A 56896-nucleotide genomic window follows, 5' to 3' on the forward strand; every position below is an offset into this window, starting at 1 on the left:
CGGTCGATGCCTTTGGCGACGGCACCGCGCAGCGCCGGATCGGCCAGGATCGACCCGGGAGCGCCGTTGAACGTCAGGTGGTACCAGCTGGCCGACGGTGCCCGCCGGATGCTGATGCCCGGGGTCTTGCGGGCAATGGTCAGTTCGTCCAGCGAGGCGGTGCCGGTGGCGTCGATCGTGTTGTTCTGCAGTGCCGGTATGCGTGCGGAGTCGTCGAGCACCAGATAGGTGATCGTGTCCAACAGTGGCGGGGCGCCCCACCATTTCGGGTTGCGGCTCAATGTGATCCGCTGCGCGCCCCGGTCGATGTTGGACACCATGAACGGGCCGGCCGACGGTCCGGGTTGGGTGAGTTGGGCTTTGTTGAATGCCTCAGGAGTGGCGGTCATGCTCTTGGGCAGAAGTCGGCCGTTGCCGGCGAACATGCCCTTCCAGTCCGCGTACGGTTTGGCGAAGGTCATCACGGCCTGTCGGTCGTCCACACCGCGGGTCACCGAGGCCACCCGCTCGCTGCCGCTGGGGGCGGCGATGACGAACGCGGGGTTCTTCCCGCTGTTGGCCTCGGTCTGGGACTTGATGTCCTCCCAGGTGATCGGAGTGCCGTCGGACCAGACCGCCTTGGGGTTGATCGTGTAGGTGACCACTTGGGGGTTGGTACCGGTCAGTTCGACGTTGGTGAAGTAGTCGGTGTTCACCGTCGCCGTTCCGTCGGCGGCGATCACGAAGGCGCGGGGCATCGTGGGCCTGGTGAGCGAGCCGACATCGCCGGTGTTGCCGTCGAGGTGCAGTGGGTTGAAATTCGACGGGAATTCGGTCAGGGCCAGGCGCAGGTTGCCGCCCTGGCGCAGGTTCGCCACGTCCTGGGGGTTGATGTCGTTGGTGGTGCCGACCTCGGCGTTACCGCCCGCCGGCGGGGTTTCCCGGTCGCCACCCGAACACCCGGCCAGGGCCAGTGTGGTGACTGCTGCGACGATGGCGAAACGCTGGAGCTTGAACCCGTTGAACCCGTTCACCCCGTCGATGCTAATTGCCTGTGACGGGTTGCGGCACCGCCGCCAGCAACTTGCGGGTGTAGGGGTGCTGTGGGGCGTCGAACACGGCATCGCCGGAACCCTGTTCGACGACCGCGCCCTGGTACATCACCGCGACGTCATGGGCCAGGTGCTTGACCACCGACAGGTCGTGCGACACGAACAGATAGGCCAGCCCGAACCGGTCCTGCAGATCGAGCAACAGGTTGATGATCCCGGCCTGGATGGAGACGTCGAGCGCGGAGACCGGTTCGTCGAGCGCGATGATCTTGGGCTGCAGTGCCAGGGCCCGGGCGATCCCGATGCGCTGCTTCTGGCCACCGGAGAATTCGGCTGGGTAGCGGCTCGCGTCGGCGCGCCGCAGGCCCACCAATTCAAGTAACTCGGCCACCCGCTCGTCGATCCGTGGCTTGTCGAAACCGTTGGCGGTCAACGGCTCGGCCAACACATCCGACACCGGCAGCCGCGGGTCCAGCGAGGCCACCGGATCCTGGAACACCACCTGGAGGTCGGTGCGCAGGGCCCGGCGGGTCCTGCGGCTCAGGGTGGCCACGTCGGAGCCGAGTACTTCGATCGAACCGGATTGTGGTGCAGACAGATTCAGGATCTGGTGCAACGTGGTGGACTTGCCGGATCCGGACTCGCCGACGATGCCGAGGGTGCGGCCGCTGTGCAGGTCGAAGCTGACGTTGTCGACCGCGCGGACCTCGCCGACCTGCCTGCGCAGCACCACGCCCTTGGTCAGCGTGTAGGTCTTGGACAGGTCGCGCACCCGCAACACCACCGGGGTGTCGGCGGACGGGGTGTCAGCAGTGACGGTGGCCGAGCCGGCCACCTCGTAGATCTCGGCGGCGCTGCGCCCGGCGACCTGCTCGGTGCGGATGCAGGCTGCGTGGTGGTCCGGCTCCACCTCGATGAGTTCTGGCTCGGCGGCTTCACATTCGTCGACAGCCAGCGGGCAGCGCGGGGCGAATGGGCAGCCCTGCGGCATCGTGGTGAGCGAGGGCGGGGCACCGGGGATCGGCACCAGCCGGGTCCCCTGTGGGGCATCGAGCCGTGGCACCGAGCCGAGCAGTCCGACGGTGTAGGGCATCCTGGCCTGCTCGTAGAGTCGGGCCACCGGTGCGTCCTCGACGGCCCGTCCGGCGTACATCACCAGGGCCCGGTCGGCGAACTCGGCCACCACGCCGAGGTCGTGGGTGATGATGAGCACCCCGGCGCCGGTGACGTCACGCGCGGTTTTGAGCACGTCGAGGATCTGGGCCTGCACCGTGACGTCCAGGGCCGTGGTGGGTTCGTCGCAGATCAGCAGATCGGGGTCATTGGCGATGGCGATGGCGATCACGACACGTTGCCGTTCGCCGCCGGAGAGTTCGTGCGGGAAGGCTCGGGCTCGCTGTTCCGGTTGCGCGATACCCACCAGTTCAAGCAGTTCCACGGCGCGGGTCCGGGCCGTGCGCCGGCCCAGGTCGCGGTTGTGCACCGTGAGGGCCTCGGCGATCTGGTCGCCGACGGTGTAGACCGGAGTGAGCGCGGACATCGGGTCTTGGAACACCGTGCCGATGGTGCTGCCCCGGACGCGTGACAGTTCCGCGTCCGACAAGCCGATGAGTTCCTCGCCGCGGAGCCGCACCGATCCGGAAACCTCGGCGAACTCGGGCAGCAGGCCGACCACCGCCATGGCGCTGGCCGATTTCCCGGCGCCGGATTCGCCGACGAGTGCGACCACCTCGCCGGCATTCACGTGAAAGTCGAGGCCCCGCACCGCGTGTACCGCGTCGGTATCGGTGGGGAAGTCGACCTTGAGGCCAGACACTTCGAGTAGTCGACTCATCGGCGGGCCTTCCTCCGGCGCCGCCGCAGCCCGCCGCTACCCGGGTCGAGGGCGTCGCGCAGCCCGTCACCGACCAGGTTGGCGCACAGGATGATCAGCACCAGCACCCCGGCCGGGAACAGAAATACCCAGGGGAACGTCGTGGCGGATTTGGTGCCGTCGGCGATCAGTGTGCCGAGTGAGACGTCGGGCGCCTGGATACCGAATCCCAGGTAGCTCAAACCGGTTTCGGCCAGTATCGCCACACCGACGTTGAGCGCAGTGTCGATGATCAGGATGGACGCGACGTTGGGGAGGATGTGCCGCACGATGATGCGGCCACTGCTGACACCCATATACCGTGCGGCCAAAACGAATTCGCGTTCCCGCAGGCTCAGGGTCATTCCGCGCACAATGCGTGAGCTGATCATCCAGCTGAACGCCGAGAGCAGCACGATCAGCCAGAACACCCGGTCCGACTGACTCAACCGCGGGGTGACGATGGCGATCAGGATGAAGCTCGGCACCACCAGCAGCACGTCGACGATCCACATCAGCGTGCGGTCGCGCCAGCCGCCGAAGTAGCCTGCGACCGATCCGACTGTGGCGGCGATGAGGGTCGAGATGAACGCGACGCAGACGCCGATCAACATGGATTTCTGCATGCCGCGCAGGGTTTGGGCGAAAATGTCCTGCCCCAGTGCGTTGGTGCCGAACCAGTGGTCGAGTGACGGCGGCTCCTGCAGCGCGTAATAGTCGAGGTCCGAGTAGTTGTAGGGCAGTACCGACGGCAATGCGTAACAGGCCACGAACATGACCACCAGAAGCGCGAGCGACACCACGGCGGGCCAGTTGCGCAGGAACCGGCGGAACACGAGGGTGCGCCGAGTGGCGAATTCCTCGGTGTGCAGACCCGAACGGGCCGCGGTGGCCTCTGAGGCGGTGGCGTCAGACGTCATGTCACCCTCACCCTGGGATCCAGTACCGCATAGATGACATCGGAGAGCAGACCGGCCACCAGGATGACGGTGCCGGTGAAGACCGTGATGGCCGCGATGATGTTGGTGTCCTGGGTGGCGATGCCCTGCACGACCCATTCACCCATGCCGTGCCAGCCGAAGATCTTCTCGACGAACACCGAGCCGGTGACCAAACCGGCCACGCCGTAGGCGAACAGGGTGGCCATGGGGATGAGCGCGGTCCGCAGGCCATGCTTGAACAAGGCTTGGCGCCGAGTCAGACCTTTGGCCCGCGCCGTGCGGATGAAGTCCTGGCCGAGCACATCGAGCATCGCGTTGCGTTGATACCGGCTGTACCCGGCGATCGCCATCAGTGCCAGCGTGAACGTGGGCAACACGAGGTGCTGCAACCGGTCGACGAACTGATCCCAGGCGCCGCCGACGGGCACCGGTGCGGTTTCCCCGGTGAACTCGAACAGCTGCACGCCCAGTATCGAGTTCACGTTGAGCGCGGCCAGGATCAGCATGTTGGCGATCACGAACGAGGGCGTGCTGATCACCAGCAGCGACAGCACCGTGATGACCCGGTCGGACAGTCGGTACTGGCGGATCGCGCCCCAGGCCCCGACCACCACACCGATCACTGCGCCGGAGATCGCCCCGATGACGAGCAGGCGCAGGGTCACGCCGATGCGTCGCCACAATTCGTCGGAGACCGGCTGTCCGGTCACGGTCGTCCCGAAATCGCCCCGGACCGCCCCGGCGGCCCAGTCCACGTAGCGCAGGGGAATCGGCTTGTCGAGGCCGAGCTCGGCGCTCTTGGCGTCGATCGCAGACTGCGGTGGCCGCGGATTGCGCTGTTCCAGGCTGTCGAGGGGTTTGAAGTTCAACGACGTCAGAGTGAACGTCAGGAAGGAGGCCAGGGCCAGCAACACCATGTAGTTGAGCAGCCGGCGCGCAAGAAAGCGCGTCATCCGGATGTCCCTGCCCACGGCTGCATGGGACACAGGGTAAATCAGCCGGGAACCGGAATCCCTCATCGCGGCGATGTGAGCTTTCGGCGTGCCCGCGCCCGGTGGTGAACTGGCAGGCGGCTCACAGCTTCGGCCTAGAAATCGGGCGTTCACTGAAGCACATGAAGGTCAGCGGACTGAAGAATATGAGAGTGATCGCTGCGGTCGCCGGTGGTGCGGCAGTGGTGGGGCTGGGCGTGTTCGGAGCGGTCTCGGACGTACACCTGGGGACTCATGCGGTGGCCTCCGGATCCCACATGAACATCGGCCAGACGACCACGGAGACGACGCCGCCGACTGCTCCGGCGGTCTCGATGGCAGTACCCGCGATGCGGGGCTACACCCCGCCGTCCGGGTTCGCCACCACGCACTGAGTACTCGGCGAGGCGGGACATCGGTTTCACCTCCGGCAGCAGCGGTTATACGAGGTTGCGGAGGTGAGCGCATTGAGTAGCGCGAAGGGAAACAATCAGCGAAATCTCAAATGGATCGCGGCCGGGGTCGGGGCGGTCGGGGGGTTAGCCACGGCGACGCTCGGGGTGGGCATTGGCGGTGTCGTGACCGGAGCCCCCCAGCGGGTCGAACCACCGGCCATCACCACTGGCCAGACCGTTGCTCCGACCACTCCGCCGACCGCTCCAGAGACATCGCACGCCTCGCCGACAGTCTCGGCGACGACACCGCCGGGGTTTGCCACGCCGCACTGACGGCGGCTGATTTCGTCGATCGGATGCCACGTGTGCGGTTTTGCCCGACTGGGTCCGACCGGTAGGCAGGTCGGTGTGAGAGCAGACGAACGCAACAGGTGGACCAGGCACGCGGTGGCCGGGGTGGGAGCGCTCGCACTGGCAACGATGGGTGCATTCGGCGCGATGGTGGCCGAGCCGCCGAGCAACGGAGCGGTGCCGGCGGGCCAACTGGGTGAAACCGTCACGAAGACAACGGCTCCCAGTGAGATCAAAACACCTTTCGCCAAGCCGAAGTTGAAGGTGGACCTGCCCAAGGGTTACGGCAACGGCTGATCTTCACAGCTGGCGCATAGAGAGCGCTCAGGTCGGGCCTAACGAGCGGGCGAATACTGAGCGGGTGAGTCCGACGACCAATGGCACCGATCCCGACGCGCGGACCGTCATGCGCCGTGCCGACGGCAATCCGATCCAGGTCCTGGTGGTCGATGATGAGCCCGTTCTGGCCGAGCTGGTGTCGATGGCGCTTCGTTACGAGGGCTGGGACATTGCCACTGCGGGCGATGGCGCGAGTGCCATCGCGGCGGCCCGGGTGAATCCACCCGATGTGGTCGTCCTCGACGTGATGTTGCCCGACATGAGTGGTCTGGACGTCCTGCGCAGACTGCGGGAGCAGATTCCCGGCCTGCCGCTGCTGCTGCTGACCGCCAAGGATTCGGTGGAGGACCGCATCGCCGGCCTCACCGCAGGCGGCGACGACTATGTCACCAAGCCGTTCAGCCTCGAAGAAGTGGTGCTGCGGTTGCGGGCGCTGCTCCGGCGCACGGGTGTGACCAGTGCAGACGGCGGAGCCAAGATCGTCGTCGGCGACCTCGTGCTCGACGAGGACAGTCATGAGGTGACCCGCGCCGGTGATCCGATCACCCTGACCGCCACCGAGTTCGAGCTGCTGCGGTTCATGATGCGCAACGCCAAACGGGTGTTGAGCAAGGCCCAGATCCTGGATCGGGTGTGGAGTTACGACTTCGGCGGCCGGTCCAACATCGTCGAGCTGTACGTCTCGTATCTCCGCAAGAAGATCGACAGCGGACGGGAACCGATGATCCACACGCTGCGCGGTGCGGGTTATGTCCTCCGACCTGCGCGCTGAGGCGACGCCGGGGTCCGGCAGTGCCGCCCGGTGGTGGTTGCCGCGGACCTGGTCGTTGCGGGCTCGGCTGGTCGTCACCCAGGTAGCCCTCCTGGCGGTGGTGTGCGCGAGCATCGGCATCGCGACAGAGTTTGCGCTGCAACGGTTTTTGATGAACCAGCTCGACGATCAACTGATCGAGGCCGGCTGGCGCTCGGCCGCCATCTTCGAATTGCCTTCTCCGCCACCGGGAACCCCGCCGCCGCCGGGGATGCGCCGTCATCACCGCATACCGTTCGACCCAGAGGGCGGGCCGGGCCCCGGATTCCTCAACGCACCGGGGCAGGCCGCACGCATGGTCGGTGCGGTGGTGGCACCGAACCGGCCGGTGGATGCGGGTGTGATCACCGCCGACGGCGACCGACTAGGGGTCACTGCGGCCGCGGCTGCCCAGCTGTCCCAGATTTCGCCGACCAGGCATCCCGAAACCGTTGACCTCGACGGGCTGGGGCGCTACCGGCTGATCGGCCTGCCCCCGCGCCACGGCGGCCCGCAGACCATCGTGACCGGGCTGCCGACCGCCGTTGTCGACGACACCCTGTTGTGGGTGCTGGGGATGTTCTGTGTGCTGGCGGTGATCGCTCTGATCGCCGCGACCACCGCGGGAACCCTGATCATCCGGCGTCAACTGGCCCCGCTGTCACGCGTTTCGGCGGCTGCGCGCCGAGTGGCCGATCTCGAGCTCGACCGCGGCGAGGTGGAGTTGCCGACGTCGATCGTGGCGGTCGACCCGGTTACTGCCCACACGGAAGTCGGCCAGCTCGGCACCTCGCTGAACCGGATGCTCGACCGCATCGCCGGTGCGCTGTCGGCCCGGCACGCCAGTGAGACCCGGGTGCGCCAGTTCGTCGCCGACGCCAGCCACGAACTGCGGACACCGTTGGCCGCCATCCGGGGTTACACCGAGTTGGCCCAGCGGAAACGCGACGATCTGCCCGCCGACGTGGCCCACGCGATGAACCGGGTGGAGTCCGAGACCACGCGGATGACCCAGTTGGTGGAGGACATGCTGCTGTTGGCCCGCCTTGACGACGGCCGGCCGTTGGAACGCGACAGCGTGGACGTGTCCCGGCTGATCGTCGACTCGGTGAGCGACGCCCACATCGCCGGCCCGGAACACGAGTGGTCGCTGGATCTACCCGAGGACCCGGTGGTGGTCGAGGGCGATGAGGCCAGGCTGCATCAGGTCCTGGCGAATCTGCTGGCCAACGCGCGGACCCACACCCCGCCGGGTACCTCGGTGACGGTGTCGCTGAAACCCGACGCCGGTGCGGTGCTGCTGACCGTCGCCGACGACGGTCCGGGCATCCCGGCGACGCTGCTGCCCGACGTGTTCGAACGATTTGCCCGCGGTGACTCGTCGCGTTCGCGGCGCGGAGGCAGCACCGGGTTGGGCCTGGCGATTGTGGCTGCGGTGGTCAAGGCGCACGGCGGCACCATCGAGGTGAGCAGCACGGCGGGTTCCACCGAGTTCGTGGTGCGGCTGCCGGGCGAGAGCTCACAGGGCACGCACAGGACGGACCAATCGGGCACCTAGCGGCCGCGGCAAACATGAAGTGGTGACCCTTGTTGCCGCGGAGCTTCTGCCTGCCGAGCAGTCCCAGACTCGCGCAGAAGCCCGGCGGGCGATGCGATTCCCTTCGGGCCCGCACCGGGTTGCCCTCGGACTGTTGTTGGCCGGCACCGCGGTGCTCTACCTGTGGAATTTGTCGAGCAGCGGGTGGGCCAACGCGTTCTATTCGGCCGCCGCGCAGGCCGGCGCCGAGAACTGGACCGCGATGCTGTTCGGGTCCAGCGACGCCCGCAACGCCATCACCGTCGACAAGACGCCCGCGGCATTGTGGATCACCGACCTCTCGGTGCGCCTGTTCGGGCTGAGTTCGTGGAGCATCCTGGTGCCGCAGGCCTTGATGGGTGTCGGTGCGGTCGCGGTGCTCTACGCGGCGGTGCGCCGGGCGGCCGGGCCGTGGGCCGGTCTGTTGGCCGGCACGGTGCTGGCGCTGACGCCGGTGGCCGCGTTGATCTTCCGGTTCAACAATCCCGATGCGCTCCTGGTGCTGTTGCTCATCGTGGCGGCCTACTGTGTGCAGCGCGGGATCGAAAAAGATTCCAGCCGTTGGTGGTTCGTCGCTGCAGGGACTGCGGTCGGCTTCGGATTCCTGGCCAAGATGCTGCAGGCGTTCCTGGTATTGCCGGGACTTGCCGCAGCGATGCTGGTCGCCGGCGACCGCCCGCTGGGGCGGCGCGTGCGGGATGTCGTCACGGCGGCCGCAGCGATGGTCCTCAGCGGTGGCTGGTATCTGGTGCTGGTGGAGTTGTGGCCGTCCTCGTCGCGGCCCTACATCGGTGGTTCGCAGCACGACAGCATCGTCGAATTGGCCTTGGGGTACAACGGTCTGGGCCGGCTCACCGGTGATGAAACGGGGGGTCTCGGCAACCTGAACTTCGACGTCGGGCCGGGTCGGTTGTTCGGATCGCAGATGGGCGCCGATATCGCCTGGTTGTTGCCTGCCGCGCTGATCTGTCTGGTGGCCGGTCTCTACTTGACCCGCCGGGCCGGGCGCACAGACCCGACCCGCGCCGCACTCATCCTGTGGGGTGGTTGGCTTCTGGTCACTGCCCTGGTGTTCAGCTTCATGAACGGCATCGTCCATCCGTACTACACCGTGGCCCTCGCCCCGGGGATCGGTGCGGTCCTCGGTATCGGCGCCACGCTGCTGTGGCGGTGCCGCACCGACATCCGCGCTGCCACGACGATGTCGGGTGCGGTGCTGGTGACCACGATTCTGGCCGCGGTGCTGTTGGCCCGCAACGACGATGCGTTCCCGTGGCTGCGGGCCGCGGTGGCGGTGGTGGGTGTGGGCGCCACGGTACTGCTGCTGGTGGTCGCACGGTTGGAGCGCCCAATGGTGCGGGTGACAGCGGTGCTGGCGACCGCGGCCTGCCTGGCCGGTCCAGCCGTGTACTCGATCGCCACGGCGTCCGTCCCGCACACGGGGGCGATACCGTCCGTCGGTCCATCGCGCGGTGGCGGCGGGTTCGGCGGAATGTTCGCGGCTCCCGAACCCGGGCCGGCCCTGACCGCGACGCTGGCCGCCGATGCCGACCGCTACCAGTGGGCGGCCGCCGTGGTGAGCTCGTCGAACGCTGCGGGATACCAATTGGCCACCCGCGCACCGGTGATGGCGGTCGGAGGCTTCAACGGCACGGATCCGGCGCCCACGCTCGAAGAATTCCGGCGTCTCGTCGACGACGGCGCCATCCACTACTTCATCCGATCCCGCATCATGGCCGGCAGGTTCGGCGGACACACGCCCAGCGGCAGTCGGGCGGCCACCGAGATCGCGGAATGGGTCCAGGCCCACTACAACCCGGTCACCGTCGACGACGTCACCATCTACGACCTGACTCAGCGTGCGTCGAACACATAGCCGGCGCATAGCTTCGTCCAACCCGGGTCACACGCCGGCGGACAACGCTGAACTCATGACAACCTTGGTCGAAGAACCCGAGCAGCGTTTTCGTTTCGCTTCGCGGCCCAACGTCACACTCGCCGCCCGGACGGCCGGAGTTCCGGTGCTCGACGTCGTCGTGCCGGTGTACAACGAGCAGGCTGGGCTCGCTCATTCGATCCGCCGGTTGCACCGGTATCTCGCCGAGAATTTCGCAGTACCGGTCCGCATCACCATCGCCGACAATGCCAGCGCCGACGACACCCCGCGGATCGCGGCCGAACTGGCCGCCGAACTCGACGATGTGCGGGTGGTCCGGCTGGAGGAGAAGGGTCGCGGACGGGCACTGCACGCGGTGTGGTCGACCTCGGATGCGCCCGTGCTGGCCTACATGGACGTCGACCTGTCCACCGACCTGGCCGCCCTCGCGCCGTTGGTGGCACCGCTGATCTCCGGTCATTCCGATCTGGCCATCGGCACCCGGCTGGGCCGCGGCTCACGGGTGGTTCGTGGTGCCAAGCGTGAGTTCATCTCCCGCTGCTACAACCTGATTCTGAAATCAACACTGGCGGCGAGGTTCTCGGATGCTCAATGCGGGTTCAAGGCGATTCGGGCCGACGTTGCCCATCGGCTGCTGCCTCATGTCGCCGACACCGGATGGTTCTTCGACACCGAGCTGCTGGTGCTGGCGGAACGCAGCGGCCTGCGCATTCACGAGGTGCCGGTGGACTGGGTGGACGATCCGGACAGCCGGGTTGACATCACCGCCACCGCCACCGCCGACCTCAAGGGCATCGGCCGGCTGCTGCGCGGCTTCGCCAACGGCTCGATCCCGGTGAACACCATCGCCGCCCAACTCGGATCGTCGCGGCAATCGGCTGCCCCGGGCTCGCTCCTGCGCCAGGTAGTGCGCTTCGGCGCGGTCGGTGTGGTCTCCACGCTGGCCTACCTGTTGCTGTTCACCGCTCTGCGGGCCGGCGTCGGTGCGCAGGCGGCCAATCTGATCGCCCTGTTGGTGACCGCGGTCGGAAACACCGCGGCCAACCGCCGATTCACCTTCGGGATCGCCGGGTCGGGCAACGCCGCCCGCCATCACCTCGAGGGGCTGACGGTATTCGGGATCGCGCTGACCATCACCAGCGGATCGTTGGGACTCTTGCATGTCGTGGCGCCCGTGCCGCACCGCGGTGTCGAACTTGCCGTGTTGGTGGTGGCCAACCTGCTGGCCACCGCGGTGCGCTTCGTCCTGTTGCGGGGGTGGGTATTCCATCCGTCGCGGACGCGGCGGGCCACTGAGCTGAATCGAGGGGCAGGACTGTGACGACCGTCGCCGACGCGGCACCCGAGGCCGACGCACAGATCGCGACATCACCGAATACGGTGACGCCGCGCTGGATTCGCCCCTCCTACTGGACTCTGCTGGCCGGCACCGCGGTGCTCTACCTGTGGGGCCTGGGATCGTCGGGCTGGGCCAACAGCTACTACGCCGCCGCGGCCCAGGCCGGCACCCAGTCGTGGAAGGCCTGGCTCTTCGGCTCGCTGGACGCGGGCAACGCCATCACGGTGGACAAACCGCCGGCCGCGATGTGGGCAATGGGGTTGTCGGGACGGCTGTTCGGCTTCAACGAGTTCACCATGCTGCTCCCGCAGGCGCTGATGGGTGTCGGTGCGGTGGCCCTGCTCTATGCCACCGTGCGGCGCACGAGTGGCCCCGGCGCCGGGTTGATCGCCGGAACCGCGCTGGCGCTCACACCGGTGGCCGCCTCGATGTTCCGCTACAACAATCCGGATGCGCTTCTGGTGCTGCTGCTGGTGCTGGCGGCCTACTTCATGGTGCGGGCCGTCGGGCCGGTGTCGGCCCGAGCCAGTGCGGGCTGGGTGGCGCTGGCGGGCTGTGTACTGGGCGTCGCCTTCCTGACCAAGATGCTGCAGGCTTTCCTCGTCCTGCCGGGCCTGGCCTTGATGTTCCTGGTCGCCGCTCCCGCGGTGGGCGTGTGGAAACGGTTGGGCACCTTGATGATCGGTGTGGCAACAATGATCGTCTCGGCGGGCTGGTACATCGCGTTGGTGGCACTGTGGCCGGCGGACTCTCGGCCCTATATCGCCGGGTCGACCGACAACAGCCTGCTGCAACTGGCGTTCGGGTACAACGGTCTGCAACGCATCCTGGGGCGCGACGGCTCGGGACCCGGCGCGGGCGGACCCGGTCCCGGTCATGGACCCGGTGGCGGCGCCAATCTGATGTTCGGCGGTGATCCGGGCATCGGCCGGATGTTCGGGATGTCCATGGGCACCGAGGCGTCGTGGTTGTTGCCGGCCGCACTGATCGGGCTGGTTGCCGCACTGTGGCTGACGCGGCGCACGGCGCGGACTGCCGGGTTGCGGGCCGGCCTGCTGATGTGGGGCGGCTGGCTGCTGGTCACCGCCGTGGTGTTCAGCTTCATGGACGGGATCATCCACCCCTACTACACCGTGGCGCTGGCACCGGCGGTCGCCGCACTGGTCGGTATCTCCGTCGTCGAATTATGGCGCGTGCGGGCCTGTCTCGCGGCCCGCTCGGTGCTGGCCGTCATGCTGGCCGGCACCGGGGTATGGGCATTCGTGCTGCTGAACCGGACGCCTGACTGGCTCCCGTCGCTGCGCTGGGTCGTGTTGATCGGCTCGGTCCTGACGGCGGTCGCCCTGGCCTTCATCGCCCACCGGCCGGGCAAGCTCCCCGCGGTGGTGGCGTTGGCGGCCATGGTGTTCGGGCTCGCCGCCACCGGGGCCTACACCATCGAGACGGTGGCCACGGTCCACGGCGGCGGGCCGATGGCCACCTCGGGGCCCAAGCGCGACATGGGATTCGGCGGCCCCGGAGGTCCAGGTGGGCCAGGATTCGGCCGGGTCGACGATCCAGCCTTGGCCGACCTCATCGCGGGTGCTGACGGCCGTTGGGCCGCGGCGAGTGTGGGCTCGATGATGATCAGCGACCTCGAGCTCAAGACCGGGGAGTCGCTGATGGCAATCGGTGGGTTCACCGGCAGCGACAACTCGCCCACGCTCGCGCAGTTCCAGCGCTACGTTGCCGACGGTCAGATTCGGTACTTCCTGGACAGGCCCGAGGGCGGTCGTGGCGGACCGCCGCGTGAGGAGCATGGCAGCTCCGCGCAGATCACCGACTGGGTGAAGGCGAACTTCACCAAGAATGTGGTCGGCAATGTCGGGGTCTACGACTTGAAGGCGCCGCGCGCCTGACCGCCGCCCGGGCACCTCATCGGCTCAGCCTGATTCTGTGTCTGGCCCTGGCCGACACGTGTTGTTAGCGTCGAAACATGTCTGTCACCGACCAGTACCTGGCCAACAACGAGGTCTATGCCGCGACCTTCACCGGCCCGTTGCCGTTGCCGCCCAGCAAGCACGTCGCGGTCGTCGCATGCATGGATGCCAGGCTGGACGTCTATCGCATCCTCGGCTTGGCCGACGGTGAGGCGCACGTCATCCGCAATGCCGGCGGTGTCATCACCGACGACGAGATCCGCTCGCTGGCCATCAGCCAGCGGCTGCTCGGTACGAGGGAGATCATCCTGATCCACCACACCGACTGCGGCATGCTGACGTTCACCGACGACGGGTTCAAACAGCAGATCCAGGACGAGATCGGCATCAAGCCGAACTGGGCGGCCGAGTCCTTCGTCGATCTCGCCGAGGATGTGCGTCAGTCGTTGCGTCGCATCGAGGCCAGTCCGTTCGTCACCAAGCATGAGTCGTTGCGCGGCTTTGTCTTCGACGTCGCCACCGGAAAGCTCGCCGAGGTGACGCTGTAGGGCGGCCTGTGGTGCCCGCTCATCCCACCTTGTACGTCGCGATGGCCTTCGCCACCGCCTCGCCGTCAGGAGTGACGATATCGACCTCGCTGTTCACCAGGGACCGCCCCTGACGTAGCACGCGCCCGAGGCCGATCAGGTCGGTGGCACGTGCCGGCGCTAGGTAGTTGATGGTCATGGAGACAGTTACTCCGCGGAGCGAATCCGGAACCTCGGCCTGCGCCCAGGCCGCGGCCATCACCGTGACATCGGCCAACGCTGCGATCGCACCGCCATGCACCATGTCGGCGATCGTGGTGTTCGACGGATCCCAGGGCAACCGCAGTCGGACCTCGGGGCCGTCGAGTACTTCGGCAAGGATGCCGAGCTTGGCCACGAACGGGGACTGGGGGAGGAACTGCGCCATGACTTCCGGGCCGGTCTGGATACTCATGCCGCCAGTGTGTGCTGCCGGCGGTCGGCGTCTCAATTACCTGCGGCGTAACCGCCGCCATTGACACCCCGGGCGCGTGGCGGCTAGATTCCTGGTCATGCTTGCAATTCCGGCCATTCCTACCAACTTAATGGGGAAGTAGTGACCACCGCGCAGAAAACCGATACCCAAGGCAGCGCCGGCCGCTCAGGTAATTACGAGCTGAGCCACCTCCGGTCGCTGGAGGCCGAGGCCATCCACATCATCCGCGAGGTCGCCGCCGAGTTGGAGAAGCCGGTGCTGCTGTTCTCCGGTGGTAAGGACTCGATCGTCATGCTGCACCTGGCGGTGAAGGCGTTCGCGCCGGGACGGCTGCCGTTCCCGGTCATGCACGTCGACACCGGCCACAACTTCGACGAGGTCTACCAGGCCCGCGACGAACTCGTCGAGCACTACGGTGCTCGCCTGGTCGTCGCCAAGGTCCAGGACGACATCGACGCGGGCCGGGTGGTGGAGACGATCCCGTCGCGCAACCCGATCCAGACCGTCACGTTGCTGCGCGGTATCCGGGAGAACAAGTTCGACGCAGCGTTCGGCGGCGCCCGCCGCGACGAGGAGAAGGCCCGCGCCAAGGAGCGCGTGTTCTCTTTCCGCGACGAGTTCGGCCAATGGGACCCCAAGGCCCAGCGCCCCGAGCTGTGGAACCTCTACAACGGGCGGCACAACAAGGGTGAGCACATCCGTGCCTTCCCGATCTCCAACTGGACCGAGTTCGACATCTGGTCCTACATCGGCGCCGAGAAGCTCACGCTGCCGTCCATCTACTACGCGCACCAGCGCAAGGTCTTCGAGCGCGACGGCATGCTGCTCGCGGTGCACAAGTATCTGCAGCCCCGCAAGGACGAACCGGTGATCGAGAAGACCGTGCGGTTCCGCACCGTCGGCGATGTCACCTGCACCGGATGTGTGGAGTCCACGGCCGCAACGGTTTCCGAGGTCATCGCCGAAACCGCGATATCCCGGCTCACCGAGCGCGGCGCCACCCGCGCCGATGACCGGATCTCCGAGGCCGGAATGGAAGATCGTAAGCGCGAGGGGTACTTCTGATGAGCACGTTGTTGAGAATCGCCACCGCGGGATCCGTCGACGACGGCAAGTCCACCCTGATCGGTCGGCTGCTGTTCGACTCCAAGGCTGTCATGGAGGATCAGCTGGCCGCCGTCGAGCGCACCTCCAAGGAACGCGGCCACGACTACACCGATCTGGCACTGGTCACCGACGGCCTGCGCGCCGAGCGGGAACAGGGCATCACGATCGATGTCGCCTACCGCTACTTCGCTACGGCCAAGCGTAAATTCATCATCGCCGACACCCCGGGGCACATCCAGTACACCCGCAACATGGTGACCGGAGCCTCTACCGCACAGCTCGTCATCGTGCTGGTCGACGCGCGCCACGGACTGCTCGAGCAGTCGCGCCGCCACGCGTTCCTGGCATCGTTGCTGGGCATTCAGCACATCGTGCTGGCCGTGAACAAGATGGACCTGATCGACTGGGATCAGGAACGTTTCGAGGCGATCCGCGACGAGTTCCATGCCTTCGCCGCCCGGTTGGATGTGCACGACGTGACGACCATCCCGTTGTCGGCGCTCAACGGTGACAACGTGGTGACCAAATCCGATGTGACGCCCTGGTATGAGGGGCCGTCGCTGCTGAGCCACCTCGAAGACGTCTACATCGCCGGTGACCGCAACCTCGTCGACGTGCGTTTCCCGGTGCAGTACGTCATCCGGCCGCAGACGCACGAGCACGCCGACCACCGCAGCTACGCCGGCACGGTGGCCAGCGGGGTGCTGCGCCCCGGTGACGACGTGATCGTGCTGCCGGCCGGTAAGCCCACGCGCATCACCCAGATCGACGGGCCGAGCGGCGTCGTCCAGGAGGCATTCCCGCCGATGGCGGTGTCGATCAGCCTGTCCGACGACATCGACATCTCGCGCGGCGACATGATCGCCCGGCCCAACAACCAGCCCCGCGTCACCCAGGATTTCGACGCCACGGTGTGCTGGATGGCCGATGAGTCCTCGCTGGAGCCCGGCCGCGAGTACCTGATCAAGCACACGACGCGCACCACCAGGGCGAAGGTCACTGGCCTGGACTACCGTCTCGACGTCAACACCCTGCACCGGGACAAGACCGCGAGCGCGCTCAAACTCAATGAGCTGGGCCGGGTTTCGCTGCGCACCCAGGCCCCGCTGTTGCTCGACGAGTACAGCCGTAACGCGGCCACCGGATCGTTCATCCTGATCGACCCGAACACCAACGGCACCGTCGGCGCCGGCATGGTGTTGCGCGACAGCCGCAATGAAGCGTCGAGCCCCAACACGGTGCGCCACGAGTCACTGGTCAGCGCGGAGGACCGGCTCAGCCGCGGCCGCACGGTGTGGTTCACCGGGTTGTCCGGTTCGGGCAAGTCCTCGGTGGCGGTGCTGGTCGAGCAGAAGCTGCTCGAAATGGGTATCCCCGCCTACATTCTGGACGGCGACAACCTGCGGCATGGCCTCAATGCCGACCTCGGCTTCTCGATGGACGACCGGGCGGAGAATCAGCGCAGGCTCGCCCACATCGCCGCGATTCTGGCCGATTCCGGCCAGATCGTGCTGGTGCCGGCGATCAGCCCGCTGGAGGAACATCGCGCGCTGGCGAGGAAGGTGACCACCGAAGCCGGGCTCGACTTCTTCGAGGTCTTCTGCGATACCCCGCTGGAAGACTGCGAACGCCGTGACCCCAAGGGGTTGTACGCCAAGGCTCGTGCCGGTGAGATCACCCACTTCACCGGTATCGACAGTCCGTACCAGCGGCCGAAGAACCCGGATCTGCGGCTCACGCCGGAGCACAACTCTGCCGAGTTGGCCGACCTGGTGATCGAGCTGCTGGAGTTGCCGTCGTGAACGATCACGAGCTGGCTGCCCGGCTGGCCACCAGGGCCGGGGATCTGCTGCTCGACGTCCGGGCCGACTTCGCCGACGCCACGGCTGCCGAGCGAAAGGCCGCCGGGGACAAGCAGTCCCACGACTTCCTGATGGCCGAGCTGGCTGCACTACGTCCCGGTGACTCGGTGCTGTCCGAGGAGGCCACAGCCGATCAGCGGGCCGATCCGGCCCGGCTGAGCGCAGACCGCGTCTGGATCGTCGATCCGCTGGACGGGACCCGGGAGTTCTCCGAACTCGGCCGCGACGACTGGGCCGTGCACGTGGCGCTGTGGAGTGCGGGCGAACTCGTGGCCGGGGCGGTCGCGTTGCCCGCGCAGAACACCACGCTGTCCACTCCCGAGACGGCCGCGCCGCGTCCCTTCGACGGCCCGCCGCGGATCGTGGTGTCGCGCACCCGTCCGCCCGCGGTGGCACTGGCAGTCAGGGACGCACTCGGCGGAACACTGGTCGAAATGGGTTCGGCCGGAGCCAAAGTCGCCGCGGTGATCCGCGGGATCGCCGATGTGTACGTGCATGCCGGCGGTCAGTACGAGTGGGATTCGGCGGCGCCCGTCGCAGTGGCCCGCGCGGCCGGCCTGCACACCTCGCGCATCGACGGCTCGCGGTTGGTCTACAACTGCGCCGATCCCACGCTGCCCGACCTGATCGTATGCCGACCCGAGCTGGCCGAACGCGTACTGGCCGTCACGGCGGGGTAGTCGCCACACCGGCGGGGAGCTGGTCGGTACCGACATTCGGACAGGCAAGCTTCAGTTCGTGGAGTGCGTCGGTTCCGTCCTGGAAGCCGCCGACGAAATGTTTGTCGGGCCATCCGTTCGGCGGCGTTCTGGGATTGCCCTGGCTGATCCGTTGCAGCGCATCGGCGAACCTCAGCGCTTCTCGCTTCAGGTCCCGATCTTCGATCGAAGCAGCTTCGTCCCGGACTGCGGTGGCCGCCTCGCCGGCATCCCGCGCCAGGTTCGGGTCGACTTGGCCGACCCCCATCCCCTGGAGGACACCCGGCACGACCTTCACCCATTGGTGCGCGATCTGGTCGGCGCGGCGGCAGTCGTCGCTGAGCTCATCACTCGACTCGTCGGCGTAGCCGACCACCACCATGATCAGCATCAGCGGCGACGCCGCGGCCAACATGACCAGCCTGATTTTGCCGCTCGACCAATCCGGTAGTCCCACCAATGCAGCCTAAACGCGGTGTCGGGTCACTACGCTCACCGAAATGAGCCGCCCCACGCTGCGCGAACTGGCCAGCCTCCCCGCCGTACCGGCCCGACTCGCCGATTCCACCCTGGTCCTGATCGACTGCCAGAACACCTACACCCACGGAAGCCGCCGACGGGGTGCAGGCGGCTCTCGAGCAGACGGCACAACTCCTCGACCGGGCCCGCAGCGCGGGCATCCCGATCATCCATATCCAGCACTCCGACGGTCCGGGCTCGCTGTACGACATCGAGGGGGAGAGCGGCGCGATCGTCGCGTCGGTGGCTCCGCGCGAGGGAGAACCGGTGGTGGTCAAGCAGTTTCCCAATTCGTTCGTGCAGACCGATCTCGACGACCGGTTGAAGGGCCTCGGTGCGTCGAACCTGGTGCTGGCCGGATTCATGACGCACATGTGCGTCAACTCCACCGCGCGCGGCGCCTTCAACCTCGGGTACGCCCCGACCGTGGTGGCCGCCGCGACCGCCACCCGCACGCTGGCCGGCCCTGACAGTGCGCCGGTGCCTGCCGCGGTCATGCAGTCGGCGAGCCTGGCAGCGATGTCGGATCTGTTCGCCATAGTCGTCCCGGACGTGACGGCCGTCCCAGACTGAGCCGGGCCGTTACGGGTGTCGGCAGGAGTGAGCTGGCACAATCCTGGGCATGCGGATGTCGGCGAAGGCGGAGTATGCCGTCCGAGCCATGGTCCAGCTCGCGACGGTCGACGACGGTGTGCTGGTCAAGACCGACGACCTGGCGAAGGCACAGGGCATCCCGGCGCAGTTCCTCGTCGATATCCTCACCGCCCTGCGAAACGACCGCCTGGTCCGCAGCCACCGGGGCCGTGACGGCGGCTACGAACTGGCGCGGCCGGCCGGTGAAATCAGCATCGCCGACGTGCTGCGTTGCATCGACGGACCGCTGGCCAGTGTGCGCGACATCGGCCTGGGGGATCTGCCGTACTCAGGGCCGACAGCGGCGCTGACCGATGTCTGGCGTGCGCTGCGGGCCAGCATGCGCTCGGTCCTGGAGGAGACCAGCCTGGCCGACGTAGCGGCCGGTGCGCTGCCCGACCACGTCGACACGCTGGCGGACGCCTACCGCAATCAGGAACACGAGCGCGGCCACCGCTAGCGTTCGCGGCAGCGCATCGCGATGCCGTCGATCAGCATTCGCAAGCCGCCGTCGAAATCCTCGGCGACCGATGTTCGGCTCGCCACCCGTGAGAGCGCCTCGATGTGCGGGTAATCGGTACCGGCGACCGAGCCGATCTGGGCCGCCGCCTCGGGTGCGCCGCCGGTCAACGGGCCGGCGAGTTCGGCTTGTGTGGAGCCGATGACCAGGGCCATCACTGCATGGAACGCCGACAGGTGGTCGACGCCGGACAATCCGGCCCGGCCCAGGGCGCCGACCAGCGCGTCGGCGATGGCGAACCCGGTGGCCGAGGACATCCGGCGGACCAGCACCAGGGGGATGGCGGCCGGATGCGCGCGCACGCCCCGCCACATCGCGGTGGCGATGGTGTGTACGTCGCGCTGCCAGTCGCCGGTGGGGGTGGGCACGGTGATCTCGGCGACAACGGCTGAGACCACCAATTCTTCGAGGGCCTCTTTTCCGGCGACGTAGTTGTACATCGTCATGGGACCGGTGCCCAGGGCCGTCGCCAGTGACCGCATGCTCAACGCGGCCGGTCCGGAAGCATCGACGATTGTCAGTGCAGCCGAGGCGATCTCATCGACAGTGAATCGGGAACGCATAGGAACTCCTTGACAAGTACGTCGTACGTGTTGCAGTCTACGGCATACGTACAACGTACCTATGATGGAGGTTGAGATGGCGGGTGTCGTGGCGACGGTCCGGGTCGGATTCGAATCGGGTGGGCAGCGATGTGCAGCGTGGTTGACCCTGCCGGCGGAGCCCGGCCCGCACCCGGCGATCGTGCTGGCCCACGGGCTCGGCGCAACCCACGACATGATGCTCCCGCAATATGAGCAGCACTTCGCCGCCGCGGGGATCGGCGTCCTATCCTTCGACTATCGCCACACCGGAATGTCAGATGGTGTTCCACGGCAACATATTTCGATACGAAAGCAGTGCCGGGACCTGCATGCCGCACTCGACTGGCTGGGCGGGCGCGATGACGTCGATTCTGGCCGGCTCGGATTGTGGGGGACCAGCCTCGGCGCGATGAACGTGGTTCGGGTGGCCGCCGAGCGCGTCGAGCTGGCGGCTGCCGTCGTGCAATGCCCCATCGTGCACGGCCCCGCGGCCGCACGCACTCTCGGTCTGGTGGGGGCGCTGCGGTTGACCCCGGCGATTGCCGCTGATGGGCTGCGGGCGTTGAGCGGTCGAGACCGGCGGTATGTACCCATCGTCGGCCGACCCGGCGGATTCGCCCTGGTGACTGCCCCAGGGGCGGAGGCGGGGTGGCATTCCACAGTCCCGCCCGGAGCGGGATTCGACAACCGGATCGCGGCGTCGGATGCCCTGGGACTGGTGGCCACCTCGGCATTGCGCCACGCCAGCCGGGTGCGCGCACCGCTGCTGGTGTGCGTATGTGACCGGGAGAATCTGATGTCTCCCCGCCATGCCGCACTGGTGGCCGTTCGCGCAGCCAAGGGTGTTGTCCGTCATTACGATTCCGATCACTTCGCGATCTACCATCCGCCCCTGGTGAGCCAGGTGCTTGCCGACCAGACCGGCTTTCTCAAGGAGTACCTCGGTGTCGGCAAGTGATGAGCTACGGGCAAACGACACTCGCTTCGCCCGTGTTGCGGCGACCCTGAGCCCTGGTGAATGGGCGGCGTCGAGCCTCTGCGCGGAATGGACAAACCATGAGGTGCTCGCACACTTGGTGATCGGATACAGCTGTGGGATCGGTGACTTCGCCCGGCAGCTGTACCTCCGCCGCGGCTTCGACCCCGCCAACACTGCTCTTGCGGCAACGCTGGCGAAGCGACGCGACCCGACCGCGCTACTGCACGACTACCGTCGCTATATCGCGCAGCCCGCCGGCACCGGCCGGTATTTCCCGCGACGACTCCTGATCGGTGATCACGTCACCCACGAACTGGACATCCTCTACGCATTGGGGCGCGAGCCGCAGATCGCGCCCAGCGTGCTGGCCGCGGTGCTGAACACTCAAGTGACGCTGCCGAATCCGTTCGTACCGGCCTACCGCAACAGTCGTGGTCTGAGCCTGGTCGCCGTCGATACGAACTGGAGGCATGGGGGCGGCGGGCCGCTCGTCGAGGGCCGCGCCGCCGAACTCGTATCGGTACTGGGCAACCGCCCGGCGATGCTGCCGCGGTTGACCGGTGCCGGCGTCGGCCTGCTGTCGGAGCGGGTCAGCCTCCGTATGGGCGGGTGATGATCTCCAGGTAATGCCCGGACGGGTCCTGGAAGTACACCCCGCGGCCGCCGTCGTTGTGGTTGATCTCGCCCGGGTGCCGACCATGCGGATCGGCCCAGTGCTGCATGCCGCGGTCGCGGATCTTGCCGTAGATCGCGTCGAACTCGTCCTCGGACACCAGGAATGCGTAGTGCTGCGGCCGAATCTCTTCGTCAGGACCCACCTGGGCGTAATCGAGGTTCACCCCGTGATTGATGGTCACGGCGAGAAACGGACCGAATTCCCGGGGGTCGGGCAGGCCGAACAACTCGGTGAAGAACTCGGCTGAGACCCGCCGATCCCTGGCGGCGACGATGGTGTGGTTGAAGGTGATGGCCATATCAGTCCAGTAAACAGTTGGACCGGTACCCCCGGCAACGGTGCAGGATGGGGACCATGCCCAACACCCAGATCCTGGCCGGGCCACAGGTAAGGCTGAGGCCACCGGTCGTCGAGGACGCCGAAGCTCTGTACACCCGGATCTCCTCTGATCCCGAGGTGACGAAGTATCTGTCCTGGCGTCCGCATTCCGGCGTGGCCGAAACACGCCGTGTCATCACGACGTTGTTCAACGTCGGTGACGAGCACACCTGGTTGATCGAAGTCGATGGTGAGGTGGCCGGCCTGTGTGCCCGGCGACGACCTCAGCCGTACTCGGTGGAGCTGGGTTACTGCCTGGCCCGGCAGTGGTGGGGACGTGGCCTGATGTCGGAAGCGGTTTCGTTGATGTTGGCCGACCTACAACCGGATCCCACGGTGTATCGGATCGCGGCCTACTGCCATGTCGACAATGCCGGTTCGGCTGGGGTGCTGCGCCGGTGCGGTTTGTCACTGGAGGGAAGGCTCGCGCGGTACTCCATGTTTCCCAATATCAGTGACGAACCACAGGATGTTCTGTTGTTCGGGAAGGCGGTGCGGTGATGGGCACTTTCGATATTCGCGGGTTGCGACGTCCGGTGATCGTGGCGCCGATGGCCGGTGGGCCCTCGACGCCCGAATTGGCCGCGGCCGGCAGCAACGCCGGCGGGCTCGGGTTCCTCGCGGCCGGTTATCTGACCGCCGAGGCGCTCGCCGAAAGGGTCACCGCGGCACGCGGTTTGACCGCCGAACCCCTTGGGGTGAATCTCTTTGCGCCCCAGCCCAGTGCGGGGACCGCGGACCAGATTCACGCCTATGCGGCCGAGTTGGCCGGTGAGGCGCAGCGCTACGGGGTGGCGCTCGGTGAGCCGAGGTACGATGACGATGCGTGGGCCGCCAAGCTGGACGCGGTGTTCGACCTACGGCCCGAGGTGGTCTCGTTCACTTTCGGTCTGCCGAGCGAGCCCGAGATCGCCCGGTTGCGCAGCGTCGGGATCAGCACCGTAGGCACCGTGACGACGCTGGACGAAGCCTGGCTGGCGGTGGGCCGCGGTGTCGACGCACTTGCCGTCCAGGGACCTGCGGCCGGTGGACACCGCGGCACATTTGACCCGGGCGCCTCGCCCGCATCGCAATCACTGGACCACCTGCTGGCCGACGTGCTGGCAGCCGTGGACATCCCGGTCGTGGCTGCGGGCGGGTTGGTCAGCGCCGACGACATTGCCGGCGTGCTGGCCGCCGGTGCGGTGGCGGCCCAACTGGGCACGGCGTTCCTGCTGGCCGATGAATCCGGCAGCAGTCCCGTGCACCGCGCCGCCCTACAGAGTCTCGATTTCACCGAAACCGTTGTGACGCGGGCATTTTCCGGTCGTTATGCTCGCGGGCTGCGCAATCGGTTCATCAGCGAGCACGATGGGCAGGCCCCGCTGGGGTACCCCGAGATCCATTACCTGACCAGTCCGGTGCGCAAGGCCTCGGTGGCCGCGGGCGATCCACAGGCCACCAACGTGTGGGCGGGCACCGGGTGGCGTCAGGCCCGCCCGGGTTCGGTGGCCGAGATCATCGACAGAGTGTCCCCGGCCCGCTAACGCCCTCGGGCGCCGACATTCTCGACGACAACGTCGCCGTCGTCGGAACGCACCGTGACTTCGGCGGCTGCTGTGTCGGGGACGGTTGTCTCGGGCACTCGCACCTCGGTCGAGGACCCCGACTGGGCATGCACCAGATACGGTCCCCGCCCGGGTAGTCCGATGGTCACATCACCGTTGCGGCTCACCGCATCGATCAGGCGCGGCGCGGCGTCGCGGAAGTCGACGGTGATATCACCGTCCGACGTGGTGGCGTTGAACTGTTCGGTGACCGCGATGGGGGAGCGGGAGAAGATTCCGCCGTTCTCGGTGTGGGCCTCGATGCGGCGGGCGGCGCCCCGCAGGATGATCGGACCGTCTGTGGTGCGAGCGATCAGCTGGTCCAGGTCCGCCTGTGCGATCACCGTGCCGATCTCCTGCTCGGTGCGCACAGTCAACCGCCGCGCCTGCTCGGGTGGTACGGCGACCGTGATCTCCCCGCCTCGGGCCCACTGCAGGAAACGGGACGGGTTGTCCACCAACGTGATCCGGGTCTCGTCGCCGTCGGTGGTGACCTCGAGTCGGTGCGCGCCGCTGTGGGTGGTGTTCACCAGGCGCAGATCGGCGGCGGCGTCCCGGGTTTCGCGGTCCGCGATGATCCGGATCGCGATGGGGATGCGTGCGGTGTCGATCACCAACGATCGCATCGTGGTCGGCAGGGCCTCGTGATCGGTGACGACGCGGACAGTGCTCACGGCCCACGCCGCGACACCCAGCGATGCCACCGAACCGGCCACAAGCAGCGTCGCCGCGGCGATCAGGACCAGACGGAAGGCGGTGCGTCCGCCGGGGGTCAGTTGGGGCGGAACGTTGGCCGGTGGCGGAGGGGCGATGGTGGTCACGATGAAAGTCCTTCCCGGGTGCGGATGTTCGGTCTAGGTCTCGAGGTAACGCAGCACCGCGAGCACGCGGCGGTTCTCGCTCTCGTCCGGAGCGAGGTCGAATTTCGTGAAGATCGAGGCGATGTGTTTCTCGGCTGAGCCGACCGAGATGTGCAGTGCGGCGGCGACAGCCGAGTTCGTCCTGCCCTCTGCCATGAGTTGCAGGACATCTCGTTCGCGCGGGGTCAACTGGTCCAGGACACTGCGTCGGGCCGAACGAATCAGGATCTGTGACACCACCTCTGGATCAAGTACCGTGCCGCCTCCGCCCACCACCTCGACGGCGTCGAGAAAGGCCAGAACGTCGGCCACCCGGTCTTTCAACAGATAGCCGAATCCTCGGGTGTCCGAGGCGATCAGGTCGGTCGCGTAACGCTCCTCGACGTAGTGCGAGAGAACCAGCACCGGGGACTCGGGGTTCTGCCTGCGCAGTAGGGCTGCGGCGCGGATGCCCTCGTCGGTGAACGTCGGTGGCATCCGGACATCAAGAATGGCCAGGTCTGGGTGAAGCTCATTCACCAGGCGCAGCAGGTTGGTGGCGTCGGGCACCCCGGCCACCACCTCGTGTCCGGCGTCGGCCAGGATCCGCTCGATACCGGCCCGCAGCAGCGCCGAATCCTCGGCGATCACGATGCGCATGGCAGCACCGCCGTGACGATCGTCGGACCCGTGGCGGGACTCGACACCGCGAACGATCCGCCGGCGGCACGTACTCGTTCCTCGAGTCCGCGCAGGCCGGTCGCGGTCTCGTCGGCGTCGACGGCGGCACCGCCCTGACCGTCGTCGAATACCGAGACGTGCAGCACGTCGGCGGCGTCATCCAGGCGCACGGTGACCACGGCCTGAGTGGCGTTGGCGTGCTTGGCGATGTTGGTCAACGCCTCGGCGACCACGAAGTAGGCAACCGATTCCACTTCGTCGGGCAGCCTGCGGGGCAGTTCGATGTGCAGTGTGGTGGGTACCCCCGAGGTTTCGGCGCGCTGCACCACCGACGACAGTGCCGCGTCAAGGCCCCGGTCCGACAGGATCGTCGGCGCGATGCCCCGCACCACGTTGCGAAGTTCGACGAGTGCGGCCTTGGCGTCGGCGTGAGCCTCGGCGATCAGGGCCTTGGCGGCGGGCGGATCCGAATCCAGCTTTGTCTGCGCCAGCCCGATCGTCATCGCCAGAGATACCAGGCGGGGTTGCACGCTGTCGTGCAGGTCCCGCTCGATGCGGTGCCGTTCGGTCTGCGCCGAGGACACCGCACCCTGCCGGGCATCGGCCAGCGCACTCACTTGATATTCCAGGGCCGCGGTGGGCGACGGCGACAGGAGCCATCGGTCGATCGCGGCATCCACTGCCGGGGCGAGGATCAGGATGGCTGCCGCGGCGATGACGGCGACGACCGCCAGCAGCACGGCGATCGGCAGGGAGAGAAAGATCAGACCGGCGGCGTTGTCGCTGTGACGGATGGCGACGGCCGCGGCTGGGCCGAGGAAGGCGAACGTCAGCAGGGCGAAGGCGAGGCCGGTGGCCAGCATGTCGTAGGTCATCCGCAGGTAGTGATGGCAGAAGCCCTTCCAGAACCGGGTACTGCTGATATCCAGCCAGAGCTGATGCGCCCAGCCCTGGAAGCCCGTATGCGGTGACAATCGGCGGGGCGGGATGCCGATTCCGAAACCGAACACCGCTTCACTGCGGGTCCGCTCGAACCCCTCCACGCCGCGCATCAGGTAGATGAACACCACCGCGGCAAGCAGGAAGCCGATCACGGACGGAATCGAAGAGAATCCGATGACCATGATGGACAACGGAATCCAGAACCACACGAGCGCGACGGCGGCACCGGTGATCATCGATGCGGTCGGCACGACGCCGATGGTGCGCGATCTCGAAACGGGCTCAGGCGGCGACGGGGCAGGTGCGGGCACGAAGGTTTCGCTGATTGCGACCATGCCTTCCAACCTACGAAGTTGTGCGGCGCGGCGATACAGCGTTTTCCCCAGACCCCGCTGGGGGATAACCACCCCCCAATCTCCGGCGATGAGTTTCGCCGGGCGGTCCGGTCTACCCGCTGTCACCCTCTCGAAACGCTAGGAGCAACCCATGGCTGTTCTGTCCACACCCGACACCGATGCCCAAGGCCACGCCGACAAGTCGCTGAGGCGCAAGATCGGCATAGGGATCAGCGGGCTCGTCGGCGCCTTCCTCGTGTTCGACGCGTTCGGCAAGTTCACGCTTCCCCAGCAAGTCAAGGACGGAACTGCGGCTCTCGGTTTTCCCACTGGGCAGGCGCTGGTGATGGGAATCGTCCTGGCGGCGTGCGTCGTTGTCTACATCGTCCCGCGCACGGCGGTGCTGGGCGCGGTGGGCATCACGGCCTACCTCGGCGGCGCGGTCACTGCGAACATGCGCGTTGAAGCACCGCTGTTCAGCCACACGCTGTTCGCGGTCTACCTCGGTGTGCTGATGTGGATCGGACTGGTGCTCCGACGCCCCGAGTTGCTCAGGGTCGCCGGCCTACGGCGGTGAAGCCTACTTCGGTGCGGTGAGCTCCAGCGCGATGTTGTCGGGGTCGCGGAACTCCAGGATGTAGGACGGGCCGATGTCTTTGACGGGCTCGTGCCCGATACCCAAATCGTCGAGATGCAGTGCGGCGTCGTTCAACTCGGCGAGGCTCCTGAGCCGGAAGGCCAGGTGGTCCAGCCCGGTTCGGTCTTCGTCGAAGGCATCCCGGCCGACCGGGCGCAGGCCGATCAACGTTGCCCCGGCGTCGTAGATCACCCCGCCGGACAGAAAACTCAGCCGGGCGCGGGTGGCGACGTCGGCGTCCTGCAGCAGCTCGATCAGAATCGGCCAGCCGAAGACGCTCTCGTAGAACTGCCGGGACCGTTCGATGTCGGTGACCGTGAGCCGCAAATGCGCGACGGAGGACGTGGTGATGGCCATGGGGTTCATGCTGCCACCTCGACGTGATAGAATCCGTGCGTGCATGTGGGGATGACGATGCCGGTCATGGAACCTTTGTTGGATGCGACGACGCTGCGGTCCTGGGCGCAAGTCATCGACGAAGGGCCGTTCTCGTCGCTGTGCTGGGGCGAGCGCATCGCCTTCGACAATCCGGACAGCCTGACCCTGCTGGGCGCACTGGCGGCCTGGACTGACCGGGTGCGGCTGGTGACCACCGTGGTGGTACCGCAGTTGCACGATCCGGTGATGCTGGCCAAGGGCTTGGCCACCGGTGACCTGCTCAGTGGTGGGCGGTTGACCGTGGGTATCGGTGTCGGTGGCCGCCACGAGGACTATCACGCGGTCGGCGCCGACCCGGGGACCCAGAGCCGGCGGGGACTGGCTGAGCGTGTCGCGGTGATGAAGCGGGTGTGGGCCGGCGAGAAGGTCACCGAATCGGTGCTTCCGGTCGGGCCGCCGCCGGTTCAGTCCGGTGGGCCGCCGTTGCAGATCGGCAGCATCGGGCCCAAGACCATCCGTGATGCCGCGGTCTGGGCCGACGGCGTCGCCGGCACCACACTGGATCTGGATCTGACTCGCCAGGCCGAGTTGTTCGACGTCGCCCGGACCGCGTGGGCCGAGGCCGGCAAGCCCAAGCCGCACCTGGCGACCTCGTTCTGGTTCGCGCTCGGTAAGCCCGAGGAGGCCCGCGATCAGGTACGCCGGCATCTGCGTCGGTACATGAACTGGATCCCGGCCGAGTACGTCGACGCGATGGCTCCCATGACCGGCTGGGCCGGCACCGAAGAGGAACTGGTCGAGGTGCTCGGCAAGTTCGAGAGCATCGGCACCGACGAGGTGCACCTGATCCCGACCAGCTCCGATATCGACCAGCTGCGGCGAGTGGCTGAGGTGGCCAAAGCCTTCGTCTGAAATTCTCCGATCGGACTATTTCAGCAATACGTGAGCAAGGTCATGGAATCGGCGTCGACGTGGCCTGCGTCTCTGTTCTGCCCCTAGGTGCCCGATGTTTTCGAGCTCGGCACGCGTGGGGTGGCCAGCGTCGGACTATTCGATGTCGTACCTGTCCATCAGGCACGACGACGTGCGGTTGCCGAGTTGTTCACCGGTCGGTTGCCGACTATTCGGGCGGGGTTCCCCAGGCCCGAGGCATTCTCGGAAACGTTCGAGTGAAATCCGGTGCAGGCCGGCTACAGCAAACGATGTCAAGGGCGCGTTACGGATCAGCACGCGCCAGATATCGGTACTAGCGTATTGATCGACGACGTGGTCAGGCAGAGGCGAATACGACAGTTGGGGAACTCATGATCCAGAAGAGCTTGATCGCCACGACCTTGGCAGCGGGGATCGTCAGTGCCGCCGTGGCGCTGTCTGCGCCGGCATCGGCCGATTCCAAGGGCAACAGCACCGTCGGGTGCTCGCCGTGCGACCGCGTGACCTCCTCGCTCACCGACGCCGCCACCGACGCCGCCAAGAGTGCGATCACCGGCGGGGTCGACCTGCCCGAGATCCCCGTAGTCGACAAATGGGTGAAGTTCCCCGGTAAGACGGCCGAGAAGTGGGCGACCTTCCCCGGTAAGACGGCCGAGAAGTGGGGCGGCTTCCCGGGCAAGGTCCTGAAGAAGTGGACCGGGCTGGGCTGACCTCCCGCCCGTGCACAACAGTCCCAAACAGATCAGTGGTGACCCGCTGTAAACGGGTCACCACTGATACGTGGGCGGTGTTGGAGGCTTACTCCCCCGGATCACCACCACCGGTCCACAAGTAATTCAGCTTGACTGTATACCCTGAGCGCCATTTGCTGAAGACCCTTCTTCTGGACAGATTCGCGACGCGTGGGCACCCTTCCCTGGTGTGGCTCCGCACCAATTGTGGATCGGTTACCTGGGTCTTTGCGTTCGCAGATTCTTCTGTCGTTGCGCCTTAGGGCGCTCGGCTGACGGGCGACTTTTTCCCCGCCCCTGCGTTGCTGGCGGCGGGGCCATCGCGAATGACTACCTCAGTCCGCCGTTCTGGGCCAGGTGATCGGCGAGCAGCGCACCGGCATTCCGGATATGTCGGGCCATGGCGGCGCGGGCCTGCTCGGGGTTGTTGGCGCGCAAGTGCTCGATGATGGCCCGGTGATCCTGGGCCGATGCCTCGGGCCAACCCTCCACGGCGGCAAAGAACTTGCGGGGTGCATACGTCAGCGTGGTCTTGATAAGCCACCGGATCTTGCGTGACCCGCTCAGCCGGTAGATCAGTTCGTGGAACTGGTGGTTGAGCCGTTCTTCCTCGTCGAAATCATTTGCAGCAGCGGCATGTTCGAGCGCATCCTGGATTCGCTCGAGTTCGTCTACCGTCGTCGGTGTGATCGTCGCGGCGACGCGAGCGGTGAGCTCACCGCCCAACAGGGCTTGGGCGTCGTAGATGTCGCGGATGTCGTCGCTGGACAGCGCCGTCACCATGAAGCCGCGGCGTGGCTCGACGGATAAGAAGCCCTCGGTCTGAAGCTGCAGCAGGCCCTCGCGGGCCGGCGTGGCGCTGATTCCGAGTTCCTCGGCGACCACCTCCGGACGGATGAACTGCCCAGAGTGCAACTGTCCCGACACGATGAGCTCGCGCACATGCGACGACGCGACATCAGACAACCGCATGAGGTGTTTCTTGGGATTCCCGTTCATGTCAGGCTGACCTCAGATGTCGAGTCCGCCGCGCTTGACCAGTTGCTTGGCGATGACGCCCCGCTGGATTTCGTTGGTGCCCTCGCCGACGATCATCAGGGGCGCGTCGCGGAAATAGCGTTCGACGTCGTATTCGGTGGAGTAGCCGTAGCCGCCGTGGATCCGCACCGCATTCAGCGCGATCTCCATCGCGGTCTCCGAGGCGAACAGCTTGGCCATGCCTGCCTCCATGTCGCAGCGGCCGCCGGCGTCGATCCGCTCGGCCGCATCGAGCAGGAGGCTGCGGGCGGCGTAGAGCTTGGTGCCCATGTCGGCCAGCATGTTCCCGACCGACTGGTGCTTCCAGATCGGCACGCCGAAGCTCTCGCGGTCCTGCGCGTACTGCAGTGCGTCGTCAAACGCGGCGCGGGCCACGCCCGTTGCCCTGGCGGCCACCTGGATCCGGCCGACTTCCAGACCCTTCATCATCTGGGCGAATCCGCGTCCTTCGGCACCACCGAGTAGCGCATCTGAATCCACTTGGCAGTCAACGAAATTGATCTCACAACTCTCGACGCCTTTGTATCCGAGTTTCGGCAGATCCTTGGAGACTTCGAAGCCGGGAACCTTCTCCACCAACAGAATCGACACGCCCTTGTGGGCGGGGAGCGCGGCGGGGTCGGTCTTGCACAGCAGCGCGACCAGGCCGGCCTTGCGGGCATTGCTGATCCAGGTCTTCGACCCGTTGATCACGTAGCCCGACTCGTTTTTGGTTGCCACGGTGCGCATGGCCTGCAGGTCGGAGCCTCCGCCGGGTTCGGTGAGCGCCATTGTGGCGCGCAGTTCGCCGGTGGCCATGCGGGGCAGATACTTCTGCTTCTGCGCCTCGGTGCCGAACTGCAGTAACAGCTTGGACACCACGGTGTGCCCGCCCATCGCGCCGGCCAGGCTCATCCAGCCGCGCGCGAGCTCCTCGGTGACCTGCGCGTAGCACGGCATCGAAACTGCCGCGAAACCATAGGGTTCCGGGATCGCCAGACCAAAGATGCCCATCTCCTTCATCGTCTCGATGAGTGCCTCGGGATAGGTGTTGGCGTGTTCGAGTTCGCGGACGACGGGCCGGACCTGCTTGTCGACGAAGTCGCGGACGGTGTCGACGATGGCCTGCTCTTCGGTGGACAAGGTAATCACTGAGTTCCTCCTGGAAGCTTTATGGAAAATATTCTATAGAGTTTGAGTATGTCCGATTCGGATGACCCGATGGCGGCGGTTGGCGGCTGACAGCGTGGGCGTGGGCGAAAGGCGCAGAATAGGGACGTGCCACCGCTTCGGATGCGGTACGACTCGGGAAACGGTCTGTGTAAGGCCGAGTTGCTGGCGGCGGTTTCGCTGGCGATCGACCTTGGTCTCGGCCAGCCGATGGAACACATGCTCCGATCGTCGCTGATCGCCACACGTCTCGCGGAGCGGATAGGTCTTGATGCGCGACAGCGCGCGACGGTGTACTACGCAAATCTGGTCGGCTGGATCGGCTGCCACGCCGACTCGCATGAACTGTCAGCTCTTTTCGGCGACGACATCGGTTTTCGGGCCGACACCTACGGGGTGGACCGGGCTGGGATGCCATTTCTGCGGTTGATGGTCAGCCATGTCGGGCAGGATCTGCCTGGCTGGGAACGCGGAATCCGATCGGCGATATTCGTTCTCACCGCGCGCAACCAGGTGGCCCGGCTCATCAACTCGCACTGCAGCTCGGCTGGGGCGTTGTCCGACCGAATGGGGCTGGATCGCGACGTCGGTGCGGCACTTGCCTATGTCTTCGAGCGCTGGGATGGCCGCGGTATGCCCAATGGTGTTGGTGGCGAGAAGATTCCGATCGAGATACACATCGTCGGCCTGGCTGACGTGGTCGAGGTGCATCTGCGTACCGGCGGTCTGGGGCAGGCGATCGAGGTCGTGCGATCCCGCAGTGGCACCCAGTTCAGCCCCGACGTCGCGGACGTGTTCGAGCGTGATGCCGCCGCGATCGTCGAGGGGTTGCTCGACATCGATGTCTGGACTGCGGCACTGGCGCTCGCACCTGACCGCGATCGCATTCTGAGCGAGGACGAGATCGATGAATTCCTTCGAGCAATGGCAGATTTCGTCGATCTCAAATGCCCGGTCTCACCGGGCTACTCGCGCGGCATCGCCGACCTGGCGGCAGCAGCCGCCCGCCAGTTGCGGCTGTCGCAGGCCGAGGTGACGCGACTGTACCGCGCCGGCCTGGTCCACGGACTGGGGAAACTGGGCGTATCCAACCAGATCTGGGAGAAGAAGGGCCCGTTGACGACGGCCGAGACCGAGCGGCTGCGGATGTATCCGTACCTGACCGGGCGGATCCTGAATCGCGTCGACGGTTTGAAATCGGTTGTCTCGCTGGCCACCAAGCACGAGGAGAGGATCGACGGCTCCGGATTCCCCCGAGGCAATGCGGGTCCGGAGCTCACCATGGCCGATCGGATACTGGCGGCTGCTGTCACATATCAGGTTCTGCACGAGCAGGATTCGGGGCATGCGGATGTTGCCGGACTGTTGCGTCGCGAGGCGCGCGACGGACGACTTGACGCGGAGTCGGTGGAAGCGGTGCTGACGGCGGCGGGTCATCGGTCGGAGCCCCGGTCCGGGCCCTCATCGAGGCTCACCGCCCGCGAGGTCGAAGTCTTGCGGCTCGTCGCGCAGGGGAGATCCAACCGGGAGATCGGCTCCACTCTGTTCATCGCGGAGAAGACAGCGCGCAACCACGTCGAGCGGGTGTACGCCAAGCTCGGCGTCAGCAACCGCACCCAGGCGACTCTGGCGGCCATCGATCGAGGTCTGGCCGGCCCCGCGCTCGACACCGCCGGGGGATCGGCGTAGCGCGCATTTGAGGCGATTGCCCCATGTAGCCATCGGTGCTTCCGTTCGATGATCAGAACCTGACCAGCTATTTCAGCACTTTCGGAGGGACCGATCATGACCGAATTGGCATACGAGCCGTCGCTCGCCGAGGGCCGAATCGACGCGTTGAGGGTGAGCCGGCACGCCGGCGGCCGGCAGCTCCTGCACGAGCTCTCGCTGACGGTGCGGCCGGGCGAACTGGTCGCCATCGCCGGGGGCAGCGGTGCGGGCAAGACGACACTGCTCGAGACGCTGGCCGGACTGCAGCCGCCCTCGGGTGGGCAGGTGCGGCACGACAGCACCCGGATCGGATACGTGCCGCAGGACGACATCATCCATCTGGAGATGCCGTTGCGCCGGACGTTGCGCTACGCCGCCCGGTTGAGGCTGCCCGCGGGTACCTCGGCAGCTGAGGCCGACCGCGCCGTCGAACAGACGATGCATGACCTCGACCTGGCTGACCGAGCCGAGGTACCGGTCCGCGCGTTGTCCGGTGGACAGCGCAAGCGGGCGAGCATCGCCGTGGAACTACTGACCCGGCCGCGGATCTTCTTCCTGGACGAACCCACCTCCGGTCTGGATCCGGCGACCGCGGCCGAGGTGATGCGTCTGCTGTATCGGCTGAGCCGCAGCGGAGTCACGGTTGTCCTGACCACCCATGAGCCGGCAGGCATCGAGCTGTGCGATCGGGTGGTGTTTCTCGCTCGCGACGGATTCCTGGCCTTCACAGGGAGTCCGGCCGATGCCCGGCGCTACTTCGGCGTCCAGGATCTGGCCGGGGTCTACGAGAAACTTGCCACCGAGGGCAGTCCGGCAGCGTGGGCGCAGCGATTCGATGAGCTGCGCGCAGTCGTGCCGAGCCACCACGACGAGCCAGCGCCGACTCCGGCCGCCCCGTCGAAGGTCAAGACACCCAGGGTGATCGAGCAGTGGTGGACATTGACGCGGCGCAATATCGAGGTCCTGCTTCGTAATCGGTTGACACTGACGATCCTGCTGGGCTCACCGGTGTTGGTCACCGCGATGATGGCAACGCTGTTCCGGCGCGGCGCCTTCGATACGACCGGTGCGGCCGACATCGGACCGGCGCAGATCGTCTTCTGGATCGCGTTCGACGGCTTCTTCTTCGGCCTGACCTACGGCCTGCTGCAGATCGTCGGGGAGATGTCGGTCTTCCGGCGTGAGCGGTTGTCCGGCGTGAGCATCACGGCGTATGTGGGGTCCAAGGTCACCGCACTGCTCCCGGTACTGGCGCTGGTGAGCGCGGTACTGCTCGGCGTACTGCGAGCGCTCGGCCGGCTGCCCGCACTGGGATGGCATGTGTACGCGCTGCTGTTCGTGACGATCCTCGTGGAGGCGACGTCGGCGCTGGCGCTGGGACTGTTCGCCTCCGCCGCGGTCTCCAACGCCGCGCAGGCCGCCCTGGCGCTGCCGATGCTGTGTTTCCCGCAGGTGCTGTTCGGCGGTGCGATCGTGCCGGTCCACGAGATGGCCGCCCCGGGACGGATGATGAGCTACGGCCTGTCCAATCGGCATGCGTTCGAAGCGCTCGGTAGAGACCTCGACCTCGACCGATTCACCGCCACGCTGCCTGCCATGTCGGGATACCGCGACACCTTCAGCGGCGGCACCGGCGCCAGCCTGATTGCGCTCGCGGCGTTCACCGCCATCCTGCTCACCGGAACCGTGTGGGTGCTGCACCGCAAATCGACCCCGGGTGCGTTCTGGCGATGACGACCCAATGACGTCAGGCCCGCGAGGCGGTTGCCTCTCGGGCCTGCGTTTCTGCAATTCGAACGAAATCTGGGCAGTGGCGTGAAACCGTGTCTTGCCTGGTAGAAAGGGTGCCCCCGGCAGGAATCGAACCTGCGGCCTTCTGCTCCGGAGGCAGACGCTCTATCCCCTGAGCTACGGGGGCGCGAGCTGGAGACCAGCAGCGCCGATTGGGCTTGCATAGCGTAGCGCATGGCAGAGCGAATACGGATTCGGGGCGCGGGGACCCCAGACCATAGGATGGACCCTCGTGACCCCCGCCGACCTCGCAGAGCTGCTCAAGGCCACTGCCGCCGCAGTGCTGACCGAACATGACCTGGACACCGCCGCGCTGCCCGACACCGTCACGGTCGAGCGCCCGCGCAACCTCGAGCACGGCGACTACGCAACCAACCTCGCGCTGCAGCTCGGTAAGAAGGTCGGCGTCAATCCGCGCGAGCTCGCCGGCTGGCTGGCCACCGCGCTGACCGCCGCCGACGGCATCGCCGCCGCCGAGGTCGCCGGACCCGGCTTCGTCAACCTGCGCATCGAGGCGTCCGCGCAGGGCGTCATCGTCACCAACGTGCTGAATGCGGGTGCTGGCTACGGCAACTCCGCCGAGCTGAACGAGAAGGTCAACCTCGAGTTCGTCTCGGCCAACCCGACCGGGCCCATCCACATCGGCGGCACCCGTTGGGCCGCGGTGGGCGACGCGCTGGGGCGGCTGCTGTCGACCCAGGGCGCAGACGTCACCCGTGAGTACTACTTCAACGATCACGGCGGCCAGATCGACCGGTTCGCCCGCTCGTTGGTCGCTGCGGCCAAGGGGGAGCCGGCCCCGGAGGACGGCTACGCCGGTTCCTACATCAACGACATCGCCGCGTCCGTGCTGGCCAAGCGGCCCGAGGTGATGAGCCTGCCCGCTGATGAGCAGCAGGAAGCCTTCCGTGAGATCGGCGTGGACCTGATGTTCACCCACATCAAGGAATCCCTGCACGAGTTCGGCACCGACTTCGACGTGTACACCCACGAAGACTCGATGCACACCTCAGGCCGGGTCGATCAGGCCATCGCCAAGTTGCGCGAGACCGGCAACATCTACGAGAAGGACGGCGCAACCTGGTTGCGCACCACCGAATTCGGTGACGACAAGGACCGCGTCGTCATCAAGAGCGACGGTAACGCGGCCTACATCGCCGGCGACCTCGCCTACTACCTGGACAAGCGTGAACGCGGATTCGACCTGTGCATCTACATGCTCGGTGCCGACCACCATGGCTACATCGCGCGGCTGAAGGCGGCCGCCGCGGCACTCGGTGACAACCCGGACACCGTCGAGGTGCTGATCGGCCAGATGGTGAACCTGGTCCGCGACGGCCAACCCGTGCGGATGAGTAAGCGCGCCGGCACCGTCATCACCCTCGACGATCTGGTCGAGGCCATCGGCGTCGATGCCGCCCGGTATTCCCTCATCCGCTCCTCGGTGGACACCCCGATCGACATCGACCTGGCGCTGTGGTCGAGTGCGTCCAGCGAAAACCCGGTCTACTACGTGCAATACGCGCATGCCCGGCTGTCGGCGCTGGCCCGCAATGCCGCCGATCTCGGCGTCACCGCCGACACCGCCCACTTGGATCTGCTGACCCACGACAAAGAGGGCATCCTGATCCGCAACCTGGGTGAGTTTCCCCGGGTGCTCAAAGCGGCTGCCGCACTGCGTGAACCGCACCGGGTCTGCCGATATCTGGAAGACCTGGCCGGCGACTATCACCGGTTCTATGACGCCTGCCGTGTGCTGCCGCAGGGTGATGAAGACCCAGGGGAACTCAATTCCGCGCGCCTCGCACTGTGTGAGGCCACCCGCCAGGTGATCGCCAACGGTCTGGCGATCCTCGGCGTCACTGCCCCGGAGCGGATGTGAACGCTCATCCCGCCGGCCCCCGGCACGCCGAGGAAGTCCACCACTCCGGTGCTCCCGTCAAACCTCAGTCTCCTGACGAAATCCTGCTGCTGGCTCCGAACGTGTGGCCGCGCAACCTGGTTCGCGGCGACGACGGTGTCGTGTCGATCGCCGGAGTGTCGGTCACCGAGTTGGCGGCCGAGTACGGCACCCCGCTGTTCGTGATCGACGAGGACGACTTCCGGTCGCGTTGCCGCGACATCGCGGCGGCCTTCGGCGGCGGCGAGTACGTGCACTATGCGGCCAAGGCGTTCCTCTGCAGTGAGATCGTTCGTTGGGTCAACCAGGAAGGCCTGTCGCTCGACGTGGCGACCGGGGGAGAGCTCGCGGTTGCGCTGCACGCCGACTTCCCGGCGGAGCGGATCACCCTGCACGGCAACAACAAATCCGTCACCGAGCTCACGGCCGCCGTCAAGGCCGGGGTTGGGCATGTGGTGGTCGATTCCCTGATCGAGATCGAGCGCCTGGACGAAGTCGCCGGTGCGGCGGGCATCGTCCAGGACGTGCTGGTTCGCGTGACGCCGGGCGTGGAAGCTCACACCCATGAGTTCATCTCGACCGCCCACGAGGACCAGAAGTTCGGGCTGTCCCTGGCCAGCGGTGCGGCGATGGAAGCGGTACGCAGGGTTTTCGCCACCGAGAACCTGCGACTGATCGGATTGCACAGCCACATCGGCAGCCAGATCTTCGATGTGGCCGGGTTCGAGGTGGCTGCCCACCGCGTGATCGGCCTGCTGCGCGACGTCGTGTCCGAATTCGGCGTCGAGAAGACGTCGCAGATGTCGGTCATCGACCTCGGTGGGGGGCTGGGGATCTCGTATGTCCCGTCCGATGACCCGCCGCCGATGAAGGAACTTGCCGACAAACTCAAGGCCATCGTGCGCAGCGAGTCCGAGGCCGTCGGACTGCCGACACCGAAGCTCGTGGTGGAACCGGGCCGCGCCATCGCCGGGCCGGGGACCATCACGCTCTACGAAGTCGGCACGGTCAAGGATGTGGCGATCAGCGCCACCGCACAGCGACGCTACGTGAGCGTCGACGGCGGGATGAGTGACAACATCCGCCCGGCGCTGTACGACGCCGAGTACGACGCCCGCCTGGTGTCGCGAACCAGCGACGCAACCGCGACTCTGGCGCGTATCGTCGGGAAGCATTGTGAGACCGGCGACATAGTGGTCCGCGATACCTGGGTCTCCGATGACATCACGCCCGGTGACTTGCTGGCCGTTGCCGCCACCGGTGCCTACTGCTACTCGATGTCGAGCCGGTACAACCTGTTGTGCCGACCTGCCGTGGTAGCCGTGAAGGACGGCAAGGCGCGGTTGGTGCTCCGTCGGGAGACCGTCGACGATCTTTTGAGCCTGGAGGTGAGTGGTCAATGAGTGAGAAGCCCATCGGCGTAGCGGTACTGGGGCTGGGTAACGTCGGCAGCGAAGTGGTGCGCATCATCAACGAGAGCGCCACCGATCTGGCCGCCCGCATCGGCGCCCCGCTCGAGGTGCGTGGCATCGGGGTGCGCAAGGTCTCCGGTGACCGCGGCGTGCCGATGGATCTGCTCACCGATGACATCATCGAGCTGGTGTCGCGCGACGACGTGGACATCGTGGTGGAGTTGATGGGTCCGGTGAAGCCGGCTCGCAAGGCCATCCTGGCGGCCTTGGAGCAGGGTAAGTCAGTGGTCACCGCCAACAAGGCGCTGATGGCACAGTCCACCGGTGAGCTGGCGCAGGCAGCCGAAAAAGCTCGCGTCGACCTGTATTTCGAGGCCGCCGTGGCCGGTGCGATCCCGGTCATCCGCCCGCTGACCCAGTCGCTGGCCGGTGACACGGTGTTGCGGGTGGCCGGCATCGTCAACGGCACCACCAACTACATCCTGTCCGAGATGGACAGCACCGGAGCCGATTACAACTCGGCGCTGGCCGACGCCAGCGCGCTGGGCTACGCCGAGGCCGATCCGACCGCCGACGTCGAGGGTTACGACGCTGCGGCCAAGGCGGCAATTCTCGCCTCGATCGCGTTCCATACCAGGGTCACCGCCGACGATGTCTATCGCGAAGGCATCACCAAGGTGAGCTCCGCCGACTTCGAGTCCGCGCGGGCGCTGGGCTGCACCATCAAACTGCTGGCCATCTGTGAGCGGCTCACCAGTGATGAAGGAAAGCAACGTGTTTCGGCCCGCGTCTACCCGGCCCTGGTGCCGCTGACGCATCCGCTGGCCGCGGTGAACGGGGCCTTCAACGCCGTGGTGGTCGAGGCCGAAGCAGCCGGCCGGTTGATGTTCTACGGCCAGGGCGCCGGGGGAGCACCAACCGCATCAGCCGTGATGGGCGACGTCGTGATGGCCGCCCGCAACCGGGTCCAGGGCGGCCGTGGTCCGCGGGAATCCAAGTACGCCAAGTTGCCGATCGCCCCGATCGGATTCATCCCCACCCGCTACTACGTCAACATGAATGTCTCGGATCGGCCGGGCGTGTTGTCCGCGGTGGCAGCAGAATTCTCCAAGCGCGAGGTGAGCATCGCCGAGGTGCGCCAGGAGGGCATGGTCGATGACGACGGGCAGCCGTGTGGTGCACGCATCGTGGTGGTCACCCACCAGGCCACCGATGCCGCGCTCTCGGAAACCGTCGAGGCGCTGGCCGATCTCGATGTGGTGCAGACCATCAACAGCGTGCTGCGTATGGAAGGAACGAACGCATGAATCCCGGGACGCAAGGAAAGAACAGCGCAGGGCCGGTGCACCGGCCGTGGCCGGGATTGATCGAGGCGTACCGAGATCGCCTGCCGGTCGGCGACAACTGGACACCGATCACGCTGCTCGAGGGCGGCACGCCGCTCATCCATGCCAAGCGCCTCAGTGAACTCACCGGCTGCACAGTGCATCTCAAGGTCGAGGGGCTCAACCCGACCGGATCGTTCAAGGACCGCGGCATGACCGTCGCGGTCACCGAGTCACTGGCTCGTGGACAGCAGGCCGTGATGTGTGCCTCCACCGGCAACACGTCGGCATCGGCGGCGGCATACGCCGCCCAGGCCGGTATCACCTGTGCGGTCCTGATCCCTCAGGGCAAGATCGCGATGGGCAAGCTGGCGCAGGCCGTCATGTACGGCGCCAAGATCATCCAGGTCGACGGCAACTTCGACGACTGCCTGGAACTTGCCCGCAAGATCACCGCGGATTTCCCGACCATCGCACTGGTGAACTCGGTGAACCCGTATCGCATCGAGGGGCAGAAGACCGCGGCGTTCGAGATCGTCGACGCACTGGGCACTGCCCCCGACGTGCATGCGCTGCCGGTGGGCAACGCGGGCAACATCACCGCGTACTGGAAGGGCTACACCGAATACCACCGCGACGGTCTGTCGGACCGGCTTCCGCGGATGCTCGGCACCCAGGCCGCCGGCGCGGCCCCGCTGGTGTTGGGTGAGCCGGTCAAGGAGCCCGAGACGATCGCCACCGCGATCCGCATCGGTTCGCCGGCGTCGTGGTCCGGTGCGGTCGAGGCTCAGCAGCAGTCCAAGGGCCGCTTCCTGGCCGCCACGGATGAGGAGATCCTCGCGGCGTATCACCTGATCGCCCGGAGCGAAGGCGTGTTCGTCGAGCCTGCGTCGGCAGCCAGCGTGGCAGGTCTGCTCAAGTCGATCGAGGATGGCTGGGTCAAGCGTGGTTCGACGGTGGTCTGCACCGTCACCGGCAACGGCCTCAAGGATCCGGACACCGCGCTCAAGGACATGCCCACTGTCACCCCGGTTCCCGTCGATCCCGTCGCCGTCGTCGCCAAACTCGGACTGGTCTGACCCTGGTGAATCAGACCCTGCCCGCCGGACTCACGGCCACTGCCGTCGTCGCAGCCTCGAGCGCCAACCTCGGACCTGGCTTTGACAGCCTGGGGTTGGCGCTGAGCCTTTACGACGAAATCATCGTCGAGACAACCGAATCCGGCCTTCAGGTGGAGGTTGAGGGCGAGGGTGCGGGTCAGGTTCCGCTGGATGCGACACATCTGGTGGTGCGCGCTATCGAGGCCGGGTTGCGGGCCACAGGCCACCGCGCTGCCGGTCTGATCGTGCGCTGCCGCAATGGGATTCCACATTCGCGTGGACTTGGATCGTCGGCCGCAGCCGTCGTCGGCGGCTTGGCGGTAGTCAACGGCCTTGTGGCGCAATCTGGTTCGGATCCCATGACTGAAGATCAGTTGATCCAGCTGTCCAGTGAGTTCGAAGGTCACCCGGACAACGCGGCGGCGGCGGTGCTGGGCGGGGCCGTGGTGTCCTGGACCGAAACCGATGACGACGGCCGGCCGAGGTACCGCGCGGTGCCGGTGCGGGTGCATCCGGATATCCGCCTGTTCCCCGCGGTCCCGCAGCAGCGGTCGTCCACCGCCGAGACCCGGGCCGTGCTACCCGAGCAGGTCAGCCACGTCGACGCGCGCTTCAACCTCAGCCGGGCGGCGTTACTGGTGGTGGCGCTGACCGAGCGGCCCGATCTCTTGATGACCGCCACGCAGGATGTGTTGCATCAACCACAACGCGCTGCGGCGATGCCGGCCTCGGCGGAATACCTGCAGCTACTCCGGCGTTGTGGAATTGCAGCAGTGCTATCCGGGGCCGGACCTACGGTTCTTGGGCTGAGCTCGCAGGTAGGACTGCCTGGTGAGGCCGTGGATTACGGCACTGCCAGAGGGTTCACCGTCAAGGAAATGTCGGTTGGAGCGGGCGTCCGCTGGACGTCAGGCGTGGCCGCCAAGAGCTGACGATGTGCGACACAAGGAGAGCCGCCCGACACACGCCGGGTGTCGGTGTTGCTTGATTACTTCACCAAAGCGAGTTATTCTCGCTCTCGTCCAGCACTCGCAGGGTCTCTGCCTGCGTCGACACCAGGACGACACCCAATCTTCTTGTGTTCTACTCGTGGACTGACGGTTCGCCGTATATCGGCGGATCCTGGCGATCGCCGTTGCGCAGGCGACGGTGTGAGCTACGCGCTCAGCGGTCAGCTGAACGCGCATCGAACTTTGGGAATCCCTCGCACGACCTGATTGGCAAGGGAAAGAAAGGAAATCCGTGACAGATACGGACCTCTTCACGGCTGACAACGCCAACGGCGCGGGGGATTTGCCCAACGCCGTGACTACTGAAAGCCCGGCTGCTGCCTCTGCGCCCGGATCAGACACCGCGCGGCGCGCTTCGAGCGCCCGGCCCGCGTCGCTGTCGACCATGGTGCTGCCTGAGTTGCGAGCGCTGGCCAAGGAAATCGGTGTTGAAGGCGCGTCCGGTTTGCGTAAGAGCGAGCTGATCGCAGCTATCCGCGCCCACCGCGGCGAATCCAACGGAGCCGCCGCCGAGCCCAAGCAGGCCGCTGCGGAGCCCAAGCAGGCCGCCGCCGAGCCCAAGCAGGCCGCCGCCGATGTCCAGCCGGACGCCGGTGCCGAGGCTGCCGAGCCGCCCGCGGCCCGTCGCCGTGAGCGTCGGGGTTCCTCGCGCCAGGCCGGTTCTCCGGTTGCCGAAGCAGGCACCGAGGCCAAGGTTGAGGCGAAGGCCGATTCGTCGGCCGAGGCCGACACCAAGGGCGCTGAGCCTGCCGCTGAGCCGCAGGAAAAGCCTGCCAAGCAGGACAAGCGTGACCGCCAGGAGCGGCGCGACAAGCGTGAGCAGTCCGATGCTGACAAGGCCGAGAACAAGGCCGAGAACAAGCAGGACGACAAGCGCGACCAGAAGCAGGATCGGGACCAGAAGCAGGGCCCCGACCAGAGGCAGGACCGCGACCGGGGCCAGAAGCAGGACCGCGGTCAGGCTCGCGACCAGTCCGATCAGCAGGACAACCAGCAGAACCGGGGCGGAAACGCATCCTCCAACGACGATGACGATGGCGATGGCGACGGCCGCCAGGGCCGCCGCGGCCGTCGGTTCCGTGACCGTGACCGTCGCCGCCGTGGCGACCGCGGCACCGAGGGCGGCGGTAACGAGACCGAGCTGCGCGAGGACGACGTCGTCCAGCCGGTCGCCGGCATCCTCGACGTCCTGGACAACTACGCATTCGTTCGCACCTCGGGCTACCTGGCCGGGCCGAATGACGTCTACGTCTCGATGAACATGGTCCGCAAGAACGGTCTGCGCCGTGGTGACGCGGTCACCGGTGCGGTCCGCGTGGCCCGTGAGGGCGAGAGCACTGGCGGCGGTCAGAACCCGCGGCAGAAGTTCAACCCACTGGTGCGTCTGGACAGCGTCAACGGCGGTCCGGTCGAGGCGGCCAAGAACCGTCCCGATTTCACCAAGCTGACCCCGCTGTACCCGAACCAGCGGCTGCGCCTGGAGACCACGCCCGAGCGGCTGACCACCCGTGTGATCGACCTGATCATGCCGATCGGTAAGGGGCAGCGTGCCCTGATCGTGTCGCCGCCCAAGGCCGGTAAGACCACGATCATGCAGGACATCGCCAACGCGATCACCCAGAACAACCCGGAATGCCACCTCATGGTGGTGCTCGTCGACGAGCGCCCTGAAGAGGTCACCGACATGCAGCGTTCGGTGAAGGGTGAGGTCATCGCCTCGACCTTCGACCGTCCGCCGTCAGATCACACGCAGGCCGCCGAGCTGGCGATCGAGCGGGCCAAGCGCCTGGTCGAGCAGGGCAAGGACGTCGTCGTGCTGCTGGACTCGATCACCCGTCTGGGTCGCGCGTACAACAACGCGTCCCCGGCCTCGGGCCGCATCCTGTCCGGTGGTGTGGATTCCACCGCCCTGTACCCGCCGAAGCGGTTCCTCGGCGCGGCCCGCAATATCGAATTCGGTGGCTCGCTGACGATCATCGCCACCGCGATGGTCGAGACCGGCTCGACCGGTGACACCGTGATCTTCGAGGAGTTCAAGGGCACCGGCAACGCCGAGCTCAAGCTCGACCGCAAGATCGCCGAGCGCCGCGTGTTCCCGGCGGTCGACGTCAACCCGTCGGGTACCCGCAAGGACGAGCTGCTGCTGTCCAAGGAGGAGTTCGCGATCGTGCACAAGCTGCGCCGCGTGCTCTCGGGTCTCGACAGCCACCAGGCCATCGATCTGCTGATGAGCCAGCTGCGCAAGACCAAGACCAACTACGAGTTCCTGGTGCAGGTCTCCAAGACCGCTCCGGGCTCGATGGACGCCGACTAACCTCGGCAACGTGAAAGGCCCCCGTTCGCGGGGGCCTTTTGCGTACCGTCAGGAAGTTGTGTCCGGGCGCAACCCGGGCATCAAATAGCGCTGAACCTGGGCGAGGACCGCGTCTCCGTCGCTCGGATCCAGTGTGCTCCCCGGCACCGTTGCCAGCGAGATCAATACTCGCGCAACCCATTCCGATGCTTCTGGGAGGTCGATGTCGGCGCGGACCTCGCCACGGTCACGTGCGGCCGCCAGGTAGGGAGACCAGAATTCGGCGAGGTCGGGGATCATGCCCTGCACGCCGGCGCCCGCACAGGCCGCGAATTCCTCGGGTTCATCGGTCCTGAGTTTCATCAACACCGTGCCCGGATCGTCATAGGCTCGCAGGCCATTGCCGACACCCCAGGCGATCTGGCGGTCCAGCCCCTCGATCTGCTCAAGCCTGGCCTGGGCTTCCGACCAGAACGTGTCGTTGAGTCGCACGATCACAGCGCCCAGCAGCGTCACCTTGTCCGGGAAATGGCGATAGAGCCATCCGCGGGACACTCCTGCCGCCTCGGCGACCTCGGAGACGGTGGTCGCGCGAATGCCCTTGGTCCGCAGGCATTCTTCGGCAGCGTCGATCAGTCGATCTCGCACGCTGCGGGGTGCCGTGGTGCTGGTCACCTGTGGCGTCTCCTGAACTTCGGGGGCAGTTTCGGGGCAGTAGGTACATGATTCTGCCAAGGGTGCTTCGTGTTGCGCCACATCCATGGTAGACAGTTTTCCTAATCTGTTCACTATTTACCGAGCTTGGGGATCATTCCGATGGCCGAAACGCTGCAACAATTGCTCCGCGAACGGGAAGGCAGCGACACGGTCGCCATCAAGTACGGCGACCGGACGTGGACCTGGCGTGAGCACATCGACGAGGCGAAGGCCCAGGCTGCGACCCTGATCGGGGTGGCCGACCCGCAGCGTCCGCTGCATGTCGGCACCCTGTTGGGCAATACGCCCGACATGCTGACCGCACTGGCGGCCGCAGCACTTGGCGGCTACGTGCTGTGCGGCATCAACAACACCCGTCGGGGCGAGGCACTGGCCCGCGACATCGCCCGTGTCGAATGTCAGGTCGTCCTGGTCGACGAACACCATCGCGGGCTGCTCGACGGCCTCGACCTGCCAGGCGTCACCGTCATCGACGTATCGGATACGACCTGGCCGGCGCGGCAACTCACCCCGCACCGCGAGGTCGGCCCCGACGACACCTTCATGATGATCTTCACCTCGGGCACCAGCGGCGAGCCCAAGGCCGTCGAGGTGGCCCATTCCATCGTTCTGTTCTCCGCGGCGGCGCTGGTGCAGCGCTACGGCCTGACCGAGGCGGACACCTGCTACCTGGCCATGCCGCTGTTCCACTCGAACGGGGTGTACGCCGGATGGGGTGTCGCGCTCAGCTCGGGAGCGGCCATGGCGCCGGCGCAGTTCTCCGCATCGGGTTTCCTCCCGGACGTCCGCCGTTACGGCGCGACGTACATGAACTACGTCGGCAAGCCACTGGCCTACATCCTGGCTACCGCCGAGCAACCCGACGACCACGACAACACCCTGCGGGTGGCGTTCGGCAATGAGGCCGCCGACCGCGACATCGACGAATTCAGCCGCCGGTTCGGGTGCAGCGTGTGGGACGGATTCGGCTCGACGGAACTGGCGATCATCATCACCCGTTCCGAGGGCACCCCCGCCGGCAGTGTCGGCCAGGGGTTTCCGGGCGTGGCGATCTACGGCCAGGAGACCCTTGAAGAATGTCCGCCCGCACAATTCGATGACACCGGGGCCCTGGTCAACGCCGAGGCCGCCACCGGCGAGCTGGTGAACACCAACGGCAGTGGGATGTTCCGCGGCTATCACAACGACCAGGGTGCGACCGATGAACGGCTGCGCCACGGCATGTACTGGTCGGGCGATCTGGCCTACCGCGATGCCGACGGCTGGATCTACCTGGCCGGGCGCACCGCGGACTGGATGCGGGTGGATGGCGAGAACATCACCGCAGCCCCGATCGAACGCATCCTGTTGCGGCAGCCGGTGGTCAGTCGGGTGGCGGTCTATCCGGTGCCCGACGAGTTCGTCGGTGACCAGGTGATGGCCGCCGTCGTGCTGCGCGACGGTCAGGAGTTGACGCCCGAGCAGTTCAGCGCGTTCCTGGCGCAGCAGCAGGATCTGTCACCGAAATCCTGGCCGCGCTACGTGTGGCTGGCCGATGACCTGCCCAGCACGGCGACGAACAAGATTCTCAAGCGTGAACTCGTCGCTCTGGGGGCCGATCCGGCCGGCCGGGTGTTGTGGAGGCGTGACGGCACGGTCTACAACCAAATTTGACCGGGCTGTCGTCGTTCGACCGGGCGCCGAGCCGGTAACGGTGGGGAATAGGTGCCGGTCATCCGACGTTTAGGCGGTTGGCGGTTGACCTGGCATAATGAACCGCCGACCCTCGGTCCCGGTTCACGTCCATCTGAATTGCGGGCGACCCGGGCCAACGAATGAAGAGGAACCATGAAAACAGGCATTCATCCTGAGTATGTCGAGACCACCGTGCACTGTGGTTGCGGCAATACCTTCAGCACCCGGAGCACCAAGCAGAGCGGCCAGATCGTGGTCGAGGTCTGCTCGCAGTGCCACCCGTTCTACACCGGTAAGCAGAAGATCCTCGACAGCGGCGGCCGCGTGGCCCGCTTCGAGAAGCGGTACGGCAAGCGCAAGCCCGCCGGTGATCAGGCTGCCGCAGCCGACAAGTAGCTACGTCAACGGCGCCCGATCTGTCGCATTTGCGTCAGATCCGGGCGCTGTTCTCGTTTCTGGACAGAGTTGGAGGAGGAGGCTGACGTGACGGATACCGCACCCGCTATCGAGGCGATGCTCGCCGAGCACGCAGACCTTGAGCGCCAGCTCGCCGACCCCAATCTGCATGCCGATGCCGGCGCTGCCCGCAAGGTGGGCCGGCGGTTCGCCCAGTTGTCGCCGGTCGTGGGCACCTACCGCAAGCTCGAAGCGGCCCGCGGCGACCTGGAGGCGGCTCGTGAGCTCGCCGCCGACGATGCCAGCTTCGCCGACGAGGTCGACGAGCTGACCGCCCAGGTCGCCGAACTCGACGCGCAGCTGACCGACCAGCTGGCTCCCCGGGACCCTCACGATGCCGATGACATCGTGCTGGAGGTCAAGTCCGGGGAAGGTGGCGAGGAGTCGGCACTGTTCGCCGCCGACCTGGCCCGCATGTACATCCGCTATGCCGAGCGCCACGGCTGGACGGTCACGGTGCTCGACGAGACCTGGTCGGACCTGGGCGGCTACAAGGACGCCACCATCACCATCGCCAGCAAGGGCGATTCCGCGGATGGCGTGTGGTCGCGGATGAAGTTCGAGGGTGGTGTCCACCGCGTCCAGCGGGTGCCCGTCACCGAATCGCAGGGTCGCGTGCACACGTCGGCGGCCGGGGTGCTCGTATACCCCGAACCAGAGGACGTCGAGCAGGTACAGATCGACGAGTCCGACCTGCGCATCGACGTCTACCGCAGTTCAGGGAAGGGCGGCCAAGGAGTTAATACCACCGACTCCGCGGTCCGCATCACGCATCTGCCCACCAACATCGTCGTGACCTGCCAAAACGAGCGCTCGCAGCTGCAGAACAAGGCCCGGGCCATGGTGGTGCTCGCCGCCCGCCTGCAGGCGCTGGCCGAGGAGCAGGCGTCAGCCGACGCATCGGCGGACCGGGCCAGCCAGATCCGCACGGTCGACCGCAGCGAACGGATCCGCACCTACAACTTCCCCGAGAACCGGATCGCGGACCACCGCATCAACTTCAAGGCGCACAACCTCGACCAGGTGCTCGACGGAGACATGGACGCGCTACTCGACGCGCTGGCTGCCGCTGACCGGCAGGCCCGGCTTCAGCAGGAGGCATCGGCCGGCCCCCCAGCCAGGTCATGACCCTCGTGCGGCGAGCGATCGAGGCCGCAACGGCACGGTTGGCCGCCGCCGGCGTCGCCTCTCCGCGCATCGACGCCGAGCTGCTGGCCGCGTATGTGGCGGGCGTCGATCGTGGTCGGCTGATGTTTCTCGACGACGTCGATGAACAGTTCGAAAAGGCCTACGACGAGCTCGTCGGCGCCCGGTCCCGCCGGATTCCCCTGCAACATCTGACCGGCACCGCGCCGTTCGGCCCCCTGACGCTCACAGTCGGTCCCGGTGTGTTCATCCCGCGCCCGGAGACTGAGTCGCTGCTCGAATGGGCTTTGAAATCAGGTCCAGGACAACATCCTCCGCATCAACCGCTGATCGTCGACCTGTGCACAGGCTCAGGTGCGTTGGCGTTGGCACTGGCTGCGAGGTGGCCCGATGCGCGCGTACTGGCCGTCGAGAACTCGCCGGCGGCACTCGAATATGCACGACGCAACGCCGCGGGGATGCGCGTCGAGGTTCTGGCCGCCGATGTCACCACGCCCGGCCTGCTGCCCGAACTCGACGACCGGGTGGACCTACTGGTGTCCAACCCGCCCTACATCCCCGAGGCTGCGGTCCTGGAACCTGAAGTGGCCGAACATGATCCCGCTCAGGCGCTGTTCGGCGGCCCCGACGGCATGTCGGTGATCCGGCCGATCGTCACGCTCGCCGCCCGGTGGTTGCGCGATGGTGCGTCCTGCGCCGTCGAGCACGACGACACCACCTCCGAGCTGTCCGCGGAGGCATTCACCGGCGACGGGCACTTCACCGACGTCGCCGCGCACCGCGACCTGGCCGGACGACCCCGCTTTGTGACGGCGACCCGGATTGGGAGAAGCTGAGATGATGCGCGCACCGACCGGGGAGCCGACATGACCATCTTTGATTGCGCCGATGCCGATCAGCGTGCGACCGGCATCGCCTCGGCGATCAGCGCGGTGAAAGGCGGCCGGCTGGTGGTGATGCCGACCGACACCGTCTACGGGATCGGTGCGGACGCCTTCGATCGCGACGCGGTCGGCAGTCTGCTCGCCGCCAAAGGCCGTGGCCGCAACATGCCGGTCGGTGTGTTCGTCGGCTCGTGGAACACCATCGACGGTCTGGTCTACTCGGTGCCCCCGGCCGCCCGCGAATTGATCCGGGCATTCTGGCCGGGTGCCCTGAGCCTGATCGTCACGCAGGCACCGTCACTGCAGTGGGACCTCGGGGACGCCAACGGCAACGTCATGCTCCGGATGCCGATGCACCCGGTGGCCATCGAACTGCTGCGGGAAGCCGGCCCGATGGCCCAGTCCAGTGCCAACGTCTCGGGCCAGCCGGCCGCGGTGACGGCAGCCGCGGCCTACGAACAACTCGGCGACAACGTCGAGGTCTATCTCGACGGCGGGCCGGCCGAACAACAGGCCGCCTCCACCATCGTCGATCTCACCGGCGTCCAGCCACGCATCCTGCGGACCGGCCCGATCAGCGCGGGGGACATCGCCAGGGTCGTCGGCGTGGAAACGTCCACGCTCACAACAACACCTACGGAGTGATCTCAGCTTGCTGCAGTACGGTTCATCGGTGATGTCGGCCGGTGACGCAGTGATTCCCGCGGTCAATACCGGGCTCCTCGCTCTGTCGGACCAAGGTGCCGGCGTTCCGCTGCGTGAGCTGGCGCTGGTCGGACTGACCGCCGCCATCATCACGTATTTCGCCACCGGTTGGGTGCGCGTGCTCGCCATTCGGCTCGGCGCTGTCGCCTATCCGCGTGAACGTGATGTGCATGTGCAACCCACCCCGCGCATGGGTGGGCTGGCGATGTACATCGGGGTGCTCGCCGCGGTGCTGCTGGCCTCGCAACTACCGGCACTCACGCGCGGTTTCGTCTATTCCACCGGCATGCCGGCAGTCGTGGTAGCGGGCGGGCTGATCATGGCCATCGGACTGATCGATGACCGCTGGGGTCTGGATGCCCTGACGAAGTTCGCCGGACAGATCACTGCGGCGAGCGTGCTGGTCACGATGGGTGTGGCCTGGAGCGTGCTCTACATCCCATTCGGGGGCGTGGGCACCATCGTGCTCGACCAGGTGTCCTCGATCCTGCTGACACTTGCGCTGACGGTGTCGATCGTCAACGCGATGAACTTCGTCGACGGGCTCGATGGCCTGGCCGCCGGCCTCGGACTCATCACGGCGCTGGCCATCTGCGTGTTCTCGGTCGGGCTACTGCGTGATCACGGTGGTGACGTCCTGTTCTATCCGCCCGCGGTGATCTCGGTGGTGCTGGCCGGTGCCTGTCTGGGCTTTCTCCCGCACAACTTCCACCGGGCCAAGATCTTCATGGGCGACTCCGGGTCGATGCTCATCGGCCTGATGCTGGGTGCGGCGTCGACCACGGCCGCCGGGCCGATCTCGCAGAACGCCTATGGCGCCCGCGACGTCTTCGCACTGATGTCGCCGTTCCTCTTGGTGATCGCCGTGATGCTGGTGCCCGCCCTGGATACGTTGCTGGCGATCGTGCGGCGCACCCGGGCCGGCCGGAGCCCGCTCAGTCCCGACAAGATGCATCTGCACCATCGGTTGCTGCAGATCGGGCACTCACACCGCCGCGCCGTGTTGCTGATCTACCTGTGGGTGGGCATCATCGCCTTCGGTGCGGCGGCGACGATCTTCTTCGATCCGCGCTACACCGGAGCGGTTGTCGTGGCAGCGATTCTGGTGGCGATCGTGGTGACACTGATACCGCTGTTGCAACGGGGGAACGAAGGCCCCGTAGACGAGCACGAAGCGAAGTACGACGAAAAGTAGTAGGCCTCGTTTAGGGGTGCCTACCATGTGTTAGTCTGCTGCCAGAACCCGAAAAACCTCGCGGGTTGCCGGCCCGGCCCAATCGGTTCGACGAACCGTCAGGTGCCGATCAACGACCGACAAAGGGAGCTACCCCGTGGGTGAATCGAGCCCGCCCGCCGCCCTCCGATATTCTCGTCGGGCACGCACAGGGTCTTGCCAGGGGGCAGCAACCGTTGGCATCTCCGAGGGTGCAGCTTTTCGTGACAGCGGGATTGGGGTGAATCAGTGACGACGCCAGCGCAGGACGCGCCGTTGGTGTTCCCATCGGTGGCCTTCCGGCCGCTGCGTCTGCTGATCGTTTGCGTAGTACTGACCGCGCTGGCCGTCGTGGCCGCCGGATTCGCCGGGCATATTTTCTTCGGCGCCTTCTTCGGTGTGGGCCTCCTGCTCGGCTTGGTCAACGCCTTGCTGGTGCGCCGGGCCGTCGAAGCGATCACGGCCGAAGATCACCCGCTCAAGAAGAAGATGGCCGTGAACTCCGCGACGCGGCTGCTGATCATCACCGCGATCGCACTTGCCATCGCATTTTTCTTCAAGAAGCACGACGGCATCGCGGTGCTGTTCGGGCTGGCTATTTTCCAGGCCCTGCTGGTGATGAGCACCAGCATCCCCGTGTTGCGGAAGATCCGCTCGAACGGCCTGGATGTCTTGGATACGGAATCGAAGGGTTGAGCTGACCTAAATGACTCAGACGACGACCATGCTCGCCGCCGAAGAGGGTGGCGCCGCCATCCACGTCGGCCACCACACGATGGTGTTCGAGCTGTTCGGGATGACGTTCAATGGTGACACCATCCTGGCCACCGCGGTCACCGCGGTGATCGTGATCGCCTTGGCGTTCGTCCTGCGGGCCAAGGTCACCTCGACCGGCGTGCCGGGCGGTGTGCAGCTGTTCTGGGAGGCCTTGACCATCCAGATGCGTCAGCAGATCGAGGGCTCGATCGGTATGAAGGTCGCCCCCTTCGTGCTGCCGCTGGCGGTGACGATCTTCGTCTTCATCCTGGTCTCCAACTGGCTGGCGGTACTGCCGCTGCAGTACGGGGGAGCCGATGGCGCCGCGGCCGAGTGGTACAAGCCGCCGGCCTCCGACATCAACTTCGTGCTGGCACTCGCCTTGTTCGTGTTCCTCGCCTACCACGCCGCCGGTATCTGGCGTCGCGGCATCATCGGGCACCCGATCAAGGTGATCAAGGGCCACGTCGCGTTCCTCGCGCCGATCAACATCGTCGAAGAGATCGCCAAGCCGATCTCGCTGGCCCTCCGTCTTTTCGGCAATATCTTCGCCGGCGGCATCCTGGTTGCGCTGATCGCGATGTTCCCCTGGTACATCCAGTGGGCGCCCAACGCGATCTGGAAGACCTTCGACCTGTTCGTCGGCCTGATTCAGGCATTCATCTTCTCGCTGTTGACGATCCTGTACTTCAGCCAGTCGATGGAGCTGGACCACGACGAAGAACACGCGCACTGACCCGCATTACTGATCTGAACAACTGCACAACACGAACCTCTGGCGGCACAGCCACCAGTTATCAAGGAGGATAAAAGGAATGGAACTCGACCCCAACGCCCTCATCACGGCCGGCGCGCTGATCGGTGGCGGTTTGATCATGGGCGGCGGCGCCATCGGCGCCGGTATCGGTGACGGTATCGCGGGTAACGCGCTGATCTCGGGCATCGCCCGGCAGCCCGAGGCCCAGGGCCGGCTCTTCACCCCGTTCTTCATCACCGTCGGTCTGGTGGAGGCCGCGTACTTCATCAACCTGGCCTTCATGGCGCTGTTCGTTTTCGCCACCCCGGGCCTGCAGTAGTCCATCAGCATGGGTGAACTGAGCGCAACGATCCTGGCTGCAAGCCAGGCAGCGGAAGAAGGCGGTGGGGGCCAGAGCAACTTCCTGGTCCCCAACGGCACCTTCTTCGCCGTGCTGATCATATTTCTGATCACGCTCGGTGTGATCGCGAAATGGGTTGTGCCACCGGTCGGCAAGGTGTTGGCAGAGCGCGAAGCGATGCTGGCCAAGACCGCTGCCGACAATCGGAAGTCAGCCGAGCAGGTGGCTGCGGCACAAGCCGATTACGACGAGGCGATGGCCGGGGCACGGACCCAGGCGTCGGCGATCCGTGACGAGGCCCGCGCAGCGGGCCGCGAAGTGGTCGATGCCAAGCGTGCCGAGGCCAGCACCGAAGTGGCCGAAACCGTGCGCCGGGCCGATGAGCAGCTTGCTGCCCAGAGTGCCGGTGTGCGATCGGGTCTGGAGTCGTCGGTGGACGGACTCTCGCAGACCCTGGCCAACCGAATCTTGGGCATCGACGTGAAATCAGGTGGGACGCAGTAGATGTCGATATTTATCGGGCAGCTGATCGGCTTTGCCGTCATCGCATTCATCATCATCAAGTGGGTTGTGCCGCCGGTGCGGACCCTGATGCAGAAGCAGCAGGAAGCCGTGCGGGTCGCGCTCGCCGAGAGCGCCGAAGCGGCCAAGAAGCTCGCTGATGCCGATGAGATGCATGCCAAGGCACTCGCCGACGCGAAGGCCGAATCGACCAAGGTGACCGTAGAGGCCGCGCAGGACTCTGAGCGGATCTCGGAGCAGCTGGCCGAGCAGGCCGGCACCGAGGCCGAGCGGATCAAGTCGCAGGGCGCCCAGCAGGTTCAGCTGATGCGCCAGCAGCTCATCCGTCAGCTGCGGTCCGGTCTCGGATCTGAGTCGGTGGCCAAAGCCGACGCGCTGGTCCGGGCACATGTCGCCGACCCGGCCGCGCAGGCGGCCACCGTCGACCGGTTCTTGGCCGAGCTGGACCAGATGGCCCCGTCGGCAGTGGTGATCGATACCGCCGCGACGGCCAAGCTGCGTGCGGCCAGCCGTGAGTCGCTGGCGGTAGTCGCGGGCAAGTTCGACTCGGTCGCAAGCGGTCTGGATGCTGACGGGCTGACCACGCTCGCCGACGACCTGGCCTCGGTGGCCAGGCTGCTGCTGTCGGAGTCGGGACTGGCCAGGCATCTGGCCGAGCCGACCGACGAGGCTGCCCCCAAGGTGCGTCTGCTGGACACCCTGCTGTCCGGCAAAGTCGGCGCCACCGCTCTGGACGTGTTGCGGACCGCCGTCTCGCAGCGCTGGTCGACCGAGTCGAATCTGGTCGATGCCATCGAACACACCGCACGTCTGGCGCTGCTGAAGCGCGCGGAGATCAACGGTGAGGTCGACGAGGTGGAGGACCAGCTGTTCCGGTTCGGCCGCCTGCTCGACGCCGAGCCCAAGCTCTCGGCCCTGCTCAGCGACTACACCACCCCGGTCGACGGCCGAGTTGCGCTGCTGAACAAGGTGCTCGGCGGCGCCGCGAGCGGGACGGCAGCAGCGCTGCTGACCCAGACCGTGGGACTGCTGCGCGGTGAGCGTGCCGACGAGGCCGTCATCGACCTCGCCGAACTCGCAGTCGCCCGCCGAGGTGAAGTGGTCGCTCACGTGACTGCCGCGGCCGACCTGACCGATGCCCAGCGGACCCGGCTGTCGGAGGTGCTCACCCGCATCTACGGACACCCGGTGTCAGTGCAGCTGCATGTCGACCCGGAACTGCTCGGTGGTCTGTCGATCACCGTCGGTGACGAAGTGATCGACGGCTCGATCTCGTCCCGACTGGCCGCAGCGGCGACCCAGTTGCCGGACTGACCAGACCCCACGAACCACCCCAAGAACAAGGTAGGAAGACGAAAACCATGGCAGAGTTGACAATCTCGGCTGCTGATATCGAAGGTGCCATCGAGGACTACGTATCCTCGTTTTCCGCCGACACCGAGCGCGAAGAGATCGGCACCGTCATCGACGCCGGTGACGGCATCGCCCACGTCGAGGGCCTGCCCTCGGTCATGACCCAGGAGCTCCTCGAGTTCCCGGGCGGTGTGCTGGGTGTGGCGCTCAACCTCGACGAGCACAGCGTCGGCGCCGTCATCCTGGGTGAGTTCGAGAAGATCGAAGAGGGCCAGCAGGTCAAGCGCACCGGCGAGGTGCTCTCGGTCCCGGTTGGTGACGCCTTCCTCGGTCGCGTCGTCAACCCGCTCGGTCAGCCGATCGACGGCCAGGGCGACATCGAGTCCGAGACCCGGCGCGCACTCGAGCTGCAGGCCCCTTCGGTGGTGCAGCGCCAGGGCGTCTCCGAGCCGCTGCAGACCGGTATCAAGGCCATCGACGCCATGACCCCGATCGGCCGTGGCCAGCGTCAGCTGATCATCGGTGACCGCAAGACCGGCAAGACCGCGGTCTGCGTCGACACCATCCTCAACCAGCGTGAGGCCTGGGAGACCGGCGACCCCAAGCAGCAGGTGCGCTGCGTGTACGTCGCCATCGGCCAGAAGGGCACCACCATCGCCAGCGTGAAGCGGGCGCTGGAAGAGGGTGGCGCGATGGAGTACACCACCATCGTCGCGGCCCCCGCCTCCGACCCGGCCGGCTTCAAGTGGCTGGCGCCGTACACCGGTTCGGCCATCGGCCAGCACTGGATGTACGACGGCAAGCACGTGCTGATCGTGTTCGACGATCTCTCCAAGCAGGCCGACGCCTACCGCGCCATCTCGCTGCTGCTGCGCCGCCCGCCGGGCCGCGAGGCATTCCCCGGCGACGTCTTCTACCTGCACTCCCGTCTGCTGGAGCGTTGCGCCAAGCTGTCCGACGAACTCGGCGGTGGTTCGATGACGGGTCTGCCGATCATCGAGACCAAGGCCAACGACATCTCGGCGTTCATCCCGACCAACGTCATCTCGATCACCGACGGCCAGTGCTTCCTGGAGTCCGACCTGTTCAACCAGGGTGTGCGACCGGCCGTCAACGTCGGTGTGTCGGTGTCCCGTGTCGGTGGCGCCGCGCAGATCAAGGCCATGAAAGAGGTTGCGGGTTCACTGCGTCTGGATCTGTCGCAGTACCGCGAGCTGGAGGCCTTCGCGGCCTTCGCCTCGGATCTGGATGCGGCCTCCAAGGCTCAGCTGGACCGCGGTGTCCGCCTGGTCGAGCTGCTCAAGCAGGCGCAGTACAGCCCGCTGGCGGTCGAGGACCAGGTCGTGTCGATCTTCCTCGGTACCCAGGGCCACCTGGATTCGGTTCCGGCCGAAGACGTGACCCGCTTCGTCGACGAGCTGCTGGAGCATGTCAAGGCCAGCCACTCCGACATCCTCAAGCGCATCAAGGAGACCAAGAAGCTCTCCGAGGAGAACGAGGCCAACCTGGTCTCGGTCATCAACGAGTTCAAGAAGGGCTTCGCCGCCACCGACGGCAGCTCCGTGGTCGTGAAGGAGGCCGGCGCCGAGGCACTGGATCCCGAGGACCTGGAGAAGGAATCGGTCAAGGTCCGCAAGCCGGCTCCCAAGAAGGCCTAGGTAACCAATGGCAGCCACACTTCGCGAGCTACGCGGGCGTATCAAATCCGCTTCGTCGATCAAGAAGATCACGAAGGCACAGGAGCTGATCGCCACGTCGCGGATCGCCAAGGCGCAGGCCCGGGTCGATGCGGCCCGGCCCTACTCCACCGAGATCACCAACATGCTGACCGAGCTTGCCGGTGCCAGCGCGCTGGATCACCCGCTGCTCGTTCAGCGGGAGGACCCCAAGCGGGCCGGTGTGCTCGTGGTGTCCTCGGACCGCGGTCTCTGCGGCGGTTACAACGCCAACGTGCTGCGTCGGGCCGAAGAACTGTTCGCGCTGCTGCGGGAACAGGGCAAGGACCCGGTGCTCTATGTCGTCGGTCGGAAAGCCTTGGGCTACTACAGCTTCCGGCAGCGGACGGTGACCGAATCGTGGACCGGCTTCTCGGAGCGGCCCACTTACGAGCACGCCAAGGAGATCGCCGACACCCTGGTGACGACGTTCATGTCCGGCGCCGACGACGACGGCGATGATGCGGGCGCCGACGGCATTCTGGGTGTCGACGAACTTCACATCGTCT

General features: G+C 66.5%; 55 protein-coding genes, 1 tRNA gene and 1 pseudogene (2 of these 57 only partly in view). 41 read left to right on the top strand and 16 right to left on the bottom strand.

What is annotated here, in order from left to right; genetic code table 11:
- The 4 genes in view from JOF57_RS03615 to JOF57_RS03630 are tightly spaced (at most 10 nt apart) and all read right to left on the bottom strand, a layout consistent with a single transcriptional unit that may run on beyond the window.
- Window positions 1-1013, bottom strand: partial view of an oligopeptide ABC transporter substrate-binding protein OppA gene (locus JOF57_RS03615; protein WP_209913717.1) — the 5' portion only. The gene continues 679 nt to the left of window position 1, outside the view; only the first 1013 of its 1692 coding nucleotides appear in the window; the start codon lies at window positions 1011-1013; its stop codon lies beyond the left edge, outside the window.
- Between the two features lie 10 nt (window positions 1014-1023).
- The gene (locus JOF57_RS03620) at window positions 1024-2865 is read right to left on the bottom strand and encodes an oligopeptide ABC transporter ATP-binding protein OppD (RefSeq protein WP_209913719.1); all 1842 of its coding nucleotides are present in this window, start codon (window positions 2863-2865) and stop codon (window positions 1024-1026) included.
- Complete coding sequence (locus tag JOF57_RS03625; protein ID WP_209913720.1) at window positions 2862-3803, bottom strand: oligopeptide ABC transporter permease OppC; 942 nt, start codon at window positions 3801-3803, stop codon at window positions 2862-2864. The genes JOF57_RS03620 and JOF57_RS03625 overlap by 4 nt, the downstream gene beginning before the upstream one ends.
- The gene (locus tag JOF57_RS03630; RefSeq protein ID WP_209913722.1) at window positions 3800-4777 is read right to left on the bottom strand and encodes an oligopeptide ABC transporter permease OppB; all 978 of its coding nucleotides are present in this window, start codon (window positions 4775-4777) and stop codon (window positions 3800-3802) included. The genes JOF57_RS03625 and JOF57_RS03630 overlap by 4 nt, the downstream gene beginning before the upstream one ends.
- Window positions 4778-4962: 185 nt before the next feature.
- On the opposite strand from JOF57_RS03630, the gene JOF57_RS03635 reads away from it, so the two are divergent.
- The 8 genes from JOF57_RS03635 to JOF57_RS03670 all read left to right on the top strand — a co-directional run bounded on the left by JOF57_RS03635 (window position 4963) and on the right by JOF57_RS03670 (window position 13949).
- Window positions 4963-5190 carry a hypothetical protein gene (locus JOF57_RS03635; protein ID WP_234937885.1) on the top strand — a complete coding sequence of 76 codons (228 nt, stop codon included), beginning with the start codon at window positions 4963-4965 and terminating at the stop codon, window positions 5188-5190.
- A gap of 408 nt (window positions 5191-5598) precedes the next feature.
- Window positions 5599-5838, top strand: coding sequence for a hypothetical protein (locus JOF57_RS03640; RefSeq protein WP_209913725.1), 240 nt, complete (start codon window positions 5599-5601; stop codon window positions 5836-5838).
- Window positions 5839-5947: 109 nt separating this feature from the next.
- On the top strand, window positions 5948-6652 hold the full coding sequence (locus JOF57_RS03645; RefSeq protein WP_209915775.1) for a response regulator transcription factor: 705 nt from the start codon (window positions 5948-5950) through the stop codon (window positions 6650-6652).
- Window positions 6630-8228 (top strand): sensor histidine kinase, encoded by a 1599-nt coding sequence (locus JOF57_RS03650; protein ID WP_209913727.1) that lies wholly within the window; start codon window positions 6630-6632, stop codon window positions 8226-8228. The genes JOF57_RS03645 and JOF57_RS03650 overlap by 23 nt, the downstream gene beginning before the upstream one ends.
- A gap of 91 nt (window positions 8229-8319) precedes the next feature.
- Window positions 8320-10122 carry an ArnT family glycosyltransferase gene (locus tag JOF57_RS03655; RefSeq protein ID WP_209915777.1) on the top strand — a complete coding sequence of 601 codons (1803 nt, stop codon included), beginning with the start codon at window positions 8320-8322 and terminating at the stop codon, window positions 10120-10122.
- Window positions 10123-10177: 55 nt separating this feature from the next.
- A complete protein-coding gene (locus JOF57_RS03660) occupies window positions 10178-11464 on the top strand; it encodes a bifunctional glycosyltransferase family 2/GtrA family protein (RefSeq protein WP_209913729.1) in 1287 nt (428 codons plus the stop codon).
- Window positions 11461-13380 (top strand): ArnT family glycosyltransferase, encoded by a 1920-nt coding sequence (locus JOF57_RS03665; RefSeq protein WP_209913731.1) that lies wholly within the window; start codon window positions 11461-11463, stop codon window positions 13378-13380. Before JOF57_RS03660 ends, JOF57_RS03665 begins: the two co-directional genes overlap by 4 nt.
- 77 nt (window positions 13381-13457) lie before the next feature.
- A complete protein-coding gene (locus JOF57_RS03670; RefSeq protein ID WP_209913734.1) occupies window positions 13458-13949 on the top strand; it encodes a beta-class carbonic anhydrase in 492 nt (163 codons plus the stop codon).
- Between the two features lie 19 nt (window positions 13950-13968).
- On the opposite strand, the gene JOF57_RS03675 is transcribed toward JOF57_RS03670, so the two are convergent.
- The gene (locus tag JOF57_RS03675; RefSeq protein ID WP_209913737.1) at window positions 13969-14382 is read right to left on the bottom strand and encodes a PaaI family thioesterase; all 414 of its coding nucleotides are present in this window, start codon (window positions 14380-14382) and stop codon (window positions 13969-13971) included.
- A gap of 141 nt (window positions 14383-14523) precedes the next feature.
- Here JOF57_RS03675 and cysD point away from each other — a divergent pair, with 141 nt between their 5' ends.
- From cysD to JOF57_RS03690, 3 genes are read left to right on the top strand one after another with little or no spacing between them, the layout of a single operon-like run.
- On the top strand, window positions 14524-15468 hold the full coding sequence (gene cysD, locus JOF57_RS03680; protein ID WP_209913739.1) for a sulfate adenylyltransferase subunit CysD: 945 nt from the start codon (window positions 14524-14526) through the stop codon (window positions 15466-15468).
- Complete coding sequence (gene cysN / locus JOF57_RS03685) at window positions 15468-17312, top strand: sulfate adenylyltransferase subunit CysN (RefSeq protein WP_209913741.1); 1845 nt, start codon at window positions 15468-15470, stop codon at window positions 17310-17312. The genes cysD and cysN overlap by 1 nt, the downstream gene beginning before the upstream one ends.
- A complete protein-coding gene (locus tag JOF57_RS03690; RefSeq protein ID WP_209913743.1) occupies window positions 17309-18052 on the top strand; it encodes a 3'(2'),5'-bisphosphate nucleotidase CysQ in 744 nt (247 codons plus the stop codon). Before cysN ends, JOF57_RS03690 begins: the two co-directional genes overlap by 4 nt.
- On the opposite strand, the gene JOF57_RS03695 is transcribed toward JOF57_RS03690, so the two are convergent.
- Window positions 18039-18527 carry a hypothetical protein gene (locus JOF57_RS03695; RefSeq protein ID WP_209913745.1) on the bottom strand — a complete coding sequence of 163 codons (489 nt, stop codon included), beginning with the start codon at window positions 18525-18527 and terminating at the stop codon, window positions 18039-18041. The two genes, JOF57_RS03690 and JOF57_RS03695, sit on opposite strands and share 14 nt — an antisense overlap.
- Window positions 18528-18570: 43 nt before the next feature.
- Between JOF57_RS03695 and JOF57_RS03700 the strand changes: the two are divergent.
- Window positions 18571-19162: pseudogene (locus tag JOF57_RS03700) on the top strand (cysteine hydrolase family protein).
- Between the two features lie 49 nt (window positions 19163-19211).
- The gene (locus JOF57_RS03705) at window positions 19212-19682 is read left to right on the top strand and encodes an Rrf2 family transcriptional regulator (RefSeq protein ID WP_209913749.1); all 471 of its coding nucleotides are present in this window, start codon (window positions 19212-19214) and stop codon (window positions 19680-19682) included.
- Here the strand turns inward: JOF57_RS03705 and JOF57_RS03710 are convergent.
- A complete protein-coding gene (locus JOF57_RS03710) occupies window positions 19679-20305 on the bottom strand; it encodes a TetR/AcrR family transcriptional regulator (protein WP_209913751.1) in 627 nt (208 codons plus the stop codon). The genes JOF57_RS03705 and JOF57_RS03710 overlap by 4 nt on opposite strands.
- 61 nt (window positions 20306-20366) lie before the next feature.
- On the opposite strand from JOF57_RS03710, the gene JOF57_RS03715 reads away from it, so the two are divergent.
- Window positions 20367-21284: an alpha/beta hydrolase gene (locus JOF57_RS03715; protein ID WP_234937701.1), complete on the top strand. Its 918-nt coding sequence runs from the start codon at window positions 20367-20369 to the stop codon at window positions 21282-21284.
- Complete coding sequence (locus JOF57_RS03720; protein WP_209913755.1) at window positions 21271-21918, top strand: maleylpyruvate isomerase family mycothiol-dependent enzyme; 648 nt, start codon at window positions 21271-21273, stop codon at window positions 21916-21918. Before JOF57_RS03715 ends, JOF57_RS03720 begins: the two co-directional genes overlap by 14 nt.
- Here JOF57_RS03720 and JOF57_RS03725 read toward each other — a convergent pair.
- Window positions 21896-22279 (bottom strand): VOC family protein, encoded by a 384-nt coding sequence (locus JOF57_RS03725; protein ID WP_209913757.1) that lies wholly within the window; start codon window positions 22277-22279, stop codon window positions 21896-21898. The two genes, JOF57_RS03720 and JOF57_RS03725, sit on opposite strands and share 23 nt — an antisense overlap.
- Before the next feature lie 56 nt (window positions 22280-22335).
- Here JOF57_RS03725 and JOF57_RS03730 point away from each other — a divergent pair, with 56 nt between their 5' ends.
- Complete coding sequence (locus JOF57_RS03730; RefSeq protein WP_209913759.1) at window positions 22336-22860, top strand: GNAT family N-acetyltransferase; 525 nt, start codon at window positions 22336-22338, stop codon at window positions 22858-22860.
- On the top strand, window positions 22860-23885 hold the full coding sequence (locus JOF57_RS03735) for a nitronate monooxygenase (RefSeq protein WP_209913762.1): 1026 nt from the start codon (window positions 22860-22862) through the stop codon (window positions 23883-23885). Before JOF57_RS03730 ends, JOF57_RS03735 begins: the two co-directional genes overlap by 1 nt.
- Here JOF57_RS03735 and JOF57_RS03740 read toward each other — a convergent pair.
- From JOF57_RS03740 to JOF57_RS03750, 3 genes are read right to left on the bottom strand one after another with little or no spacing between them, the layout of a single operon-like run.
- Window positions 23882-24766, bottom strand: coding sequence for a DUF4097 family beta strand repeat-containing protein (locus tag JOF57_RS03740; protein WP_209913764.1), 885 nt, complete (start codon window positions 24764-24766; stop codon window positions 23882-23884). The genes JOF57_RS03735 and JOF57_RS03740 overlap by 4 nt on opposite strands.
- A gap of 33 nt (window positions 24767-24799) precedes the next feature.
- Window positions 24800-25444, bottom strand: coding sequence for a response regulator transcription factor (locus tag JOF57_RS03745; RefSeq protein ID WP_209913766.1), 645 nt, complete (start codon window positions 25442-25444; stop codon window positions 24800-24802).
- Window positions 25432-26742 (bottom strand): sensor histidine kinase, encoded by a 1311-nt coding sequence (locus JOF57_RS03750; protein WP_209913768.1) that lies wholly within the window; start codon window positions 26740-26742, stop codon window positions 25432-25434. The genes JOF57_RS03745 and JOF57_RS03750 overlap by 13 nt, the downstream gene beginning before the upstream one ends.
- Before the next feature lie 151 nt (window positions 26743-26893).
- On the opposite strand from JOF57_RS03750, the gene JOF57_RS03755 reads away from it, so the two are divergent.
- Window positions 26894-27319, top strand: a complete 426-nt coding sequence (locus JOF57_RS03755; RefSeq protein WP_209913770.1) for a DoxX family protein — start codon at window positions 26894-26896, stop codon at window positions 27317-27319.
- A gap of 3 nt (window positions 27320-27322) precedes the next feature.
- Here JOF57_RS03755 and JOF57_RS03760 read toward each other — a convergent pair whose 3' ends face one another.
- The gene (locus JOF57_RS03760; protein ID WP_209915781.1) at window positions 27323-27736 is read right to left on the bottom strand and encodes a VOC family protein; all 414 of its coding nucleotides are present in this window, start codon (window positions 27734-27736) and stop codon (window positions 27323-27325) included.
- A 51-nt stretch (window positions 27737-27787) separates the two neighbouring features.
- Here JOF57_RS03760 and JOF57_RS03765 point away from each other — a divergent pair, with 51 nt between their 5' ends.
- Together JOF57_RS03765 and JOF57_RS03770 are read left to right on the top strand one after the other, a co-directional pair.
- Window positions 27788-28669 carry an LLM class flavin-dependent oxidoreductase gene (locus JOF57_RS03765; protein ID WP_209915783.1) on the top strand — a complete coding sequence of 294 codons (882 nt, stop codon included), beginning with the start codon at window positions 27788-27790 and terminating at the stop codon, window positions 28667-28669.
- 392 nt (window positions 28670-29061) lie between these two features.
- Window positions 29062-29400 (top strand): hypothetical protein, encoded by a 339-nt coding sequence (locus tag JOF57_RS03770; protein WP_209913772.1) that lies wholly within the window; start codon window positions 29062-29064, stop codon window positions 29398-29400.
- Window positions 29401-29751: 351 nt separating this feature from the next.
- Here JOF57_RS03770 and JOF57_RS03775 read toward each other — a convergent pair whose 3' ends face one another.
- Together JOF57_RS03775 and JOF57_RS03780 are read right to left on the bottom strand one after the other, a co-directional pair.
- Window positions 29752-30420: a GntR family transcriptional regulator gene (locus JOF57_RS03775; protein ID WP_209913774.1), complete on the bottom strand. Its 669-nt coding sequence runs from the start codon at window positions 30418-30420 to the stop codon at window positions 29752-29754.
- A 12-nt stretch (window positions 30421-30432) separates the two neighbouring features.
- Window positions 30433-31590 carry an acyl-CoA dehydrogenase family protein gene (locus JOF57_RS03780; RefSeq protein ID WP_209913776.1) on the bottom strand — a complete coding sequence of 386 codons (1158 nt, stop codon included), beginning with the start codon at window positions 31588-31590 and terminating at the stop codon, window positions 30433-30435.
- 141 nt (window positions 31591-31731) lie between these two features.
- Between JOF57_RS03780 and JOF57_RS03785 the strand changes: the two genes are divergently transcribed.
- On the top strand, window positions 31732-33297 hold the full coding sequence (locus tag JOF57_RS03785) for an HD domain-containing phosphohydrolase (RefSeq protein ID WP_234937890.1): 1566 nt from the start codon (window positions 31732-31734) through the stop codon (window positions 33295-33297).
- A 96-nt stretch (window positions 33298-33393) separates the two neighbouring features.
- Window positions 33394-35052: an ABC transporter ATP-binding protein/permease gene (locus tag JOF57_RS03790; protein ID WP_209913779.1), complete on the top strand. Its 1659-nt coding sequence runs from the start codon at window positions 33394-33396 to the stop codon at window positions 35050-35052.
- 111 nt (window positions 35053-35163) lie between these two features.
- Here JOF57_RS03790 and JOF57_RS03795 read toward each other — a convergent pair.
- A tRNA-Arg gene (locus tag JOF57_RS03795) sits at window positions 35164-35236 on the bottom strand.
- Between the two features lie 105 nt (window positions 35237-35341).
- Between JOF57_RS03795 and argS the strand changes: the two genes are divergently transcribed.
- The 6 genes from argS (at window position 35342) to rho (ending at window position 44170) form a co-directional block, all read left to right on the top strand.
- Window positions 35342-36991, top strand: a complete 1650-nt coding sequence (argS, locus tag JOF57_RS03800) for an arginine--tRNA ligase (RefSeq protein ID WP_209913781.1) — start codon at window positions 35342-35344, stop codon at window positions 36989-36991.
- A complete protein-coding gene (lysA, locus tag JOF57_RS03805) occupies window positions 36988-38412 on the top strand; it encodes a diaminopimelate decarboxylase (protein WP_209913783.1) in 1425 nt (474 codons plus the stop codon). The genes argS and lysA overlap by 4 nt, the downstream gene beginning before the upstream one ends.
- Complete coding sequence (locus JOF57_RS03810) at window positions 38409-39728, top strand: homoserine dehydrogenase (RefSeq protein ID WP_209913785.1); 1320 nt, start codon at window positions 38409-38411, stop codon at window positions 39726-39728. The genes lysA and JOF57_RS03810 overlap by 4 nt, the downstream gene beginning before the upstream one ends.
- Window positions 39725-40825, top strand: a complete 1101-nt coding sequence (gene thrC, locus JOF57_RS03815) for a threonine synthase (protein ID WP_209913787.1) — start codon at window positions 39725-39727, stop codon at window positions 40823-40825. The genes JOF57_RS03810 and thrC overlap by 4 nt, the downstream gene beginning before the upstream one ends.
- Before the next feature lie 5 nt (window positions 40826-40830).
- A complete protein-coding gene (thrB, locus tag JOF57_RS03820; protein ID WP_209913789.1) occupies window positions 40831-41778 on the top strand; it encodes a homoserine kinase in 948 nt (315 codons plus the stop codon).
- A gap of 310 nt (window positions 41779-42088) precedes the next feature.
- Window positions 42089-44170: a transcription termination factor Rho gene (rho, locus tag JOF57_RS03825; RefSeq protein WP_209913790.1), complete on the top strand. Its 2082-nt coding sequence runs from the start codon at window positions 42089-42091 to the stop codon at window positions 44168-44170.
- A gap of 48 nt (window positions 44171-44218) precedes the next feature.
- On the opposite strand, the gene JOF57_RS03830 is transcribed toward rho, so the two are convergent.
- Window positions 44219-44824, bottom strand: a complete 606-nt coding sequence (locus JOF57_RS03830; RefSeq protein ID WP_307869953.1) for a TetR/AcrR family transcriptional regulator — start codon at window positions 44822-44824, stop codon at window positions 44219-44221.
- A 141-nt stretch (window positions 44825-44965) separates the two neighbouring features.
- Between JOF57_RS03830 and fadD1 the strand changes: the two genes are divergently transcribed.
- From fadD1 to JOF57_RS03895, 13 genes are all read left to right on the top strand, one after another.
- Window positions 44966-46519 (top strand): fatty-acid--CoA ligase FadD1, encoded by a 1554-nt coding sequence (fadD1, locus tag JOF57_RS03835; protein WP_209913793.1) that lies wholly within the window; start codon window positions 44966-44968, stop codon window positions 46517-46519.
- 174 nt (window positions 46520-46693) lie between these two features.
- Complete coding sequence (gene rpmE / locus JOF57_RS03840) at window positions 46694-46936, top strand: 50S ribosomal protein L31 (RefSeq protein ID WP_029108203.1); 243 nt, start codon at window positions 46694-46696, stop codon at window positions 46934-46936.
- An 87-nt stretch (window positions 46937-47023) separates the two neighbouring features.
- The gene (gene prfA / locus JOF57_RS03845) at window positions 47024-48124 is read left to right on the top strand and encodes a peptide chain release factor 1 (protein ID WP_209913795.1); all 1101 of its coding nucleotides are present in this window, start codon (window positions 47024-47026) and stop codon (window positions 48122-48124) included.
- Entirely contained in the window at window positions 48121-48978 is an 858-nt protein-coding gene (prmC, locus tag JOF57_RS03850) for a peptide chain release factor N(5)-glutamine methyltransferase (RefSeq protein WP_209913797.1), read from the top strand. The genes prfA and prmC overlap by 4 nt, the downstream gene beginning before the upstream one ends.
- 30 nt (window positions 48979-49008) lie before the next feature.
- Window positions 49009-49671, top strand: a complete 663-nt coding sequence (locus JOF57_RS03855) for an L-threonylcarbamoyladenylate synthase (RefSeq protein ID WP_209913798.1) — start codon at window positions 49009-49011, stop codon at window positions 49669-49671.
- A 7-nt stretch (window positions 49672-49678) separates the two neighbouring features.
- On the top strand, window positions 49679-50926 hold the full coding sequence (locus JOF57_RS03860) for a glycosyltransferase family 4 protein (protein WP_407666531.1): 1248 nt from the start codon (window positions 49679-49681) through the stop codon (window positions 50924-50926).
- A 267-nt stretch (window positions 50927-51193) separates the two neighbouring features.
- Window positions 51194-51640 carry an ATP synthase subunit I gene (locus JOF57_RS03865; RefSeq protein ID WP_209913800.1) on the top strand — a complete coding sequence of 149 codons (447 nt, stop codon included), beginning with the start codon at window positions 51194-51196 and terminating at the stop codon, window positions 51638-51640.
- Between the two features lie 10 nt (window positions 51641-51650).
- Window positions 51651-52436, top strand: a complete 786-nt coding sequence (atpB, locus tag JOF57_RS03870; RefSeq protein WP_209913802.1) for a F0F1 ATP synthase subunit A — start codon at window positions 51651-51653, stop codon at window positions 52434-52436.
- 79 nt (window positions 52437-52515) lie between these two features.
- On the top strand, window positions 52516-52776 hold the full coding sequence (locus JOF57_RS03875; protein WP_003888102.1) for a F0F1 ATP synthase subunit C: 261 nt from the start codon (window positions 52516-52518) through the stop codon (window positions 52774-52776).
- Between the two features lie 9 nt (window positions 52777-52785).
- Window positions 52786-53301, top strand: a complete 516-nt coding sequence (locus JOF57_RS03880; protein ID WP_209913803.1) for a F0F1 ATP synthase subunit B — start codon at window positions 52786-52788, stop codon at window positions 53299-53301.
- A complete protein-coding gene (locus JOF57_RS03885; protein ID WP_209913805.1) occupies window positions 53302-54633 on the top strand; it encodes a F0F1 ATP synthase subunit B/delta in 1332 nt (443 codons plus the stop codon).
- Between the two features lie 47 nt (window positions 54634-54680).
- A complete protein-coding gene (atpA, locus tag JOF57_RS03890) occupies window positions 54681-56330 on the top strand; it encodes a F0F1 ATP synthase subunit alpha (protein ID WP_209913808.1) in 1650 nt (549 codons plus the stop codon).
- A 7-nt stretch (window positions 56331-56337) separates the two neighbouring features.
- Window positions 56338-56896: the 5' portion of a F0F1 ATP synthase subunit gamma gene (locus tag JOF57_RS03895; RefSeq protein WP_209913811.1), read on the top strand. It continues 365 nt past the right edge of the window; the window shows 559 of its 924 coding nt (coding positions 1-559); it begins with the start codon at window positions 56338-56340; the stop codon falls past the right edge of the window.

The organism is Mycolicibacterium lutetiense (genome assembly GCF_017876775.1).
Classification (GTDB): Bacteria; Actinomycetota; Actinomycetes; order Mycobacteriales; family Mycobacteriaceae; genus Mycobacterium; species Mycobacterium lutetiense.

Coding starts and splice junctions, on each gene's coding strand:
- JOF57_RS03705 (WP_209913749.1), top strand. CDS start 19,212: ATGCGGATGTCGGCGAAGGCGGAGTATGCCGTCCGAGCCATGGTCCAG.
- thrC (WP_209913787.1), top strand. CDS start 39,725: ATGAATCCCGGGACGCAAGGAAAGAACAGCGCAGGGCCGGTGCACCGG.
- JOF57_RS03885 (WP_209913805.1), top strand. CDS start 53,302: ATGTCGATATTTATCGGGCAGCTGATCGGCTTTGCCGTCATCGCATTC.
- JOF57_RS03750 (WP_209913768.1), bottom strand. CDS start 26,742: ATGGTCGCAATCAGCGAAACCTTCGTGCCCGCACCTGCCCCGTCGCCG.
- JOF57_RS03755 (WP_209913770.1), top strand. CDS start 26,894: ATGGCTGTTCTGTCCACACCCGACACCGATGCCCAAGGCCACGCCGAC.
- JOF57_RS03760 (WP_209915781.1), bottom strand. CDS start 27,736: ATGGCCATCACCACGTCCTCCGTCGCGCATTTGCGGCTCACGGTCACC.
- JOF57_RS03770 (WP_209913772.1), top strand. CDS start 29,062: ATGATCCAGAAGAGCTTGATCGCCACGACCTTGGCAGCGGGGATCGTC.
- JOF57_RS03790 (WP_209913779.1), top strand. CDS start 33,394: ATGACCGAATTGGCATACGAGCCGTCGCTCGCCGAGGGCCGAATCGAC.
- JOF57_RS03855 (WP_209913798.1), top strand. CDS start 49,009: ATGACCATCTTTGATTGCGCCGATGCCGATCAGCGTGCGACCGGCATC.
- JOF57_RS03630 (WP_209913722.1), bottom strand. CDS start 4,777: ATGACGCGCTTTCTTGCGCGCCGGCTGCTCAACTACATGGTGTTGCTG.
- JOF57_RS03655 (WP_209915777.1), top strand. CDS start 8,320: ATGCGATTCCCTTCGGGCCCGCACCGGGTTGCCCTCGGACTGTTGTTG.
- fadD1 (WP_209913793.1), top strand. CDS start 44,966: ATGGCCGAAACGCTGCAACAATTGCTCCGCGAACGGGAAGGCAGCGAC.
- JOF57_RS03775 (WP_209913774.1), bottom strand. CDS start 30,420: ATGAACGGGAATCCCAAGAAACACCTCATGCGGTTGTCTGATGTCGCG.
- JOF57_RS03670 (WP_209913734.1), top strand. CDS start 13,458: ATGTCTGTCACCGACCAGTACCTGGCCAACAACGAGGTCTATGCCGCG.
- JOF57_RS03675 (WP_209913737.1), bottom strand. CDS start 14,382: ATGAGTATCCAGACCGGCCCGGAAGTCATGGCGCAGTTCCTCCCCCAG.
- cysN (WP_209913741.1), top strand. CDS start 15,468: ATGAGCACGTTGTTGAGAATCGCCACCGCGGGATCCGTCGACGACGGC.
- JOF57_RS03785 (WP_234937890.1), top strand. CDS start 31,732: ATGCGGTACGACTCGGGAAACGGTCTGTGTAAGGCCGAGTTGCTGGCG.
- JOF57_RS03645 (WP_209915775.1), top strand. CDS start 5,948: ATGCGCCGTGCCGACGGCAATCCGATCCAGGTCCTGGTGGTCGATGAT.
- JOF57_RS03660 (WP_209913729.1), top strand. CDS start 10,178: ATGACAACCTTGGTCGAAGAACCCGAGCAGCGTTTTCGTTTCGCTTCG.
- JOF57_RS03810 (WP_209913785.1), top strand. CDS start 38,409: ATGAGTGAGAAGCCCATCGGCGTAGCGGTACTGGGGCTGGGTAACGTC.
- JOF57_RS03730 (WP_209913759.1), top strand. CDS start 22,336: ATGCCCAACACCCAGATCCTGGCCGGGCCACAGGTAAGGCTGAGGCCA.
- atpA (WP_209913808.1), top strand. CDS start 54,681: ATGGCAGAGTTGACAATCTCGGCTGCTGATATCGAAGGTGCCATCGAG.
- JOF57_RS03765 (WP_209915783.1), top strand. CDS start 27,788: ATGACGATGCCGGTCATGGAACCTTTGTTGGATGCGACGACGCTGCGG.
- JOF57_RS03625 (WP_209913720.1), bottom strand. CDS start 3,803: ATGACGTCTGACGCCACCGCCTCAGAGGCCACCGCGGCCCGTTCGGGT.
- atpB (WP_209913802.1), top strand. CDS start 51,651: ATGACTCAGACGACGACCATGCTCGCCGCCGAAGAGGGTGGCGCCGCC.
- JOF57_RS03650 (WP_209913727.1), top strand. CDS start 6,630: ATGTCCTCCGACCTGCGCGCTGAGGCGACGCCGGGGTCCGGCAGTGCC.
- JOF57_RS03875 (WP_003888102.1), top strand. CDS start 52,516: ATGGAACTCGACCCCAACGCCCTCATCACGGCCGGCGCGCTGATCGGT.
- JOF57_RS03715 (WP_234937701.1), top strand. CDS start 20,367: ATGATGGAGGTTGAGATGGCGGGTGTCGTGGCGACGGTCCGGGTCGGA.
- prmC (WP_209913797.1), top strand. CDS start 48,121: ATGACCCTCGTGCGGCGAGCGATCGAGGCCGCAACGGCACGGTTGGCC.
- rpmE (WP_029108203.1), top strand. CDS start 46,694: ATGAAAACAGGCATTCATCCTGAGTATGTCGAGACCACCGTGCACTGT.
- JOF57_RS03735 (WP_209913762.1), top strand. CDS start 22,860: ATGGGCACTTTCGATATTCGCGGGTTGCGACGTCCGGTGATCGTGGCG.
- JOF57_RS03620 (WP_209913719.1), bottom strand. CDS start 2,865: ATGAGTCGACTACTCGAAGTGTCTGGCCTCAAGGTCGACTTCCCCACC.
- JOF57_RS03745 (WP_209913766.1), bottom strand. CDS start 25,444: ATGCGCATCGTGATCGCCGAGGATTCGGCGCTGCTGCGGGCCGGTATC.
- JOF57_RS03880 (WP_209913803.1), top strand. CDS start 52,786: ATGGGTGAACTGAGCGCAACGATCCTGGCTGCAAGCCAGGCAGCGGAA.
- JOF57_RS03635 (WP_234937885.1), top strand. CDS start 4,963: ATGAGAGTGATCGCTGCGGTCGCCGGTGGTGCGGCAGTGGTGGGGCTG.
- JOF57_RS03710 (WP_209913751.1), bottom strand. CDS start 20,305: ATGCGTTCCCGATTCACTGTCGATGAGATCGCCTCGGCTGCACTGACA.
- JOF57_RS03725 (WP_209913757.1), bottom strand. CDS start 22,279: ATGGCCATCACCTTCAACCACACCATCGTCGCCGCCAGGGATCGGCGG.